57 protein-coding genes and 1 riboswitch (1 of these 58 only partly in view) are annotated in these 57,321 nt (G+C 48.8%); of the genes, 41 read left to right on the forward strand and 16 right to left on the reverse strand.

Annotation, left to right across the window (positions count from 1 at the left end):
• The 4 genes from J3999_RS10370 to J3999_RS10385 form a co-directional block, all read left to right on the forward strand.
• Positions 1-939 (forward strand): hypothetical protein (locus J3999_RS10370; protein WP_208127834.1); only part of this gene is annotated, 939 nt, incomplete at its 5' end.
• A gap of 201 nt (positions 940-1,140) precedes the next feature.
• A complete protein-coding gene (locus J3999_RS10375) occupies positions 1,141-1,830 on the forward strand; it encodes a TIGR01621 family pseudouridine synthase (protein WP_243755453.1) in 690 nt (229 codons plus the stop codon).
• Between the two features lie 14 nt (positions 1,831-1,844).
• Positions 1,845-2,285: a YcgN family cysteine cluster protein gene (locus J3999_RS10380; protein WP_208127835.1), complete on the forward strand. Its 441-nt coding sequence runs from the start codon at positions 1,845-1,847 to the stop codon at positions 2,283-2,285.
• A 214-nt stretch (positions 2,286-2,499) separates the two neighbouring features.
• Positions 2,500-3,264, forward strand: a complete 765-nt coding sequence (locus J3999_RS10385) for an elongation factor-1 alpha (RefSeq protein WP_208127836.1) — start codon at positions 2,500-2,502, stop codon at positions 3,262-3,264.
• A gap of 117 nt (positions 3,265-3,381) precedes the next feature.
• Here J3999_RS10385 and J3999_RS10390 read toward each other — a convergent pair whose 3' ends face one another.
• Positions 3,382-3,861: a peptidylprolyl isomerase gene (locus J3999_RS10390; RefSeq protein ID WP_208127837.1), complete on the reverse strand. Its 480-nt coding sequence runs from the start codon at positions 3,859-3,861 to the stop codon at positions 3,382-3,384.
• Between the two features lie 128 nt (positions 3,862-3,989).
• Here J3999_RS10390 and J3999_RS10395 point away from each other — a divergent pair, with 128 nt between their 5' ends.
• Entirely contained in the window at positions 3,990-4,412 is a 423-nt protein-coding gene (locus J3999_RS10395) for a CopD family protein (RefSeq protein WP_208127838.1), read from the forward strand.
• A gap of 178 nt (positions 4,413-4,590) precedes the next feature.
• On the opposite strand, the gene J3999_RS10400 is transcribed toward J3999_RS10395, so the two are convergent.
• Positions 4,591-6,720: a TonB-dependent siderophore receptor gene (locus tag J3999_RS10400; RefSeq protein WP_208127839.1), complete on the reverse strand. Its 2,130-nt coding sequence runs from the start codon at positions 6,718-6,720 to the stop codon at positions 4,591-4,593.
• Positions 6,721-6,914: 194 nt separating this feature from the next.
• Here J3999_RS10400 and J3999_RS10405 point away from each other — a divergent pair, with 194 nt between their 5' ends.
• From J3999_RS10405 to J3999_RS10445, 9 genes are all read left to right on the forward strand, one after another.
• Positions 6,915-7,172, forward strand: coding sequence for a hypothetical protein (locus J3999_RS10405; protein ID WP_208127840.1), 258 nt, complete (start codon positions 6,915-6,917; stop codon positions 7,170-7,172).
• 96 nt (positions 7,173-7,268) lie between these two features.
• Positions 7,269-8,642, forward strand: coding sequence for a 30S ribosomal protein S12 methylthiotransferase RimO (rimO, locus tag J3999_RS10410; protein WP_208127841.1), 1,374 nt, complete (start codon positions 7,269-7,271; stop codon positions 8,640-8,642).
• Between the two features lie 163 nt (positions 8,643-8,805).
• Positions 8,806-9,639 (forward strand): DNA replication terminus site-binding protein, encoded by an 834-nt coding sequence (locus J3999_RS10415; protein ID WP_208127842.1) that lies wholly within the window; start codon positions 8,806-8,808, stop codon positions 9,637-9,639.
• Entirely contained in the window at positions 9,632-10,159 is a 528-nt protein-coding gene (locus J3999_RS10420; RefSeq protein WP_208127843.1) for a DNA-deoxyinosine glycosylase, read from the forward strand. Before J3999_RS10415 ends, J3999_RS10420 begins: the two co-directional genes overlap by 8 nt.
• A gap of 81 nt (positions 10,160-10,240) precedes the next feature.
• On the forward strand, positions 10,241-11,773 hold the full coding sequence (gene yegQ / locus J3999_RS10425) for a tRNA 5-hydroxyuridine modification protein YegQ (RefSeq protein WP_173285190.1): 1,533 nt from the start codon (positions 10,241-10,243) through the stop codon (positions 11,771-11,773).
• Between the two features lie 13 nt (positions 11,774-11,786).
• On the forward strand, positions 11,787-12,044 hold the full coding sequence (locus tag J3999_RS10430; protein WP_208127844.1) for a YfhL family 4Fe-4S dicluster ferredoxin: 258 nt from the start codon (positions 11,787-11,789) through the stop codon (positions 12,042-12,044).
• Between the two features lie 135 nt (positions 12,045-12,179).
• The gene (locus J3999_RS10435) at positions 12,180-12,476 is read left to right on the forward strand and encodes a DUF1840 domain-containing protein (RefSeq protein WP_208127845.1); all 297 of its coding nucleotides are present in this window, start codon (positions 12,180-12,182) and stop codon (positions 12,474-12,476) included.
• A gap of 54 nt (positions 12,477-12,530) precedes the next feature.
• Positions 12,531-12,809 carry a hypothetical protein gene (locus J3999_RS10440; protein WP_208127846.1) on the forward strand — a complete coding sequence of 93 codons (279 nt, stop codon included), beginning with the start codon at positions 12,531-12,533 and terminating at the stop codon, positions 12,807-12,809.
• A gap of 96 nt (positions 12,810-12,905) precedes the next feature.
• Complete coding sequence (locus tag J3999_RS10445) at positions 12,906-13,658, forward strand: hypothetical protein (protein ID WP_208127847.1); 753 nt, start codon at positions 12,906-12,908, stop codon at positions 13,656-13,658.
• Between the two features lie 21 nt (positions 13,659-13,679).
• On the opposite strand, the gene J3999_RS10450 is transcribed toward J3999_RS10445, so the two are convergent.
• From J3999_RS10450 to J3999_RS10460, 3 genes are all read right to left on the reverse strand, one after another.
• The gene (locus tag J3999_RS10450) at positions 13,680-14,312 is read right to left on the reverse strand and encodes a hypothetical protein (RefSeq protein WP_208127848.1); all 633 of its coding nucleotides are present in this window, start codon (positions 14,310-14,312) and stop codon (positions 13,680-13,682) included.
• Positions 14,313-14,337: 25 nt separating this feature from the next.
• On the reverse strand, positions 14,338-14,613 hold the full coding sequence (locus J3999_RS10455; protein ID WP_208127849.1) for a hypothetical protein: 276 nt from the start codon (positions 14,611-14,613) through the stop codon (positions 14,338-14,340).
• 103 nt (positions 14,614-14,716) lie between these two features.
• Positions 14,717-14,926, reverse strand: a complete 210-nt coding sequence (locus J3999_RS10460; protein ID WP_208127850.1) for a molybdopterin-binding protein — start codon at positions 14,924-14,926, stop codon at positions 14,717-14,719.
• A gap of 373 nt (positions 14,927-15,299) precedes the next feature.
• Here J3999_RS10460 and J3999_RS10465 point away from each other — a divergent pair, with 373 nt between their 5' ends.
• Positions 15,300-15,800, forward strand: coding sequence for a hypothetical protein (locus J3999_RS10465; protein WP_208127851.1), 501 nt, complete (start codon positions 15,300-15,302; stop codon positions 15,798-15,800).
• A 72-nt stretch (positions 15,801-15,872) separates the two neighbouring features.
• Here J3999_RS10465 and J3999_RS10470 read toward each other — a convergent pair whose 3' ends face one another.
• Complete coding sequence (locus J3999_RS10470; RefSeq protein ID WP_208127852.1) at positions 15,873-18,491, reverse strand: methyl-accepting chemotaxis protein; 2,619 nt, start codon at positions 18,489-18,491, stop codon at positions 15,873-15,875.
• A 266-nt stretch (positions 18,492-18,757) separates the two neighbouring features.
• On the opposite strand from J3999_RS10470, the gene J3999_RS10475 reads away from it, so the two are divergent.
• The 5 genes from J3999_RS10475 to J3999_RS10495 are packed head-to-tail and all read left to right on the forward strand — an operon-like array spanning position 18,758 to position 23,986.
• On the forward strand, positions 18,758-19,627 hold the full coding sequence (locus J3999_RS10475; RefSeq protein WP_208127853.1) for a prenyltransferase: 870 nt from the start codon (positions 18,758-18,760) through the stop codon (positions 19,625-19,627).
• 26 nt (positions 19,628-19,653) lie between these two features.
• Complete coding sequence (cysM, locus tag J3999_RS10480; protein WP_208127854.1) at positions 19,654-20,541, forward strand: cysteine synthase CysM; 888 nt, start codon at positions 19,654-19,656, stop codon at positions 20,539-20,541.
• Between the two features lie 37 nt (positions 20,542-20,578).
• The gene (locus J3999_RS10485) at positions 20,579-21,079 is read left to right on the forward strand and encodes a CYTH domain-containing protein (protein WP_208127855.1); all 501 of its coding nucleotides are present in this window, start codon (positions 20,579-20,581) and stop codon (positions 21,077-21,079) included.
• 2 nt (positions 21,080-21,081) lie between these two features.
• Complete coding sequence (locus J3999_RS10490) at positions 21,082-22,434, forward strand: TolC family outer membrane protein (RefSeq protein ID WP_208127856.1); 1,353 nt, start codon at positions 21,082-21,084, stop codon at positions 22,432-22,434.
• A gap of 19 nt (positions 22,435-22,453) precedes the next feature.
• Complete coding sequence (locus J3999_RS10495) at positions 22,454-23,986, forward strand: ABC transporter substrate-binding protein (RefSeq protein WP_208127857.1); 1,533 nt, start codon at positions 22,454-22,456, stop codon at positions 23,984-23,986.
• A gap of 38 nt (positions 23,987-24,024) precedes the next feature.
• Here J3999_RS10495 and amrS read toward each other — a convergent pair whose 3' ends face one another.
• Positions 24,025-25,128, reverse strand: coding sequence for an AmmeMemoRadiSam system radical SAM enzyme (gene amrS, locus J3999_RS10500; protein WP_208127858.1), 1,104 nt, complete (start codon positions 25,126-25,128; stop codon positions 24,025-24,027).
• A 77-nt stretch (positions 25,129-25,205) separates the two neighbouring features.
• On the opposite strand from amrS, the gene amrB reads away from it, so the two are divergent.
• The 5 genes from amrB to J3999_RS10525 all read left to right on the forward strand — a co-directional run bounded on the left by amrB (position 25,206) and on the right by J3999_RS10525 (position 29,107).
• A complete protein-coding gene (gene amrB / locus J3999_RS10505) occupies positions 25,206-26,027 on the forward strand; it encodes an AmmeMemoRadiSam system protein B (RefSeq protein WP_208127859.1) in 822 nt (273 codons plus the stop codon).
• Entirely contained in the window at positions 26,028-26,660 is a 633-nt protein-coding gene (gene amrA / locus J3999_RS10510) for an AmmeMemoRadiSam system protein A (protein WP_208127860.1), read from the forward strand.
• Positions 26,661-26,858: 198 nt separating this feature from the next.
• On the forward strand, positions 26,859-27,341 hold the full coding sequence (locus tag J3999_RS10515; RefSeq protein ID WP_208127861.1) for a L,D-transpeptidase: 483 nt from the start codon (positions 26,859-26,861) through the stop codon (positions 27,339-27,341).
• Positions 27,338-28,261 (forward strand): nickel ABC transporter permease, encoded by a 924-nt coding sequence (gene nikB, locus J3999_RS10520; protein WP_208127862.1) that lies wholly within the window; start codon positions 27,338-27,340, stop codon positions 28,259-28,261. Before J3999_RS10515 ends, nikB begins: the two co-directional genes overlap by 4 nt.
• 84 nt (positions 28,262-28,345) lie before the next feature.
• Positions 28,346-29,107 carry an ABC transporter permease gene (locus J3999_RS10525; protein WP_371811881.1) on the forward strand — a complete coding sequence of 254 codons (762 nt, stop codon included), beginning with the start codon at positions 28,346-28,348 and terminating at the stop codon, positions 29,105-29,107.
• 22 nt (positions 29,108-29,129) lie between these two features.
• Here J3999_RS10525 and J3999_RS10530 read toward each other — a convergent pair whose 3' ends face one another.
• Positions 29,130-29,573 (reverse strand): MOSC domain-containing protein, encoded by a 444-nt coding sequence (locus tag J3999_RS10530; protein WP_208127864.1) that lies wholly within the window; start codon positions 29,571-29,573, stop codon positions 29,130-29,132.
• A 142-nt stretch (positions 29,574-29,715) separates the two neighbouring features.
• Here J3999_RS10530 and nagZ point away from each other — a divergent pair, with 142 nt between their 5' ends.
• Both nagZ and J3999_RS10540 read left to right on the forward strand, forming a co-directional pair.
• Positions 29,716-30,822, forward strand: a complete 1,107-nt coding sequence (gene nagZ, locus J3999_RS10535; protein ID WP_243755454.1) for a beta-N-acetylhexosaminidase — start codon at positions 29,716-29,718, stop codon at positions 30,820-30,822.
• A gap of 33 nt (positions 30,823-30,855) precedes the next feature.
• Positions 30,856-31,995, forward strand: a complete 1,140-nt coding sequence (locus tag J3999_RS10540) for a mechanosensitive ion channel family protein (RefSeq protein ID WP_243755455.1) — start codon at positions 30,856-30,858, stop codon at positions 31,993-31,995.
• Between the two features lie 7 nt (positions 31,996-32,002).
• Here the strand turns inward: J3999_RS10540 and J3999_RS10545 are convergent, their stop codons facing one another.
• Both J3999_RS10545 and murB read right to left on the reverse strand, forming a co-directional pair.
• Positions 32,003-32,635: an START domain-containing protein gene (locus J3999_RS10545; RefSeq protein ID WP_208127865.1), complete on the reverse strand. Its 633-nt coding sequence runs from the start codon at positions 32,633-32,635 to the stop codon at positions 32,003-32,005.
• A gap of 154 nt (positions 32,636-32,789) precedes the next feature.
• Complete coding sequence (murB, locus tag J3999_RS10550; RefSeq protein WP_208127866.1) at positions 32,790-33,815, reverse strand: UDP-N-acetylmuramate dehydrogenase; 1,026 nt, start codon at positions 33,813-33,815, stop codon at positions 32,790-32,792.
• A gap of 52 nt (positions 33,816-33,867) precedes the next feature.
• Here murB and J3999_RS10555 point away from each other — a divergent pair, with 52 nt between their 5' ends.
• Positions 33,868-35,304 carry a sodium-dependent transporter gene (locus tag J3999_RS10555; RefSeq protein ID WP_208127867.1) on the forward strand — a complete coding sequence of 479 codons (1,437 nt, stop codon included), beginning with the start codon at positions 33,868-33,870 and terminating at the stop codon, positions 35,302-35,304.
• A gap of 99 nt (positions 35,305-35,403) precedes the next feature.
• Here J3999_RS10555 and J3999_RS10560 read toward each other — a convergent pair whose 3' ends face one another.
• Both J3999_RS10560 and J3999_RS10565 read right to left on the reverse strand, forming a co-directional pair.
• Positions 35,404-35,934, reverse strand: a complete 531-nt coding sequence (locus J3999_RS10560) for a DUF3087 family protein (protein ID WP_208127868.1) — start codon at positions 35,932-35,934, stop codon at positions 35,404-35,406.
• 138 nt (positions 35,935-36,072) lie between these two features.
• Positions 36,073-36,900, reverse strand: a complete 828-nt coding sequence (locus tag J3999_RS10565) for a tetratricopeptide repeat protein (protein ID WP_208127869.1) — start codon at positions 36,898-36,900, stop codon at positions 36,073-36,075.
• A gap of 250 nt (positions 36,901-37,150) precedes the next feature.
• Positions 37,151-37,255, forward strand: a riboswitch (TPP riboswitch).
• Between the two features lie 161 nt (positions 37,256-37,416).
• On the opposite strand from J3999_RS10565, the gene thiC reads away from it, so the two are divergent.
• The 7 genes from thiC (at position 37,417) to J3999_RS10600 (ending at position 43,197) form a co-directional block, all read left to right on the forward strand.
• On the forward strand, positions 37,417-39,357 hold the full coding sequence (gene thiC, locus J3999_RS10570; RefSeq protein ID WP_208127870.1) for a phosphomethylpyrimidine synthase ThiC: 1,941 nt from the start codon (positions 37,417-37,419) through the stop codon (positions 39,355-39,357).
• Positions 39,358-40,497: an FAD-dependent oxidoreductase gene (locus J3999_RS10575; RefSeq protein ID WP_208127871.1), complete on the forward strand. Its 1,140-nt coding sequence runs from the start codon at positions 39,358-39,360 to the stop codon at positions 40,495-40,497.
• Positions 40,494-40,691, forward strand: a complete 198-nt coding sequence (gene thiS / locus J3999_RS10580; protein WP_208127872.1) for a sulfur carrier protein ThiS — start codon at positions 40,494-40,496, stop codon at positions 40,689-40,691. The genes J3999_RS10575 and thiS overlap by 4 nt, the downstream gene beginning before the upstream one ends.
• A 77-nt stretch (positions 40,692-40,768) precedes the next feature.
• The gene (locus tag J3999_RS10585; protein WP_208127873.1) at positions 40,769-41,554 is read left to right on the forward strand and encodes a thiazole synthase; all 786 of its coding nucleotides are present in this window, start codon (positions 40,769-40,771) and stop codon (positions 41,552-41,554) included.
• 262 nt (positions 41,555-41,816) lie between these two features.
• Entirely contained in the window at positions 41,817-42,239 is a 423-nt protein-coding gene (locus J3999_RS10590; RefSeq protein ID WP_208127874.1) for a hypothetical protein, read from the forward strand.
• Positions 42,240-42,318: 79 nt separating this feature from the next.
• Complete coding sequence (locus J3999_RS10595; RefSeq protein WP_208127875.1) at positions 42,319-42,663, forward strand: hypothetical protein; 345 nt, start codon at positions 42,319-42,321, stop codon at positions 42,661-42,663.
• 69 nt (positions 42,664-42,732) lie between these two features.
• Entirely contained in the window at positions 42,733-43,197 is a 465-nt protein-coding gene (locus J3999_RS10600) for a hypothetical protein (RefSeq protein ID WP_208127876.1), read from the forward strand.
• A gap of 168 nt (positions 43,198-43,365) precedes the next feature.
• On the opposite strand, the gene J3999_RS10605 is transcribed toward J3999_RS10600, so the two are convergent.
• The 4 genes from J3999_RS10605 to mfd all read right to left on the reverse strand — a co-directional run bounded on the left by J3999_RS10605 (position 43,366) and on the right by mfd (position 50,026).
• Complete coding sequence (locus J3999_RS10605) at positions 43,366-44,715, reverse strand: diguanylate cyclase (protein ID WP_208127877.1); 1,350 nt, start codon at positions 44,713-44,715, stop codon at positions 43,366-43,368.
• Positions 44,716-44,743: 28 nt separating this feature from the next.
• Positions 44,744-45,535 (reverse strand): ABC transporter substrate-binding protein, encoded by a 792-nt coding sequence (locus tag J3999_RS10610; protein ID WP_208127878.1) that lies wholly within the window; start codon positions 45,533-45,535, stop codon positions 44,744-44,746.
• Positions 45,536-45,855: 320 nt separating this feature from the next.
• Positions 45,856-46,518 carry a CsiV family protein gene (locus tag J3999_RS10615; RefSeq protein ID WP_208127879.1) on the reverse strand — a complete coding sequence of 221 codons (663 nt, stop codon included), beginning with the start codon at positions 46,516-46,518 and terminating at the stop codon, positions 45,856-45,858.
• A 16-nt stretch (positions 46,519-46,534) separates the two neighbouring features.
• Positions 46,535-50,026 (reverse strand): transcription-repair coupling factor, encoded by a 3,492-nt coding sequence (gene mfd / locus J3999_RS10620; protein ID WP_208127880.1) that lies wholly within the window; start codon positions 50,024-50,026, stop codon positions 46,535-46,537.
• A 150-nt stretch (positions 50,027-50,176) separates the two neighbouring features.
• On the opposite strand from mfd, the gene J3999_RS10625 reads away from it, so the two are divergent.
• From J3999_RS10625 to J3999_RS10650, 6 genes are all read left to right on the forward strand, one after another.
• Positions 50,177-51,445: a hypothetical protein gene (locus J3999_RS10625; RefSeq protein ID WP_208127881.1), complete on the forward strand. Its 1,269-nt coding sequence runs from the start codon at positions 50,177-50,179 to the stop codon at positions 51,443-51,445.
• Between the two features lie 268 nt (positions 51,446-51,713).
• Complete coding sequence (locus J3999_RS10630) at positions 51,714-53,030, forward strand: NAD(P)/FAD-dependent oxidoreductase (RefSeq protein ID WP_208127882.1); 1,317 nt, start codon at positions 51,714-51,716, stop codon at positions 53,028-53,030.
• A gap of 203 nt (positions 53,031-53,233) precedes the next feature.
• Complete coding sequence (locus J3999_RS10635; protein WP_208127883.1) at positions 53,234-53,917, forward strand: trimeric intracellular cation channel family protein; 684 nt, start codon at positions 53,234-53,236, stop codon at positions 53,915-53,917.
• Between the two features lie 12 nt (positions 53,918-53,929).
• Positions 53,930-55,180, forward strand: a complete 1,251-nt coding sequence (locus tag J3999_RS10640; protein ID WP_208127884.1) for a lipoprotein-releasing ABC transporter permease subunit — start codon at positions 53,930-53,932, stop codon at positions 55,178-55,180.
• Positions 55,173-55,892 carry a lipoprotein-releasing ABC transporter ATP-binding protein LolD gene (lolD, locus tag J3999_RS10645; RefSeq protein WP_208127885.1) on the forward strand — a complete coding sequence of 240 codons (720 nt, stop codon included), beginning with the start codon at positions 55,173-55,175 and terminating at the stop codon, positions 55,890-55,892. The genes J3999_RS10640 and lolD overlap by 8 nt, the downstream gene beginning before the upstream one ends.
• Before the next feature lie 39 nt (positions 55,893-55,931).
• Positions 55,932-57,321, forward strand: partial view of an ABC-F family ATP-binding cassette domain-containing protein gene (locus tag J3999_RS10650; RefSeq protein WP_208127886.1) — the 5' portion only. The gene runs 557 nt beyond the window's last position; the window shows 1,390 of its 1,947 coding nt (coding positions 1-1,390); the start codon lies at positions 55,932-55,934; its stop codon lies beyond the right edge, outside the window.

Below are 57,321 nucleotides of genomic sequence, written 5' to 3' on the forward strand. Positions count from 1 at the left end.
AACCTTGACGACGGTCTGAACGCTTTGACTACAGATGTTCAAGAGCTGTTGACCGGTGATCAGACATTGACCGAAGTTGTTGACAGCCTTCTGGGCGGCGAGCCGGAACAAGGTACTGCCGGTTCTGCGGATCGTATCGTTGACGGAGCTACCGATCTTGTTGATCAGCTGATCGGTACCGATACCGAAAATCTTGACGACGGTCTGAACGCACTGACTACCGATGTTCAGGACTTGTTGACTGGTGAGCAGAACCTGACTGAAGTTGTCGATAGCCTGCTAGGTGGTGAGCCTGAAGAAGGTACTTCCGGTTCTGCGGATCGTATCGTTGACGGAGCTACCGATCTTGTTGATCAGCTGATCGGTACCGATACCGAAAATCTTGATGACGGCCTAAATGCACTCACTACCGATGTTCAGGATCTGTTAACTGGTGAGCAGACATTGACTGAAGTGGTTGACAGTCTGCTTGGTGGTGCGCCTGAGGAAGGTACTGCGGGGTCGATTGATCAGGTGGTTGACGGTGCGACGGATCTGGTTGATCAGTTGCTGGGTACTGACACTACATTTGTTGATGATACAGTTAATTCGCTGACTTCACTGGTTTCAGGCATTCTTGACGGTGATAATTTGAATCTGATTTCTCTTGATTCTGCTGTCTCTGGCGGTGTGGAAACCGAGTTTAGTTTGCTTGATGGATTGTTCGATAATTCAACTGCGCTTTCTTTGGACAGTGCGGAACTGGTAGAAGGTGAATCAGCAGACTCACTTATCACTGATCTGGAAAATCTTCTTGCAGACGGAACTAAAGAATTGACCTCTACCGCTGCGCAAGAGGGTGAAAACTTGGTTGAAACCACTACCGGTGCGATTGAAACCGTTCTTTTGGATATCAATCTGTTTGGTAATAACGGAAATGATAACGGCGGATTGTTTTAAAAACTTTTCTCAGGGAAACACCGAATAAGTTCTTATTGGCTTTTTGCAAGTTTCCCTTGGTCGGGCTACAGACAACGATAAAAACCTTTTGGTAACACGGATGTTATCACTCTTCAAGGCGCCAGCGGTTCGGCGCCTTTTTTTGTTTTGGGAGCCGGAAAAGCTTTAAAATGAGCGCAAATTCCAATTTGAGATCAGTCAATGCAACTTTTACGCGAACACGCGGACTTTATTATCGTAGATAAGCCTCCCGGTGTTAACTTTCATGGCGAAGTCGACGAGAACGGCTACCAATGCGGAGTCGCAGATCTGGCGGCAAAGCAGTTCGGCTATAACAAGCTGTGGTCTGTTCATCGGCTCGATAAAATGACTTCCGGTCTGTTGATTCTAGCTAAAAACGCCGAAGCGGCTGCTGAATTGAGTGCCATGTTCGCCGAACGTAAAATCGGCAAGTTTTATGTGGCACTGGCCGATAAAAAGCCCAAGAAAAAACAGGGATGGATAAAAGGCGATATGCTCTCGGCCAGAAGAGGCAGTTTCATGCTTGCCAAGTCAATGAACAACCCGGCTGTTACACAGTTTATATCTACGTCGATTCAAGCGGGCCTGCGTCTATTTTTAATCAAGCCGCATACCGGAAAAACACATCAGATTCGAGTGGCTATGAAAAGTCTTGGCAGCCCGGTCATCGGAGACCGGCGGTATCAGAATTTACAGGATGCGGATCGCTATGATCGAGGCTATTTGCATGCCTATGCGTTGGATTTTAATTGGCATGGAGAGGCGATTCGCCTGTTGTGCAAACCGCAGCAGGGCGATTGGTTCAATTTGCGTGCGGTGCAAAATAAACTGGATGAATGGCAGTCTCCCTGGCTGCTCTTCAAATCATAATGGGATATGAAAAAATGGCTCTGAAAGAGAGATTCTGGGAAACAAAGACGCTTGACGAAATGAGCAACGAAGAGTGGGAAGCGGTATGCGACGGTTGCGGTCTGTGCTGTCTTACCAAACTGCAGGATGAAGAGACGGACGAGATCGTTTATACCCGTGTGGTTTGTCCTTATTCGGATCCGAAGACGGCACAATGCACCGACTATGCCAACCGTTCGACCAATGTCCCGACCTGCGTCCAATTGACTCGAGAGCGGGTTGCCGAATTCGATTGGCTGCCGGATACCTGCGCTTATCGGATTCTATATCGAGGACAACCGTTGCCGCAATGGCATCCGCTTGTTTCTGGGACAAGAGAAAGCGTCGCCGAAGCCGGTGTTGGCCTGCTAGCGATTCCTGTGGTGGTTGATAGCGGCGATCTGGATTATGAAGATTATCTTATCGAGCATCTTTAAAGGCGTTTAGAAGGTATAAGCATAAGATGCGGGGGCTTGAATCCGTTTTTTCCGGGGACAATTAAGAAATAAATAAATAGCTGGGCACTGATAAAAATAATTGATTTCAGTATGATTATTTTGAATTGGTGATTTTATCCTTTAGCCTTGAATATAAGAGTATTCTTTATTTAAAGAATTCTGATAGGTTTATACATAAAAATAAGGATAAAAAATGCAGCAAGAAAAAACGACGTGGCTTAATCTGCTCAGCGTCTCTTTGCCGGTTAAGGCACTTTTTACGGGCTATCTCCTGGTTGTCGGTCTCGGGCTTCTGATGGCCGGCGCCCAGATTATGTTGACGCACGGTATGGCCGACGGAAAATTCGGTTTATCGGTAGATGACATCGTTTACAGCTATTACGGAAATCGTGAAGGTTCCAAGCTGGAATCGAAACTCAACGGTTCTATGAAAGACAAGGCTACGCCGGAAGAGAATCTGACCATGATCAAATGGGCGCGTACCGGTGCTTCCGAAGAGGAATGGAAAAGCACGATCAAGCCGATTGTGGACAGCAAATGCGCGGTTTGTCATGCCCATATCGATGCGCTTCCGAACGTTACCCAGTTCAAGACGATGAAAGAGATCGCCAAAGTCGATGAAGGTGCTTCGGTCAGCGCGCTGACTCGAGTTTCGCACATCCACCTTTTCGGTATCGCGTTCATCTTTTTCTTTATCGGGCTGATTTTCTCGATGTCGGTCGGATTTAACCCTTGGCTTAAAGCTTTATTGATTTTTACTCCGTTTGCTTTTTTGATTGTCGATATCGCCTCCTGGTGGCTGACGAAAATCAATCCGAATTTTGCCTATTTTGTCATTATCGGCGGGTTTGGTTATTCTCTCGCGTCGACGGTGATGATTTTCTCGTCGTTATATCAGATGTGGGTTATGCCATGGCGCGGGCAGCAGAGTGAACAGAATACCTGGAAAGACTCCTGAATCGGCATTGGTTTTAGGCCGTACTGGAGCGCAGCAAAAATAAATCTCCGCATACAAAAAAGCCGCCGAGTTTTTCAACTTAGGCGGCTTTTTTATGAACGCGGAAAATTCCCGAAATCAGTGGTGGTGTCCACCTTCTCCGTGCGCATGTCCATGTTCAATTTCTTCATCTGTCGCAGCACGTACGCCGGTGATTTCGATTTCAAATGTCAGGTCTACGCCAGCCAACGGGTGGTTGCCGTCAACAGTCACGTTTTCACCTTCGATTTTGGTCACTTCCACCGAGTGCATGCCGTGCTCGGACTGAGCTTCGAAACGCATGCCGACTTCAATCTGCTCAACACCTTGGAACATAGCGCTAGGTACGGTTTGTACCAGCTGTTCGACACGTTCTCCGTAACCTTCAGCAGCAGGAACCTGAGCGGTGAATTTATCACCGACTTTTTTACCTTCCATCTGCTTTTCCAGTCCCGGGATAATATTACCGTGGCCGTGCAGATAAGCCAGAGGATTGCCGTTCGATGCATCCAGGGTTTCTCCTGCATCATTGCTCAGGGTGTATTCGAATAGGCCAACGATATCTTTTGTAATATTCATAAGATGTTCCAAGTTTTGTCGCTTTAAAAAGTTCTAAAACCGTTATCATACAGATTCGAATGTTTAAAAGCACATTTCTGCAAACATTTTCCAAACAGCACTCGATAAATAACTAAGGAGATAACAGGATGTTATGGCTTAAAACTTTTCATATTCTGTTTATGATGTCGTGGATGGCGGGGATTTTTTATCTGCCGAGAATTTTCGTGCATTTTGTTGAAGGCAAGGAAGCGGGACAGGATGTTACCCGTCTGGCGACTATGGCGGAAAAACTCTATAAGTTTATGACCATTATGATGATGCTGGCCATCGGTACCGGTCTTTGGCTCTGGTTCGCCTATTTTCCGCTGGCGAAGGATATGGGATGGCTTCATGCCAAGATTGTCGTAGTGGTGTTGCTGTTGGTCTACCATATGTGGACCAAGCGTCGCATGTTGGAGATGCAGGAAGGGCATCTGGATCACAGCGGAGTCTATTACCGTTGGGCAAATGAAATTCCGTTGTTGCTGGCGATTGCGATTCTGATTCTTGTGGTCGTAAAACCGTTTTAATTTACGCCGGTAGCTACCAGCAGATAAAAGAAAAGCCGGGCTGCAGAAACAGACCCGGCTTAAAAAAGGCGTGAGCTAAACGATTTAGGCTTTTAGGAGAGTGTTAATCCGTTTAAGTCATGCCTGTCAAAGCCCCGTTCAAGGGGCGTTTTGTTCTTAGGAGCACTTTTTGTATTGATCAGAAAGTCAGCTTCGTCCCGGTATACACCAGTCGCCCGCGCAGCGGCCCCCATATATGGCCGACATCCCAGTCGGAACTTCCGGCATCGGCGCCGTCATAGAATAGCGGCGAATCGCCTTCTCCTGTCTGGGTGTAGTCGGTAATATTGTTGACACCGGCATACACCTGCCAGTTTTTGCTGATCTCTTTGGCGATGCGAATGTCCGCTGTGACATAAGCCGGAGAGTGGTCGCCTTTGGAATCGACACCATTTGCCTGATTATAATGATCGAAATAAGCGGCATTCTGGTAGTCGTTGTAGTCTCGCTCGCCAATAGCGGTGACCGTCAGATTCATCTCCCAGCCGTGGCCTTCGTAATCCAGCATCAGTTTGGCGCGCTCCTCAACCGGTATGACTCCAAAAGTATCTCGGTAGGCACGGTCATATTGGAACATCTCGAAACTGGCACCGATCGACCAGTGCGGTGTCAGCTGGTGCGACGCGATAATGTCAGCATGCACGACCTGTCCGCTCTGATCCGAATTGACCAGTGTCGGACGGGTATAATTATCGGCGTCGATATAGGTTAGGTTATCGACCTTGGCCCAGGAGATTGTGGTTTCGAAAAGTGTTTCCGCGTCGTTATAGTTAAGTGCGTAGTGCAGGTTAGTCGACTTTTCCAGTTTATCGACATCAACCCCGAAACCGTCATCGAGAATGCCGTGATCCGCTTCAAAGAACTGTAACGGCACACGGTAACCTTTACCGGCCGAGAGTCTAGAAGTCCAGTTGAAGTTATGATCGTATCGCAGGTGCGCGCGTGGTGCGATCATGGTTTCGTTAAAGGTTTTGTTCTGATCGACAAAATCGACATCAATCTGGTCGATACGCAAAGCGGTGGCCAGCTCCAGTTTACTGCTCGGCGTCCAGGTGTCGCGGATATAGATCCCGTTGGCTTGCATGTCGTAAGAGTCGTCGGCAGGGTGGGTTCCACCAGTCGATTCGGATCGCATCTTATCCAGCTTCATATCGGTTCCGAAGGTGAGCTGATGCTCGTCACTGGCAAAATAGTCACCGCGGGCATCCAGATAGATAATCTCCTGTTCCGCTTTGTAGGTGGTCGGTTCATAGATTGCGTCCATGCTGGATTCGACAAAAGAGCCTGTCAGGCGTGTCTGCAGATTCTCGTTGCGATCGGAGTACCATTTCGCCGTTAGGCTACGCTTTTCGGACTGGATGTTCTCGAGAAAATCGCGGGCCGTCGTTGTACTGTCAGGGGTGTTGTTGATTGAATCGTCGGTAAAGCCCGGTTCGTCAGTAGCTTCCTGAGTGCGGGCGTCATTCCGCGATCCGGCCAATGGCGATCCAACGACAGGTCCGCCGAAAATTTCCGACTGCTGGTCTTCGACGCGGAATTCAAGGCGGTTGTTGGTGTCGATCTGATGCCATAATTGCGCATTCAGCGCTCGATTTTCCAGTGCAGGGGATTCATTGACCCAGTTATCATCCTGATCGTACTGATCGAGATTATCGCTTTGTGCGGAAACCGCCAAAGCCGTTTTACCGTCTTTGGAGACTTTACTGCCGGAGATTTGATACTTGCGGTATTCCTGATTCCCCTGCGACAGGTCGACAACCAGACGATCTTCTCTGGGGGCGCTGGTGACGACATTAACGACTCCGCCGATCGCTTCGGGGGCAATCAGAGAAGGGCCGGCGCCACGGGATATTTCAATGGAGCTGACACCCGCCATCGGAATTGCATCGAAACCGTAGAAGCCTTCTACGATCGAACTGTTCGGCACGCCGTTGGTCATCAAAGTCGTATGCTCGCCTTTGAGCCCGTTAAGCATAATGCGTTTTACGCCGCACATAGAGCATTCGTTACTTACACGCACGCCCGGTTCGTCGGCAATGGCCTGAGCCAGATTGGCCGCCTGTTTTTGCTCGATCTTTTTCGATGAAACGCTTTCGGTATGCACAGTGTCATCTTTTACTTCAAGCATTTGCGATTTGGATTGAAGGTTTGTTTCCTCTACGGTAACCGTATTTAGTTCGGTTCCGGCCTGTGCCGTGCCGGTAAAGCCAATGAATAGGGCAATCTGTAAAGGTTTAAGTCTGATTAAACTAGGACGGGTAAACGGCATTCTATTTCCTGTTTGTCTTATCGTTGTTAAATATTTGTATTAAGTTCTAGAGCTTATCTTTGCTTTTCTTTATAAACGTAAGCTTAATGAGAATGATTTGTGTTTGCTATTTTGTTGATTGGGGTTGCAAAAGTCAAGCGAAATGATAATAATTACTATTAATAATATGTATTAAGGTTCCAGGAGGTTTCTTTATGAGTCCTAAAATTCATTATTTGCGGTCTTCACAGCAGTTGGAGACAACAGAGGTTCAGGCAGACGAGTTGGCCGTGGCACTGCCGGCGCATATCCTTGAGCGTTTGATTCGTGAGGGGGCGATTCGCCCGAGTGAGTTGCGTCCTTTGCATTCGCAGGCCAAGCAGGAAATCAAAAAGTTTTGTCTAAGCGCCTGTCAAGGGCGTGACTGCGTCAGCTGTATTTTCAGAAATAAGTGCCACTTCAGGGAAGAGTAATTTCATAAGCGTCGGTTTTGATACCGAGGAGTAACTATCGTTAGCAAAGGGTTTGGGCTAAAATAGCGCCACGAATTTTAAGCAGTGGTGGAAATTATGTCTAAACAGAATCCTACGATCGGTGTTATCAGTCTCGGTTGTCCGAAAGCGACGGTCGATACCGAGCGTATTCTGACTCAATTGCGTACCGAAGGGTATCAGCTGACTAACAGCTATGAAGACGCCGATACGGTTATCGTCAATACGTGCGGTTTTATTGACAGCGCCGTTCAGGAATCTCTGGACACCATTGGCGAAGCCCTGGAAGAGAACGGTAAAGTCATTGTTACCGGGTGTCTGGGCGCGAAAGAAGATGTGATTACCGACGTCCACCCGAAAGTACTGGCTGTTTCAGGCCCGGCCGCTTATCAGGAAGTGGTTCAGGCGGTGCATGACGTGGTTCCGCCTCCACAGCACAATCCGTTTGTCGATCTGGTTCCGCCACAGGGTGTTAAGCTGACGCCGAAACATTACGCCTATCTGAAAATTTCCGAGGGTTGTAACCATCGTTGTACCTTCTGCATCATTCCGTCAATGCGCGGCGATCTGGTCAGCCGTCCTGTAGCCGATGTTATTTCTGAGGCAAAACGTCTTAAAGAGGCCGGGGTTAAAGAGTTGTTGGTGGTGTCGCAGGATACCGCCGCTTACGGTGTCGATGTTAAATACAAAACCGATTTTGCCGAAGGGCGCCCGACGAAAACTTCTATGGTCGGTCTCTGCGAAGCTTTGGGTGAAATGGGTGGCGTCGACAATTTCTGGGTCCGTTTACACTATGTTTATCCTTACCCGAATGTCGAGGAAGTGATTCCGCTGATGGCAGAAGGGAAAATCCTACCGTATCTGGATATGCCGTTGCAGCACGCCAATGCGCGCGTGCTGAAAGCGATGAAGCGTCCCGGTAATGTCGACAGAACCTTGGAACGCATCAAAAAATGGCGCGAGCAGGTACCGAACCTGACGATCCGCTCGACCTTTATTGTCGGTTTCCCGGGAGAAACCGAGGAAGAGTTTCAGGAACTACTGGACTTCTTAGAAGAGGCGCAATTGGATCGCGTCGGCTGTTTCCAGTATTCGCCGGTGGAAGGGGCGGTTGCCAACGAACTGGCCGAACCTGTTCCGGATGAAGTTAAACAGGATCGCTGGGAGCGCTTTATGGAAACCCAGCAGCGCATTTCCGCTGCAAAGATGCAGGCCAAAGTGGGGCAGACGATGCAGGTTCTGGTCGATGAAATCGATGATCAGGGGGCGGTTGCTCGTTCTATGGCGGATGCGCCGGAAATCGACGGTCTGGTCTTTATCGAGGACGGACATCACCTGCAGCCGGGGCAGTTTGTTCAGGTTGAGATTGTCGCCGCTGACGCCTATGATCTTTGGGCTAAGCCGGTGGAAGAGTTTGCCGAGCAGGAAACCTCTTTTATCGAACTCGGATAATCGCAGCAAATTGCCTGGATGTCTTTATGATGTCTTTATAAAAGGAGCTTCGGCTCCTTTTTTATTTGCACAGATATTTACCCCATCATACAATTGACATGGAGAATCACTGGTCACTTTGCCTTAAATAAAGTGGCGGCTTTAATGGAAATCGAAACATTTAATGTCTGTAATAAAACTGACTAAAGCGGATATTAAACCGCAGAAAATCGAACAGGAAATGTTGCAGTTGCTCTCCGAGCTCAGATTGTTCAAGTCGCGTATTGAAAAACTCGACAAGGAGCAGTTCTGGCTGCCGGAAAACTGGCGCAGCGAAAAGCATCCGGCGATTGCTCAGTTGGCCGGCCATCTGGCGCAGGTACATTTTTTACCGCAGCAGGATTCAAAAGAAACCACGCTGTTGCCGGGAATTGTTCTGGCGGATGAAAGTTTAATCCGCGAAGTAGAACGTATTAATGCATTGAAGGCGCAGTTCAAAGCGCGTATGACGTTTGCCAAAAAAACGCTCGGGCGCAGTCCTTATCTGAGTCTGGTTAAGCAGGTGGTGCATCCGCATTCCATCAGTCTGCTACAACTGTACCGTGACTTTCGTTGTCTGTACGAACCGGTAATCGAAGTGAAGTTTTCCTGGGTATTTAAAGAGACAGCGAATGTCAAACTCACGCCGCAGGGGGCGATCAAGCACATTGAAGAACAGATCGAGAATCCGAAAATCCGCCAAGACCTGATTCATAAGGTAGCCGGGTTGGGAGCGGTCGATTTTCTCTATCAGCGCCAGATTGCGCCGCATTTGCAAGCGAATATTAAATTCGAGACAGGTAAGCCGATCGCCAAAAAAGTGCATTCACCGCTGTTTCTTATGCAGGATCGCTTCCCGCAATTGTCACAGCAGGAGCTGCCGATCGAGCCGACACCGGTTGTCAGCAAGCGCGCACCGCGCAAGGATAAAAAATCCTGGCAACGTCTGTATGAAGGATTGAATCTGTTCTATGCCTGAGAAATTGCAACAAAAATCGGCAATCTGCGGTTTTGCGCCGATTGTTCCAGAAGAACCGAAATTGATTATTCTCGGCACTATGCCGAGCGTAAAGTCTTTGCAAGATGCGTTTTACTATGCGCATCCGCGTAATGCTTTCTGGCCGATTATTTCCTCTCTGGTCGGCAGAGTGTTGATCAGTGAAGAGGATAAACGCCGCGCCTGTAATGAGTTAGGCATACTGCTTTGGGATGTGCTTTCGGCCTGTGAACGCGAAGGCAGTCTGGATAGTGCCATTAAACAGCCCGAAGCGAATGATTTTGCCGCTCTTTTAGCGCAATTTCCGCACATCAAATCGATCTTTTTTAACGGCCAGCCGGCGGCAAAACTGTTTCAACAGCAGGTCATTAAAAAGCAATCGTTGCCCGATGATCTCATTTTAACGACGCTTACTTCCACCAGTCCGGCCAATGCACGCTTAACAATTGATGATAAGATATTGTTCTGGAAAGAAAAATTGTCACCTGTTCTGTTTAATTAATCCTAATATTCTCTAACAGAATTCTGAAAAATCCGGTAAAATACCGGGTTTCCTTTAATCACTTCATGTAGGAGATTTGCCTTGCAAGCAGAGACTCAGAAGTCGACAAATGTTGTATCCGAATTGTTGTCGCCAGCGGGAACGCTGAAAAATATGGAATACGCTTTCGCTTACGGAGCCGACGCGGTTTACGCCGGTCAGCCGCGTTACAGTCTGCGTGTACGAAATAACGAATTCAACGAAGAGAACCTGGCGAAAGGGATCGCCCGTGCGCACGAACTGGGTAAAAAGTTCTATGTGGTGTCGAACATCGCTGCGCACAATGCCAAGGTCAATACCTACATGAAGGACATCAAGCCGATTATCGACATGAAGCCGGATGCGCTGATTATGTCTGATCCGGGTTTGATTGCGATGGTTCACGCCGAATACCCTGAGCAGGAAATTCACCTGTCGGTGCAGTCCAATGCGGTGAACTGGGCGACGGTCAAGTTCTGGTACGACAACGGCGTGCGCCGTGTGGTTCTGTCGCGCGAGCTGTCAATCGCCGAAATCCGCGAGATTCGCGAGAAGGTTCCGGAAATGGAATTGGAAGTGTTTGTCCACGGTGCTCTTTGCATCGCATATTCAGGCCGTTGCCTGCTGTCCGGTTACATCAACAAGCGTGATGCTAACCAAGGTACCTGTACCAACGCGTGCCGTTGGAATTACAACACCTATGAAGCCAAAGAAGACGAAACCGGTGAACTTGTAGGTACGCCAAAAGTTAATGTTGAAAATATTACCGATTTGACGGGTACTACGGATCGTCCGGCACCGGAAATGCCTTCTTATGAACCGACTTTGGGAGAAGGTGAAACCACCGATCAAGCGATGCTTCTGGAAGAAGAAGGGCGCCCGGGTGAACTGATGCCGGCTTTCGAAGACGAGCACGGTACCTATATCATGAACTCCAAGGATTTGCGTGCAGTCGAGCTGATTCCGGAACTGGTCGATATGGGTGTACACTCGCTGAAAATCGAAGGGCGTACCAAGTCGCACTACTATGTCGCGCGTACCGCTCAGGTTTATCGTAAAGCGATTGACGATGCGCTGGAAGGCAAGGAGTTTGACCGTTCATTACTGGAAGATCTGGAAAGCTTGGCGAGCCGTGGTTATACAGAAGGTTTCCTGCGTCGTCACGTGCATTCGGAATACCAGAACTACGAATACGGCGTCTCAAAATCGGAACGCCAGCGTTTTGTCGGTGAAGTGGTTGATGTGGTGGAACGCGACGGTCGTTCCATGCTGGAAATTGATGTGAAAAACAAATTCTGTGTTGGTGACTCGATTGAGATCATGTCTCCGGCCGGCAACGTATCGATGGTTCTGGATCATATGCAGACGCATCATGACGAAGTGGTTGATTGTGCTAAAGGTTCCGGCTGGCGTGTTCGTATCCCGAATCCTTTCAAGGACTTGGACAAAGAGACTCTGCTTTATTGCCTGATTATGCGCAACGAATCATGGGGCGGAGACGTCAAGCGTGACGCCGCGGCTAAAAAAGCTAAAGAAGAGCAGGAAGCCAAGGATGCAGCAAACCGTGCAGCTGCCGCAGCAAAAAAAGCTAGCTAAGGAGTTTTGAGCAATGGCGCTTAAAATTCTTGAAGGCTGCATTAACTGCGACATGTGTGAACCGGAGTGCCCGAATAAGGCGATTTCGATGGGCGAAAAGGTCTATGAAATCAATCCGGATCTGTGCACCGAGTGTGTCGGCTTCTACGATAACCCGACCTGTTTAAGTGTTTGCCCGATCGATGTGATCATTAAAGATCCGGATCGGGTTGAAGAGCACGATACGCTGTATGAAAAATTCGTTCATCTGGTGAATGAAGATAAAATATAAAACAGCTTAAAATAAAAGCGAAGCCGGGAAACCACTTCGCTTTTTTTATATCCGCAATCGATCCGCTACCTTGCAGGACGCGGAGTTTTGCTAGAGTATGTATTTCCCATGCGCGCCTGTTTAAGGAGAGAATAGTTGATTGTTTTTAAAACCAAAGATTATCCGGATGTCGCTTATTTTGATCAAGTTGCCCTGAACTTGATTTCCTTAATGGGTCACAGCGAAACGGTTCCCGGCGCTTTAACCGATAATGAGATCGAACAGGCATTTAATCACTTGAAGAATGCGATTTCGTCACCCAGCGCTCAAAGCGGCGATAGTTGGGATGATGATTCGGTTAGCATGTCACACCGAGCCGGCCCTTTACTCGATTTATTACAAACCGCCATGCGAAATAATGAATATGTGATTTGGGAAAAGACACTTCGTTAATACAGCGAAAGCGTCAAGTTAACCTATATTTCAACCAGCGACTGAACAGAAAAGATGACAATACATTACCTAATCCAAACCTTTGATAATCAAGAACCACCGCACCTTCTAAAAACCATCAAGATCAGAAATGCCGCGTCCTTGCCTTCAATTGATCACACTTTGAATATCGATTTCGAAGACTATGTCGTTAAGGAAGTCAGACATAGAGTCGCATACAAAGAGCATAGTATGACTGACGAAAAGGGGATTCTTAGCACTTATCAGGAAGTCGATGGCATTGTCGTTATTGCTGTTAAAAAAGAAGACAGCGCGTCCTATTCAGTCAAGTGATGGATGTCATTCCAACTGTCATGCGTAAATTAAAGGCTGACTAAAATTAAAACGTATTTAGTAAATTGGCTTAAGCCTTTAGTCTTTTCAATTACTTTGTTTTCGCAGTCAGCGAATGCTGATTCGATTTCGCAATCTGATTACACCTCGATTGGACAAAAAATTTACCAGAATGAGTGCGCAGGCAAACCCGAATATCTGTTGTTCTGGAGTGAAAAAGAGGCGTTTCCTTCTTTAGGCATCGGCCATTTTATCTGGTTTCCAAAAGGTGTAGATGCGCCTTTTGAACAGACGTTTCCCGAGTTTTTACGCTATGTGCAGCGTAATTCATCCTCGACAAAATTGCCTGTGGGCAACGCCGGGTTTTCCAATGCGCCGTGGAAAAACCGCGAAGTCTTTTATGCTTTGAAAGAGCTTGGAAAACTGGCGGACTGGCAGGCGTTTTTACAGGATACATTTGCTCTGCAAGCCGCTTTTATCGTGCAGCGTTTTCAATCAAAGCTTCCGGAACTTTTGGCTCAGGTTCCGTCTAACCGACGCGACGAAATACAATCAAAAATCGATGTCTTGCTTGCATCCGAAAAGGGCATGTTTGCTTTGGTGGATTACAGCAATTTCAAAGGATTGGGGACGAACTCTAAAGAACGCTATCAAGGAAAAGGATGGGGGTTGGTACAGGTCTTGTTGGCTATGAAGCTACCTGAACACCTGAGTGAAACCGCTGTTTTGAATGCCTTTGTCCGTGCCACGAAACAGACCTTGCAACAGCGAACGCAATTGGCTCCGAATCCGAAACTGGAAGCGAGTTGGTTACCGGGCTGGTTCAAGCGTTTAGACGCCTATCTTTAACCTGCCCGTTTAGTTGTCCGGTTATTTTGCCAAAGGAAGAATGCTTACGCCCAGATCCGCTGGTTTGGCATGGTACAAAGAACTTAAGACAATACCGTCGACACCGCTTTGCGCATAGCGGCGAACATTTTGTTGATTAATTCCGCCGGCGATAATGACTTTTAGTTGCGGAAAGTTGTTTTTTAACTGTGCAGTCCACTGGCTTAAGGTATCCACTTCAACCTTGTCGAACTGGATCAGGTCTGCACCGGCCTGTGCAGCTTGCTGAGCCTGTTGTACAGTGTCGCATTCAACCGAAATTTTCTTCTCGCACGCGGACTGCTGCAGCTGTGGGATTTTGTCGTGCAGAGCGTCACGTCCGCCGATAATATTAAGATGATTCTCAAAGATCAGAATGGTTTCGGAAAGCCCGAGTCTGTGTGGGTGTGCGCCGCCGTTACTGATCGCTTTGATCATCGGTTTTTTCATGCCGGGCAGGTGCTTGCGGGTGACCAGCAGTGGGATGTTGCTGACCGCCTCAACCTCGGCAACCATTTTAGCGGTATGGGTGGCGACACCACACAGATGCTCCAGCAGATTCATAGCGACTTTCCAGCCGCGGTGCAGAGCATCGGCACGTCCGTCAACGCGGAGAATTTCAGTTTCGGCCGGCACGTCTATGCCCGAAGGCAGCTGTAATTTAATCTCTGCGCCCGAGCAGCTCGAAAATGCGTGCGGCTTCTTCCATCATGCTTAAGCGTGTTGCATGCCGGGATTTGACCGTCAATCGTGCAGATTGATTGTTAATTTCGAGAAGATGGCCGGTCAGGTCGAGCAGTGGGGCATCTTCGTTAATCCAGGATTCAATTTCATGGGTTTGGAAATAGATCATCTTATCGTTGTTCGTGTTGAGTTGCTTAGATTGTGTTGTGTAATAAATCAGAATTCTTTGAGATGCTTGCTGCTCCCAAGACATATCCTGGGATATGTCATAAAGCATGCTCAAAACATGTCCGAAAATATGCCTTAAGACGCCGCCAGTACTTGGACGGGTATAAGGGTTCAACCTCAAAGAGAGGTCAGTCGACGGCAACCATAACGTTGGACGCTTTGATTACTGCATAAGCCTGTTTACCGACTTCCAGACCTAATGTTTCTACGGAGCTGTTGGTGATAATCGAAACGATTTCGACACCGTTGCCGACTTCAATCACGACTTCACTGTTGATCGCTCCCATATGGATGGCTTTTATGGTGCCTTTTAACTGGTTACGTGCACTAAATTTCATTTATAACTCCTGAATTTCATTGTTACTGTTATTTTATATTTCGTTAGGTATATAACGATAGGTGAAAAAAATCCGTCTGCAAAGGAAAGAAGGCGGATTGAATTTCGCTTATGAATTTTTCATTATTTCTTTTAGGTAATAACGAAAAGCACGTAAATTTAAAGATAGATGTCGCTGAATGTCAATTGAATTTCGGTGATGGATTTCAAAATTAAAGTATAAAAATGTTTTATAAATAGGTATTATTTATTAGTAGATAATAAAAGTTAATAATCTTGGGCCAAGTTTATTTGCTGTTTGTTGAAGATCAATGCAACGAATTGAAACGTCTTTACACGGGCATAGCACCCGTTTCAAATTCAGGAGAGTGACAATGAGAAAACCTTTCATCCATGCTGTTCTCGGTGCAGCAATTCTATCCGCTTCAGGTCATGTTACGGCGAGCGAAACCGGTGTCTGTAAACCGGTGGTGCCGACTGCGCAGGCCATCCGTGCAACATTGCATGCCAATTACTTGCCAAACTTCATTCCAATGATCGTAAACAGTGAAAAGGAGCTTAATCTGACGGAGGAACAGTGTCGTACCTTCAATAAGTTCCGCTCGGAAAAGGCGGTCAAAGGAAAACAGTTGATCGAGCAGATCAATGCAATGGAACAGGAATCCCGCGTGATGGCATTGCAGGGAGAGAGTCTTGAGGTGATTAAGCAACGCCATGCGAAAATCGCGGAACTTCGTGAAAAGTTGGTTGAAGGCAAAATGAAATGCCACCAGTTCGTAAAGAAAGTTCTTAGTGCCGAGCAATACACCAAGCTGGTTAAGGATATCTATCCGCAGATGCGCAGCAAAGCGATGGAAATCATCAACGTTAAATAATGTTATCGTTTGTACAAATAAAAAAGCCGGCATGAAGCCGGCTTTTTTATTTATGGGGTGATTGTATTTAGCTTAAAACTCTTCCCATTCGTCACCACCACTCTGGCTGTTGCCGGGAGCGGGGATTTGAGCGGGTTTGGCAGTGCTTTTCGTCTCCTTTTCCGGCGCTGAAGAAGCTTTAGCAGGCTGCTTGGCCGTCGCTTTAGGCGCCGGAGCGGCAGGCGAACTGATTTTCGGCGCGACGTAACTGGGCTGGTTACCGGTTTTAAAGAAGGCCATATTCTGTTGCAGCACTTGCGCCTGTTCGCTCATGGTCGCCGCTGCCGCAGAGGTTCTGTCAACCAGTGCCGAGTTTTGCTGGGTTGCGATATCGATATCGCTGATCGCTTGATAGACCTGATTAACGCCTTCGGATTGTTCGGCGGAGGCATTGGTGATCTGGTGGATCATGCCATTGGCTTTATCGATGGACTCGGTAATGCTCTTGATGACTTTACCGGTCTCGCTGGCCAGTTTGGTTCCCTGGTCAATACGCAATACGCTGGAATCAATCAACTGTTTGATGTCTTTCGCTGCATCGGCGGATTTTTGCGCCAAAGCGCGTACTTCACCGGCAACGACGGCAAAGCCGCGACCGTGTTCTCCGGCACGTGCCGCTTCGACCGCAGCATTCAGTGCCAGCAGGTTGGTCTGGAAAGCAATGCTGTCGATCAGGGTGACAATTTCGGCAATTTCGTGACTTGAATCCTGAATCGAGCCCATGGCTTCAATGGTTTTTTCCATGACCTGACCTGCCTGCTCGGTCTGACTGTTGACTTCTTCGAACAGAACGGCGGCATGATGAGCGCTTTCAGTGTTGTTCTGGACCGCGGAATTCATCTCTTCCATAGTCGCCGAAGTCTCTTCCAGAGCCGCTGCCTGTTGCTGTACGCGGGAACTTAAATCGGTTGCGTCGCGCGAAAGCGTTCCGGCTTCGTCACTGACGGTCGCCGAAGTGTGTACTGCTTGATCGACCGTTTCCGCCAGTCGTTCAATCGATTGATTAATCGCGTTTTTAAGCTGTTCCAGCTCGCCTTGATATTCGCCGTTAATGCGTTGCGTCAGGTCGCCGGAGGCTTGAGCGGTAACCACTTTGGTGATTTCGCCAAGTGCTTGTTCAAGTTCGTCCATCGATTGGTTGATGCGTTCTTTAAGCGTGGTAAGTTCGCCGTTGGTTTGCAGGTTAACGCGGCTGTTGAAACGTCCCTGACGCATATCCTGCATGACCAGGTTAATGCCCTGAATGATTTCGTTGGTCTCATTCATTGCCGTTTGCGCGTTGTCCAGCATGGTACGGAAATCGCCTTGAGCCATCCCCGAGTTGACGGCAATGTCGTATTCGCCGTCCTTAAGTGATTGCATGACATTCGAGAGCTCATGCATTACATGAGATATGTTCTTGGCACTGCTGTTAACACCATCTTTCAGTGCGCCAAGATCCCCTTTGTACTCTCCGCTGATCTGGCGTGAGAAATCGCCCGAGGCAATCGCCTTAACTACGTTATTGGCCTCGTCCAGCGCCTGACTGATGTTATTCAGCAGGTTGTTTAAAGCGCTCGCGGTACGGCCGACTTCATCCTGACCGTTAACCGTGAACTTCTGACTGAAATCGCCGCTGTTGACAATCTGATCGGTCATCTTCTGCACTGATTCCAGCGGTCTGATGACGACTCGGGTGACTACCATTACCAGAATGCCCGAAAGAACAATAATGCCGAAAATAATGCCCAGAATCGACATCCAAGCTGAGTTCATCGCCTGATTAATCGGGCCTTCATAGACGTTTTTATCCAGAATGAAAATATGGCGGCCGAACGCCTGATTGTTTTCATCCAGTGCCGGCACGTCAATATAGGCTTTATTACCATTTACATATACATGATGATCGTTAGCGTCGACTTCTTTAAAGCTGCTTTTGACCATTTCCAGCGATTCCGGTTTAAACCAGCGGTCATTGGCAACGACATAGTTATTTCCGATTGAGGTGTTTTTATTCAGTAGCTGAGCGTTGTTGAATTTGTTCTGTAAATACTCTTTGCTGACAAGAAGTACCCAGTAACCGTTGTTCTCTTTGACAAAGGTTTTGCTGACGGAAGCCAGACCTTGCGTCATTGACAGCATACCGACCATTTCACCCTGATAGAGAACCGGTGACAGAGAGACTACGCCAACACCGCGTTCGTCAATCGTCAAAGAACCGAAGGCCTGCTTGTCTTGTTGAACTTTTTTGAAAAAAGCATTTTGTGCGTGATTGGTGCTGGGATTGCCTTGATGCCATGATTGAATCAACGATTGCCCGTTGGTAGCGATCAATTCCGTCTTAATATTCTTATAATTTGTCTGATCGGCATAACGTTGGCGAATGGAATCGATCAGTTGTTTGGCCGCAGATAATTCGCCGCTTCTCAGGGAGTAGATTGCCTGATCGTTAAAACTGAGTGCTGTGGAGCCGGTAATTCCGCCCTGAACCTTTAGATGCAGCTGGTCGTCGATAAAGGTTTTCATTTGATGGGTCAGTCTGTTTTCAACTTCTCCTTTAACCGGAGCGACGGAGGTGAAATACAGGATTACGCCGATAACGAATGCGACTGAGAGGCCGACGATAGTGGCAATGGTAATAACTTTTGTTCTGAGCGAAGATTGGGCGGACATAGATTTAGCCTCGATGGGGTTAGATCATTTATAAAATTACCGGGAGATTTTGATGTGCGCCTGGCGTGCCAAAGCACGTCAAAGCATGTCAAATCGTTACTAAACTGTAACGGCAGTAGCCGATAATCGTCAATTATTATAAGGTTATTCTTGGAATTATTACTTATAAACTTGATTAGGAAAAAGGTGTGCACACGACTTCTTTGCAAAAGGCCGCGGCGATCTGGTCTGCCTGCCGGCCGAATTTTCTTCTATTAGGGTTGATAATGCCCTTATCTGCCACGGCTTTGAGCACCTATCAAGGCATTGACTGGCATCCCGTTGTGCTTGCGTTGTTACTGCTTAGCGCCTTGTTGGCGCATGCTGCGGTTAATTTGCGTAACGAAATCGAGGACACCGAATCCGGCCTCGATGCAATTACCTTTAAAACCGCTTTTAGCGGAGGCAGCGGGGCGCTGCTCGGTTTTCAGGCAGATCTTGGCTTTGCCGAACGCGCTTATCAGATTATGGTTGCGGTGTTGCTGGTGTTGGGGTTGTATTTTTCCTGGAGTGTAAGCCTGTGGCTGCTTGTGTTGGGTGGGATCGGTCTGATTTTGATTCGTTTTTATACTTCGACGATCACGCGACGTCCAATAGTTTATTGGTTGGCGGCCGGATTGGGATTCGGGCCGGTAATGCTTTTGGGGTCCTATTGGGTCATTGCCGGCCAGGTGGATAGCGCAGCACTGATTTTTGCATTGATCTGTTTTTTTCTGGTCAATAACCTGTTGCTGCTTAATCAGTTACCCGATATTCAGGCGGATCGAAGCGTCGGCCGCAGCAATGTCTGGATCGTCTATGGCAATAATAGCGCCTATTCGTTGTTTGTTTTTTCCTGCTTGAGCAGTCTGCTTCTACTAGTGATTATGGCGGCGCTGCTGGAGCATATGATTCTAAATCTGCTGACCCTTTGGGCTGTGCCAATGCTCTGGATGGCGGTACATTTGAAAAAATGGCTTAAAGAGAATCCGGACATGACAATCAGCTTAGAAAATTTACCTATTTTGCGCCCAATTCTAGCAATGAATGTCATAATAAACCTCTTTTTTCCGTTGAGCATCGCTTCTGTCCTGATGATTGGAACTGGTGCCGTTTGAATACAATTTGCTACGAAGGAATTCGAATGTTTGCAACCCTTACTGATTTTGTCGGCAATACGCCGCTTGTCAAAGTTCAGCGTCTTCTCAATCCGCAAACCAACAGCGTGATTCTCGCCAAGCTGGAAGGGAATAATCCGGCGGGTTCGGTCAAGGACCGTCCTGCTTTGTATATGATTCAGCAGGCGGAAGTGCGCGGAGAGATTAAGCCGGGGGATACCCTGGTCGAAGCGACAAGCGGAAATACCGGTATCGCACTGGCTATGGCAGCGGCCCTGAAAGGCTATAAGATGAAACTGATTATGCCGGACAATATGAGTATGGAACGCAAAGCGTCCATGTCCGCTTATGGAGCCGAATTGATTACGGTTTCCAAGGAAGAGGGGATGGAAGGCGCTCGCGATCTGGCTCAGAAAATGGTCAGGGACGGTCAGGGGGTTATGCTTGATCAGTTCTCCAACCCGGATAATCCGCTGGCGCACTATCATTCGACCGGCCCGGAAATCTGGCGCGATTCGCAGCAGAAAATTACACATTTTGTCAGTGCAATGGGCACCACAGGGACCATTATGGGCACCTCCATGTATCTGAAAGAACAGAATCCGGATATCCAGATTGTCGGTGTGCAACCGCAGGAAGGAGCCGCAATCCCCGGGATTCGCCGCTGGCCGAAGGAGTATATGCCGAAGATCTACGAGGAGACTCGTGTAGATCGAATTATTGATATGTCACAGACATTGGCCGAAGAAACTATGCGCGAGATGGCGCGCAAGGAAGGTATTTTTGCGGGTGTTTCTTCCGGAGGCGCTATGGCTGCGGCGCTGAAGGTCGCCAATGAAGTGGAAAACGCCGTGGTGGTGACGATTGTCTGCGACCGTGGCGACCGTTATCTTTCCACCGGTGTTTTCAATTAAGCGCGTACAACAGAATCATGCAGGATAAGAAGAAAAAATGGCAAGGGAAATCGAACGTAAGTTTTTAGTCGAGGACGAGAGCTGGAAAGCGTTAGCGCACAAGAAAACGCATTTTGCACAAGGTTATTTGACTCCTTTGAAAGGGGCAGTAAAGAGTTCGGTACGGGTGCGGATCGAAGGAGAGCGGGCCAATATCAATATAAAAAGTCTTGAGATCGGTTTAAGTCGTGACGAGTATGAATACTCGATTCCCATGGAAGATGCCGAAAAAATGTTAAAAACGCTGGCCGTCGGTCCAGTGATCGAAAAAATGCGTTATCTGGTGAACTACGGCAGTCATACCTGGGAAATCGACGAATTTTACGGGGATAACAGCGGATTGATTGTAGCCGAAGTGGAAATGGCGTCTGAAAACGATGAAATAGCCATGCCGGAATGGGCCGGTAAAGAGGTGACTCACGAAGCCCGCTATTATAATATTAGTCTTTCCGAATATCCGTACCAGAGCTGGAACGAAAACGAGAAAAAAGGATTTTAGTTATGCGCCAACAACCAAATAAAGAGTTTAAAGGTCAGTGGAATCCGCTCAAAGCGCTTCCGAAGGCGTTGTTGATCGCCGGTGTTTTCGGGCTTTCGCAGGGAGCTCATGCCAAGGCGAACGGGCTTATTGATGTCTATCAGATGGCATTGCAGTATGATCCGGTATTGGCCCAAGCCAAAGCACAGTATGAAGCCGACAAGGAACAGTTGAATGCGTTGGAGGGCGGTCTTTTGCCGCAGATTCAGGCCGGCGCTTCCTATACCAATTCCGATAGTTCGCTGTCCGGTTATGACGCCGAATATACCAATATGTCGCTGAGCCTGAATCAGAGCGTATATCAGCACGAACTCTGGGCTCGAATCGATCAGTCGGAAATTGCGCTGCAGGCCTCTCAGGTTGCTTTACAGACAGCCGAAGAAGAGTTGATTCTTAAAGTTACGGAAGCTTATTTCAATGTGTTGCTTGCCGAACAGACATTGGAACTGTACAAGTCACGCGAAAAGTCCGATCTGTTGCAGCTGGAAAGCGCTCAGGCATCGGCAGAAGTCGGTTTGGCGAGTCAGGTGGATGTTCTGCAAGCCAAATCCAGTTACGATCTGTCAAAATCGAACCGTATTAATGCCGAAAACAGTCTCGATCTGGCACAGGAAGAGTTGCTTAAAATTACCGGAAAACCTTTCGAATCTCTGAAAATGTTACCGCTTGAAACGCAGCTGCCGCACTATGAACTGAGTCTTGCCGAAGTGGAAAATCAGGCTCAGGAGAATAATCTGGGCGTTCGCGCTTCAGTTTATCAGGCGCAAATCGCCAAGCAGGAGATTGAAGTGCAGAAGTCGGGGTATTGGCCTGTCGTTTCCGCTCAAGCACAATATAACGATCGAAATTACCAGACCGATCAATCCGATGTTTCCGACACCTCAATCGGGGTTAATGTGACAGTTCCGCTATACACCGGTGGCAGTACGACTTCGAATGTCAGCGCGGCCCGCTTTGCCAGTCAGAAGAGTAATGAGGCGTTGCGTGACAGTAAAAACCTGGCACGTCTCAATGCCCGTTCGCAGGTACGTAATATCCAGCGCGGCGAAGTTTTGATTGCCGCACTGCGTGAAGCGGTCAAATCGAATGATGCTTTCCTCGAAGCGGCGGAAGAAGGCTATAAAGTCGGCCTTAAAGATATGCTTGAAGTTTTAAGTGCACGTGCCAATCAGGTTGATGCGCGCAAAAATCTTGTCGAAGCCCTGCACAATCAGGTTCTAAACCGTCTGCGTCTGGAATCTGCGCTCGGCGATCTGACACCGCAGGATCTGGAAGAGTTCGACCGACTGCTTAAGGCGGGAAGCAACGCCTCTTGATGGACGGCGAATCTGCTTTATGAATGACTTTTATTGCCGTCGGCGTTTCTTAAAATATGTTTCAACGGCCGCAGCGGCTCCGTCACTGCTGGCCGGCTGTTCTCAGCCTCTGGCCTATACCACGATCCGCATGGCGGTGACCGGACGGCCGCAAATGCTTGACCCGCGCAAGGCGACCGATGCGCTTTCCAGCCGGGTTAACCGCCTGCTCTATCGTAAGTTGATCGATTTCAACGACCGTTTCGAACCGATTCCCGACCTGGCCGACTGGCAAAAGCTGTCGGATACGCATTACCGTTTTCGCCTCAGGGAACAAAGCCGTTTCATCAACGGTGATCTACTGACCGCAGAAGATATCGCGGCAACCTATAACAGTGTTTTGGACAAAGGTTTCGGTTCCGCGCACCGCGGATCGCTGAAGAATATTCAGCGTATCGAGGTTATTGATCGAAACACGGTCGATTTTTTTCTGACTCAGGTGGACGCATTGTTTGTCGGCCGTCTGGTTATCGGTATTGTGCCTAAAAAACTGGTTGAGAAGCAGCACCCGTTTCATCTCGATCCGGTCGGTTCTGGTGCCTGTCAATGTCTGAAAATATCCGAGCAGTCGATTGTTCTGCAAAGGCGCGAAGACAAAGTTCTGTTGGAGTTCGTTCCGGTTAAGGATGCCACCGTGCGGGTACTCAAGCTGCTGAATAACGAAGTGGATCTGTTACAGAACGATCTGTCGCCGGAACTGGTCAATTATTGCCAGCAGCAGGATGGGGTTGATGTCAGTTTTCGTGAAGGAACCAATTTCGGTTATATCGGTTTTAACTTTGACGATCCGCTATTAAAGCAGCCTGCGCTTCGTCAGGCGATTGCACATGGCATTAACCGTCAGGCAGTGATCGACAGCATGTTTAAAGGGCATGCACGACTGGCGCAGGGGCTTCTGGTTCCTGAGCACTGGTGCGGTGTCGAAGGAATGCCGGACTATGAATATAATCCGGATAAGGCCCGAGAATTATTACGACAGGTCCAGGTACCGCCTGAATTGCTGAAACAAGACGCCCAGAACCGGACGGTGATCGAATTGAGTTACAAAACGTCAAATGATCCGACGCGGATTCGTTTGGCGACCATTTACCAGGCGCAACTCAAGCCTCTGGGAATTGAACTGAAGATTCAGAGTTACGACTGGGGAACCTTTTATAACGACATTAAAAAAGGTCGTTTCCAGCTATACAGTCTGGCTTGGGTCGGCGTTAAAAGTCCAGATATTTTCCAGTATGTTTTCGCGTCGAATGCGATTCCTCCGAAAGGGGCTAATCGCGGACGCTATGTCGATCCGGTCGCTGATGATCTGATTTTGCGTGCCGGACAGAGTCCGGATCTTGAAGAACAAGCCGAACTTTACCGGCAGCTGCAACGTCGCCTGCATGCCAGTTTGGCAGCCATGCCTCTATGGTACGAGGATCAGTACGCGATTCACAGCAAGCATGTTCATGGCTATCGTCTTTTTGCCGATGGCCGTTTCGATGGTCTGCTTGATGTTCAAAAAAATATTTAAAAGACTTTCTAATTGCCAGTTAATAAAGGCTTATGTTTTTAAGTGTCCAGTCTGATCGGCAGGCGACGACTGCCCCAGGTTCCCGGCTTCTCGGCAAAAACACCGGCAATTTCACTGTTGCAGTGATTGCATAAGGTTTTGCCGTCTCTGCTGTGCAGATTCCATTCACTGAGGTCGTAACGGGTGCGGCCGATTACTTTTTCGCCGCAATGCGGACAGTAAGTCCCTTGGCCTTCGGGATCGAGTACATTTCCGGTATAGACATACTGTAACCCTGTCTGCATGGCAATTTTGCGCGCCTTTTCCAGCGTCGCAGCCGGAGTGGCCGGGTTATCCATCATCCGGTAGTCGGGATGATAGGCGGTGAAGTGCAGGGGAACCTGTTCTCCGCAATGTTCTGCGATCCATTCGCACATAGCGGCGATTTCCTGTTCACTGTCATTTTCGCCCGGAATCAGCAGTGTAGTCAGTTCCAGCCAGCAATCGGTTTCCTGACTGACATATTCGATTGTTTCCAATACCGGCTGCAACTTCGCGCCGGTTAATTGCTGGTAAAAGCGTTCGCTGAAACCTTTGAGGTCGATATTGGCCGCATCCATTGCCTTGAAAAAAGATTCGCGCGGTTTTTCGCTGATGTATCCGGCGGTCACAGCGACATTTTTAACGCCGACTTCGCGGCAGGCTTCGGCAGTATCGAGGGCATATTCATAGAAAATAACCGGATCGTTGTAGGTGTAGGCGACCGAGGCACAGTTGTGGCTCTGTGCCGCTTGCGCTAGGCTCTGCGGCGCTGCGCGGTCGAGCAGCCGATCCATATCTCTTGCTTTGGACATGTCCCAGTTCTGACAGAATTTACAGGCCAGATTACAACCCGCCGTGCCGAAAGAGAGCACGGAGGATCCGGGGAGAAAGTGGTTCAACGGTTTTTTTTCGATCGGATCGATGCAGAAACCGCTGGAACGTCCGTATGAAGTCAGCCACATTTTATCGTCTTTACGGCCGCGTACGAAACAGAACCCCCTTTGTCCCTCATGCAGTTTGCATTCGCGAGGACAGAGATCGCATTGAATTAAACCGTTCTCGAGTTTGCGCCAGTGGCCCACAGGGACGACCGAATCTTCGGCTAAATCGACATTTTTCATGGGTATTCTCTTGAAAATCATTTATTTACAGTTATATATAGTGGCAAAGGCACTATTTTTTCAAGGGTTTTATGCTTATGACATCAATTCGCGCAACGGCCGTAGCCGGTCTTTTCTATCCGGATAATGCAGAGCTTTTAAACGGTTGGCTGGCCAAGACACTTGGCGATGCGGCGAAGGGTAACAAGGTGGAAACGGCAATACCCCGTGCAATTATTGTTCCGCATGCCGGTTATATCTATTCCGGTGAGACCGCAGCCAAAGGATTTGAATTATGGAAAGGCGCGCAAGATAAAATCCGTACTGTCGTCGTGATCGGCCCTGCGCACAGAGTCGGATTTCGCGGCGTCAGCACGGTGGATTTTGCGGCTTTGGCGACGCCGCTCGGGGAACTGGGGCTAGACGCTAAATTACGAGACGAACTTTTACAGCGCTTTGACTTCCTGAGCATTCATAATGCGGCTCATGCGGACGAACACAGTCTCGAAGTTGAGTTGCCGTTTATAAAATATCTGTTGCCAGATGCGCAGGTGTTACCTCTGCTGAACGGCTCGGTTTCCGTGCAGGAAGAGGTCGATTTGATACGCGATTTATGGCGTAGAGACGGGGTCTATTTCGTTATCAGCAGCGATTTGAGTCATTTTCTCGAATATGACGATGCCCGCAAGGTAGATGCTGAAACGGCAGATTTAATTGAGGCTCGGGGTTGGCAGGCGCTTTCCGGTGAAAAGGCTTGCGGTTATAAGGGGATTCAAGGGGTGCTTGCCGCGCTGGAAGGGCAGTCATTACAGATCGAGCGTTTGCAGACTTTGAATTCCGGTGATACGGCCGGCGATAAAAGCCGGGTCGTTGGTTACGGAGCCTGGGCATTGTACGAAAATCCGCACGAGGTGAGCTAAATGCAGAAAAGTGAAAATGCACTAGAATACAAGCAGATAGACACGGCTTATGCGCTGAATGAACCGCAGCAGCAATGTCTGTTGTCTTTGGCAAAGGGTTCGATAGAAAAAGGCTTAAAGGGTGTTGAAAACAATGGGTTAACGGCGGAACTTAATCTGGATGGTCAGCTGGCCAACCCCGGAGCCAGTTTTGTCACCTTGAATAAAGAGCAGCAGTTGCGCGGCTGTATCGGCAGTCTGCTGGCGCATCGTCCTCTGGCCGAAGATGTCGTGGCCAATGCTTTCAATGCCGCTTTCAAAGATCCTCGTTTTGCCCCTTTACAGCTTGAGGAAACCGATTTGCTTGAAATGGAAATTTCCGTCTTGAGTACGCCGCAAGAAATACAAGCGATTGAAACGCTGGAACAGTTGCTGGAGAGTTTGCAGCCGGGTTTGGATGGTCTGATTCTGACCCAGGGTTTCAGGCGCGCGACCTTTCTCCCTTCGGTTTGGGAGCAATTGCCGGATAAGGAAGAGTTTGTCCGCCAGCTGATGCGCAAGGGAGGCATTATGCAGTGGAGCAGCGAAATTCGCTGCGAACGTTATCATTCGTTTAAATTCGGCGCTCAATGGCAGGAGATAGAATCGTCCTAGTGTTGAATTAAGCCGGAATTGCCAATAAAACCTTTAAGGTTTGTGAAAGCGTTCTAAAACAAGGTTAGAATAGTTGCCGCACCGCCTGTAATGCGAGGCGGTTTTGTTTTTTTATCGGTGTATGCGTTCGGTACGACAGTTATCATGTCGAATCCTGTGTTGCGTATTTTATGAATTTGTCCGCCAGGTGGCTGTTGTTTGAAGTTTTCGATTCAGGTTTCCATTGCAGATCAGCGACTCGATTTAACAGAGGACGGTCGTGTGCTTAAACGCTATTCCGTCAGTACGGCTATGAAAGGGCCGGGCAATACTAAAAATTCGGGGCAGACACCGATCGGCAAACATTACATTCGCGCCAAAATCGGTGGCGGAGCGCCCGAAAATACGGTTTTTGTCGGTCGCCGGACGACCGGCGAGATTTATTCTCAGGCTTTGGCCGAGCAATATCCCGAACGCGACTGGATCCTGACCCGTATTCTCTGGTTATGTGGCATGCAGCCGGGGATCAATCGTCTCGGGAATGTCGATAGCATGCAACGTTATATCTATATTCATGGAACCCCGGATTGTGAACCGATGGGAATTCCTTTATCGCATGGCTGCATCCGCATGCGCAATGCCGATATTATGGAACTTTTCGATCGGATAGGATACGGAACCGAAGTGGAGATCCTTCTGTGATCGGGTTTATTCTGCGTCTGTTCGGATCGATTCTGTTTGTCTCTTTTATTGTCGGAACGCTGGTCTTCATGCTGCTGCATCTGGTACCGGGCGATCCGGTTGCCGTCATGCTCGGCGACTGGGCGTCTCCGGCAGACGAACAGGCGCTGAGAACGCAGCTCGGTCTCGATATGCCGATCTGGCAGCAGTACTGGCACTATCTTGCCGGTCTTGTTCAAGGAGACTTGGGCAATTCGCTGTTTTATCAGCAACCGGTTGCCGATTTGATTGCCGAACGTTTTCCGTTGACAGCGCACCTGGCGGTAATGTCGCTTTTTCTGGCCATTCTGATCGCTTTCCCTTTAGGAATCTGGGCGGCGCTGCGCGCGGGCAGGTGGCCGGATCATTTGTCCATGGGGGTTTCGCTGCTTGGCGTTTCCATTCCGAATTTCTGGTTGGGGCCAATGCTGATTCTGGTGTTTGCATTGTGGCTTGGCTGGTTGCCGGTCAGCGGTGCGCAGCAGCCGTGGTCATGGGTTTTGCCGACGGTGACCCTGGGAACGGCCTTGGCCGCTATTCTGGCGCGTATGTTACGCGCTTCTCTGCTTGAAGTGATGCATGAGGATTATATTCGTACGGCTCAGGCCAAAGGCTTGTCTTCGATTCAGGTGTATGGCCGCCATGCGCTGTTTAACGCACTCTTACCCGTCGTAACCATTCTCGGTTTGCAATTGGGTACCCTGTTGGGCGGAGCCGTGATTACCGAGGTGGTTTTCGACTGGCCGGGACTGGGAAATCTGCTGGTTGAATCGATTCAGCGGCGGGATTATCCGGTTGTACAGGGGTGTATTCTGGTAATCAGTGTCGCCTATATCAGTATTAACGGTCTGACGGAGCTGGTGTACGCCTGGCTCGATCCGCGGATCCGTCTGGCGAAATAGAGGAATATCGGCTGCTACCGATAGGTATTGTGATTAGGGATGATTGGTAAGTTCAGTTTTCTACTTGTATTTCTATGGCTCTTGATGGCAGTGTCTGCGTTTTTTATCGGCGAGGGCGCTAACCAGGTCAATCTGAACCTGCTTTTGACTCCGCCCGGCAGCGAGCACCTTCTCGGTACCGACGAACTCGGCCGTCCATTGCTGCAAAGAGTGGTTCTCGGCGCACAGACCTCGTTAATGGTGGCACTGAGTGTGGTCGTGTTTTCGGCGATGATCGGCACCACTATCGGTATCGTCAGCGCTTATTACGGCGGTTGGATAGACCGTGTTCTAACCAAAATCATTGATGTCTTTCTCGCTTTTCCCGGTCTGTTGCTGGCCATTGCGCTGGCGGCGGTGCTCGGGCCCGGAATCGAAAATGTCATCTTTGCACTGGTTGTCGTCGGCTGGGTCGGTTTCGCTCGTCTGGCGCGTGCACAGACCTTGAGTTTGCGTTCTCGGGAACATATTCTGGCGGCAAAAGCCTTGGCGGTACCGAACTACCGTATTTTTTACCGTCATCTGCTGCCGCTGATTCTGGCTCCGCTCGGAGTGGAAGCCACTTTTGGTATTGCCGGAGCGGTCATCGCCGAGGCAGGATTGTCGTTTCTCGGCCTGGGTGTCCAGCCGCCGGAGGCGTCATGGGGAAATATGATTAAGGAAGGAACCCGTTATCTTCTGGTGGCACCGCATCTGGTTCTGGCGCCGGGTATTGCGCTTATGCTGCTGGTTCTGGCCGTCAACCTGTTAGGCGATCAGTTACGCGACTATTTGGATGTCAGAGGTCGCCACCAGCATAAGGCCTAAGCACTTGCGCAAATTGATTTGATTAATCCAGCCAGCGGATATCGTCGCCACACTGGATTTCTCCGGCTTGCAGGACTTCGCAGCGTGCGCCACCGCGCCAGTCAGGTGTCAGGGCGGCTTTCAACCCGGGGGCCAATTCATCCATTCTCGGACAAGGATCGGTTTCGCGAGTGATTCTGCAGATAACGCTTTCTCCGATTTGCAGTCGACGCCCGATATCCTCCGCCGAGAAATCGATATGGTCGGCTAAAAGGTTGGCCCGGCGTTCCTGCCAGTCAATCTCTGCACCGGCGTCTGCACAAGCTTGTTGCCACGCGTCGCGGCTTAGAATGGTAAGGCTGGTGCTGGCACGTTTATTACCCTGGTGGTCTCCAAGTCCGTTTTCGGTATTGACAAAAGCGTGCTGATGAAGAGTAATAGGGCCTCGGCTCTGTTGATGGGTTGCTATGGCCAGTAACTTCGGCATGGTAAAAGCTCCGTTTAGGATAAAATCATCGGGTTAAATTTTTACTATTTTATAGCGTTCCGATGACAGCAGAATGAAAAACGCAGCTCGATTTGCACAGGCAAAACTGTATGAATAACAAAACAAGACGCAAAGGAATTGTATGGTAAATCAATCCGGTAAGGCGATGTCTTTAGGCTCGATTATGGTTGATCTGCAAGGTACCTCGATGACCAGTCAGGAACGGGAGCGCTTACTTGATCCGAAAGTCGCCGGCGTCATTCTATTCAGCCGGAATTTTGAATCGGTCGAACAGTTGCAGGCTTTGACGACGGAGATTCATAAGTTGCGGCATCCGCGTTTATTGATCGGCGTTGATCATGAAGGCGGCCGGGTGCAGCGTTTCCGTCAAGGCTTTACTCATCTTCCGCCTATGCGTCTATTGGGCGCTTTGTATCAAAAAGACAAGAAAGCGGCACTGGATTATGCTCACAAAATCGGCTGGCTAATGGCCGCAGAACTGTTAAGTGTCGGCGTCGATTTCAGCTTTGCCCCCGTATTGGATCTTGATTACGGTGGCTCCAAAGTGATCGGCGACCGGGCATTTGCGGCGCATCCGAAAGAAGTGGCCGAACTGGCGCTGCATTTAATGAATGGTATGAAGCAGGCGGGAATGGCCTCGGTGGGCAAACATTTCCCAGGGCACGGTTTTATCGAGGCCGACACACATACTGAAACCGCAGTCGATCCGCGCACGCTGCAACAGATTCAGCAGCAGGATATGCAGCCATTTCTGAGCCTGATCGAAAATGGTCTGGATGCGATTATGCCGGCGCATGTGATCTATCCTCAGGTAGATTCCAAGCCGGCGGGCTTCTCTGAATTCTGGTTACAGAGAGTCTTGCGTCAGCAGTGTCATTTTGAAGGCGCGATTATCAGCGATGATCTATCTATGCAGGCTGCCGTTGAATATGGCGATGTTACCCAGCGGGTTGAAGCCGCGTTACAGGCCGGTTGCGACCTGGTTCTGGTCTGTAACGATCCGCAGGCTGCGGATCAGGTATTGGCCAGAGTGCAATGGGTCGGTGATCTCCTGAGTCATGCCAGATTGATTCGTCTGCATGCTCATCATCAGCATCAGATTCATAAACTGCGCTATGAACCTCTCTGGCAGGCTGCGGTACAGGCAGTAGATCACCTCAACGGCTGGGCGGAAAAGCATGTCACGGACAACACGACAGGCGAATTTTCCGCGTCACTGTTAAATTAATTCCAACTGAATCAATTCTTAAAGGTTTTATCAATGACATTCGGCATGCAAAGCTTAATGGAACTCTGGGAATATCTGGTTATGCTGTTCGGTGGACAGGTATGGCTTTTGATGGTTACGCTGATCTTAACTGCAACGGCTGTGGCCGATGTTATTCAGAGAAAGGTTTTAAGTGTTCTGCATAACCAGCTGGTTAGAAGAGAAAAAATCTGGCTGGACAGTTTTGTCGACGCGGCGCGCTCTCCGGCGTCTTTCTTTATCTGGGTAACCGGTACCGTTCTGGCGTTAAATACGTTGATACTCAAAGTCGGAATTTACGTCGAGCTGGTTAAATACATTACCGATTTCAAATCGACCATTCTGACTTTGTCGGTCGGTTGGTTTGTGATTCGTCTGGTACAGCGTCTGGAACTGCATCTCAAAGATGTGGCCAAAGAAGACGACCGTTTGGACGAGGTAACCGTCGAAGCGCTGGCCAAAATTATCAAACTGCTGGCGTTTGTTCTTACCGGTCTGTTTTTCCTCAGCGCCTTCGGAGTCAGTATGACCGGGTTGCTCGCTTTTGGTGGGGTCGGGGGTATTGCCGTCGGTTTTGCCGCTAAGGATCTGCTGGGGAATGTGCTCGGAGGCTTGATGATCTATCTGGACAAGCCATTTACGGTAGGCGAGTGGATTCGTTCACCGGATAAGGATATTGAAGGGACGGTTGAAAATATCGGCTGGCGTATGACAACGGTGCGCACTTTCGATAAGCGTCCTCTGTATATTCCGAATGGGATTTTTGCCAATATCTCGATCGAGAATCCGTCGCGCATGACCAACCGGCGTATCAAGGAATCCATGGGTATTCGTTACGCAGATGTCGGTAGAATGAAATTGATCGTTGACGATGTACGTAGTATGTTGCTGAATCACCCGGAGATCGACACCACTCAGACGTTGATTGTCAACTTCAACGGCTTTGGCGCATCGTCACTGGATTTCTTTATTTACACCTTTACCAAAACCACCAACTGGATTCTGTTCCACGAGATTAAGCAGGATGTACTGCTGAAAGTGAGTGAAATCGTTGAGAATCATGGTGCGGAGATGGCCTTCCCGACACGAACCCTGTACATCGAGAAGGACGAAGTGGAAACTGCGGCGAGCGAGCCAGCGTCAGAGCAACGCTGACGCTGGATTAAAAGTTGGCTGCGGTCGTATGATGGCTCTCAAGTTTCGCCTTGAGATTGGTCAATGATTGATAGGGCATGTCTACCGCCATGCTGTTAGCCAAACAACTCGGCAATAGTCCGCCGGGCTGCGCCGCCATTTCGAAAATGACCCGAGTCGTGTTGTCATTGATTTTCTGCAGCTTCCAAAAGCCGTTCAATTCGGTAATGCGTACCTTGTTTTCTTTTAACGGAAGCGCATCCGGTTTCGCTTGCAGAGTGATCGTGATTTCGTCCTGTTTTGCATCATCGACGGTAACCTGGGTTACGCTGTCGCGATCGCTGACCGGCCAAGGGGCATTGGTGACACTGTAAATCAAAAACTGTTTGTCTCCGGTCTGTTTAATACGTTTCGCTTCCAGAGTATTGAAATACCACTCTTTGGCTTTTGGCGTATCGGAAATAAAATCAAACACTTGCTGAATCGGAGCGGCAATCGTTACCTCGCCGCGAAACGCCTTGAATTCCGAGTTTTCGACTTTTTTGGTCCATACGCGCACATCGTTATTATCAACGGTAGTCTGTTCCTGCCACGCCTGAGCCATCCCTGTATGGAAGAATAAACTGATAGCAGCCGCAGTCATAAACTGTCGTAAAGTCATTGCGGAAACCTCTTATATAAGAAAATACTGATATGATTATATCTAAAAGTTTTGCAAAATAATATAAGTAAATGATTATATTATTTAATGATAAGTCTTAAGGATAGGCTTATTCGATTAGAATAAGTTATTGAAAACTAAGGAATGGCGGGGGTTAGAGGATAATGACTTCCGGTTCCAGATAGACGCCGAACTTGTGGTTAACGGCTTCCTGAACTTGTTGCGATAACTCGACCAGTTCGTTTCCTTTCGCTCCGCCGAGGTTGACGATGACCAGCGCATGTTGTGCGGAAACGCCGGCCGCGCCGATATGTTTTCCTTTCCAGTCACATTGCTCAATCATCCAGGCTGCGGGAATCTTATAGGTTCCATCGAGCATTTTGTGGTGCGGTAGATCCGGGTTCTGTTCCTGGAGTTGTTTGAAATAGTCGGCATCGACAACCGGGTTTTTGAAAAAGCTTCCGGCATTCCCCTCTACGGCAGGGTCCGGAACACGTTGCTTGCGGATTTCGACGACGCGGTCGAAGACCATTTTCGGCGTAATGCTGTCTTTGTTGATAATGTCTCTGAAAGAGTCTCTTAGAGGCTCGTACGAAAGGTTGGGTTTGCCGCTGGCAAATTTTCTCAAGCGCACTGTGATACGGAATACCATCAGGCGGTTGATGTATTCCTGCTTGAAGATGCTGGTGCGATAGCCGAAGTTACATTCGGCGTTGCGGAATTCTCTATGCTGGCCGTCAAATACATTCAACGTTTGTACACGGGTAATCACATCCTGAGCTTCAGCTCCGTAGGCTCCGATATTCTGCACTGGTGCTGCACCGACCGAGCCAGGAATCAATGCGAGGTTTTCAAGCCCCCACCAGTTGTTTTCGACGCTATATTTAACCAGATCGTGCCACTTGACTCCGGCACCGACCGTCAGCCAGACGTTTTCGTTGTCTTCTTTGACGACGCGGATTTTATTGTAACTGCAGCGCAGTGTCAGGCCCTGAAAGTCATGGGTAAACAGAAGATTACTGCCGTCACCGATAATTCGCCAAGGTAGAGAGGCCAGTTTTACATCGGTGCGCAGTGTCAGAATATCACTCTGCTTATTGATCTCGACGTAGTATTGACTGCTTACATCGACATGAAAAGTGTTGTGTTTGAGTAGGGAGTAGTTGGCCTGAATGTGCATAGCATTTGTGTATAATGATTCCGCAGTAGGGGAGTATTATAAAGGAATATTTATGGGGCAACTAAATCTTTCTAAGGAATCTTGGTCATCCCAGACAGTCTTTATTTTAGCAGCCGTCGGTTCGGCCGTTGGCTTGGGGAATTTATGGAAGTTTCCCTACATTACCGGTGAAAACGGCGGCGGAGCTTTCGTCTTGGTCTACCTGATCTGTATCCTGCTGATCGGAGTTCCGGTTCTGATCGCCGAATTTCTTCTGGGTCGCTCCGGTGGCGCCAACCCCCTGCAAACCATGGCCAACCTTACGCGACGGCACAAGGCCTCCAAACTCTGGTGGCTTCTCGGACTGAACGGTGTTCTGGCCGGCGTTCTGATTCTCTCGTTTTATACGGTTATCGCCGGTTGGGGTGTAGCCTATTTCATCAGCAGCTTGCAGGGCGGATTCGATCATATTTCAACCGAAGCCGTCGGTGCACATTTCTCAGGTTTATTGCAAAGCCCCTATCAACTTCTGTTCTGGCATACGGTTGTCAGTATTGCGACGGTTATGATTGCCTCCCGGGGGATCCGCAGCGGTATCGAAAAAGCGATTAACTTTATGATGCCGGGGCTGCTGATTATCCTGCTGATTCTTCTCGGTTACGCGACCACCACCGGCGCTTTCGGCCAGAGTTTCAGTTTCCTGTTCAGTCCGGATTTTTCCAAGCTCAGCTGGGAAGCGGTGTTGATTGCAATGGGGCACGCCTTCTTTACCTTGAGTATCGGTATGGCGGCAATGATGGTTTACGGCTCGTATCTGGGCGAAAAGCAGTCGATTATTAAAGCAGGACTGTGGATCGCTGCAGCGGATACCTTGATTGCGTTGCTTGCCGGTCTGGTGATCTTTTCGATCGTGTTCGCCAACGGTATGGAACCGGGGTCCGGACCAGGACTTCTGTTCCAGACTTTACCGGTTGCTTTTGGTCAGATGTGGGGCGGTGTCTTTTTCGGAACCCTGTTTTTCGCTCTGGTGGTTATGGCGGCTCTGAGTTCGGCCATTTCATTGATTGAGCCGGCCTTAAGCTGGATGGAACAGAGCTGGGGAATGAAACGCGCCAAAGCGGCATGGCTTCTGGGATCAGTGATCTGGTTTATCGGTATAGGCACGGTATTTTCTTTCAACCGTTGGGAAGACTTCGAGGTATTGGGCGGACGCAACATCTTTGAAACACTGGATTTCATCACCACCAATATTATGCTTCCACTGGGCGGAATGCTGATGTGTGTATTTGTCGCCTGGGTTATGAACGATCAGGTACGCGAAGATCAGTTGAAACTGGCGCCTTTGTGGATGAAACTGCTGGTTTTTGATCTCAAATGGATTGCCCCGGTTGCCGTAATGGTGGTTTTTGCCTCCAATCTGGTTGCGGCCGACAGTACTGTTATTATGGTCGGCATCACCCTGATGCTGTATTCCGCCTATATCTGGCAGCGAAAAAGCCGTCTGGCTTAGTCTGGCTTAAGGGCTTGCTAAAACCTTTTCAGGACACGGTTTAAAAAAACGTCCGGGCAAGCAGCGGGGCGGCTCTCTCTTGAAGAGACGCAGCATGCTCTAGTCGTGACTGCTTTCTTTATATTCCTGAGTCCACGCAGGGTCGAATTCGATCTGGTTTAATTCCAGTCCCAGATCCGCCATACGTTTTTCCAACTCATCTTTCTCTCGCTGTATATCCAACAAGGCCGAACTGTTTTGATCGAATTTATGCATTTGCGTCAGTCCGAGATGGTAGAAGCGCAGGATTTTCATCGCTTGCTGGTCGCCTTGCTGTGCCGATTCCTGAATATGGCGCAAACGATTGGTGACATGCATTAAATTGCGTTTCAGGCGAAAGCCGTACATTGCCTCGTGCATAAAAGGTTTGTCGGCCATAAACGTCTTGACGATAAAAGCGGTAATCAGCAGGCCGACAAAAGCGCCCAAAAAGTTCAGGACCAAGTGGTTATTGTTGTACGGGCCAAGGTAGTGGACGCTCAGGCTGGCAAAAATAAAGCCGATCACAATGAAGATGGCCATCATGATTAAGGTCGCGTTACGTGATTTAGTGCGATAGACCTTTGGGTCGATAGGTTCGATCTGAAACATAGCCGCTCCGTTTTCCGTTCGTTAATCCATTAATGACAGACGGCTATTTTAGAGAGAATTTGAGATTTGTCAGCTATTCGGTGGAATTTTCCTGCGCGACAGGCATTTGATATCCTGTGCGCAGGGGATAGGGAGCGTTTATTGGACGCCGTCCAGTCTGCCGGTGGTGTCGATATCGTGATAGCGTTTGCAGGCTTCGAACACATACTGGCTGCAGGCGATGCTGTAGAACTGTTTCGCCTTGATCAGATCCTGTTTGACAAGTTGTTCGTATCCGGTCGCATACATATTGGCCAGAGCAAACGCTCCTTGCGGAGAGTTCTGGGCACTTGCCGATTTGAGAAGTTCGATGGCCTGTGCCGGGTTTTTATTGATTTTCCCTTCCAGAATCCATTTGGACATAATGACTTTCGCCTGCGGATTGTCTTTTTCGACCGCTTTTTGCACCCAGTTGCGCGCTTTATTCGCATCCGCTCCAACGCCCGGTGCACCTTGTTCATACAGCATTGCAAGGCGGGTCATGGCCAAAGGTTCATCGCGATTGGCGGCTTTATCAAACCAGAAAAGTGCGTTTTTTGCATTGCGTTTGACGCCGACGCCGTCGGCATACATAACACCGGTGTTATACATCGCTAGAGAGTAGATTGGATCCTGTAGTTTTTCGCGCAGCGCCTGACGCGACAGCTCGCGATGCCAGTGAAAGGACTGCTGATAGTCGACGCTTCGGGAATTCATCGCATCGCCGTAGATTCGCGCCAGCTGGTATCGGGCTTTCGGATCGCCCTTGATCGCCGCCTGACAAATCTTTAGAGCTTCGCCCTGGAAAGTATTCAGACAGGCATTGGGATTGAAAGCATACAGTTGCTGGCTGATCAGCATGGCGCTCAGCGCGGTGAGCAATTTTCCGATGACGGAAAAACGTTGTTTTTTTGGGGTATTGGTGTTGGGAGAGCTAAGTAATTTCATAGAGTTCTGTTGTAGTGTTTTTGTGGTTGCCGTAAAGGTCTTTCAATTACGGAACTTAACGGTTTTGATGCTGAAAAATACGATTAAAAACTGCTAGTTAATATAACGGACTCGTTGTGGATTAACAATCGCTTCTTGCTGTTAAATGGCATGTGTTTACATTTTACTTGGCGTTAGGGATAAAACCTCTTGTCGTAAGTGCGTGCCGAATTAGCGGTTGAATTCCCGAAGATTCCCGTTATACTGATTGGCAAATTTGTCGGAGTGCCTTTAGACATAGGCTGAGATCGCGCAAGCGGGATCCGTTGAACCTGATCTGGTTAGTACCAGCGAAGGGAACAATCGTCAGAATGAAACCTTAGTGCTGCATGACTGTTTTCAATTTTTGAAGACAATTCTGTCAGTGACACCTTAATGAGATTCTTTCGAATCCAAGAGTTTTCATTTCCTCTATTTAGATGTCTATCGAGTTCTTCGCCTAATTAAATTTATTGTTAATTGATAATAGGCAAGAAAATGAGTTCAAATCACAAAACGACTGACCGTCGCGAGCGTCGAGCGGCTGCCGAAGCGTTTATCCAGAACGTTTCCGGGCAATCTTTTCCCAATTCCAAAAAAATCTATGTAGCCGGACAACTGCATCCGATCAAAGTCGGCATGCGCGAAATCACTTTGAGCGATACTTACGTTTCCGGTCCGGAAGACAATCCTGTGATGGAAAAAAACGAGCCGGTATGCGTTTACGATACCTCCGGTCCCTATACCGATCCAAGTGTGACTATCGACGTTTACAAAGGTCTGCCGAAATTGCGCCAATCATGGGTTGTCGAACGCGGCGATACCGAGGTTCTGGATTCGGTCACTTCTAAATTCACTCAGGAGCGCCTCGCCAATGAAGGGCTCGATCACATCCGTTTTGAAAACCTTCCCGAAGTACGTCGTGCAAAAACGGGCAAGAACGTCACTCAGATGCACTATGCTCGTCAGGGTATTATCACGCCGGAAATGGAATATATCGCGATCCGCGAGAATATGAAGCGCGCAGAGGTTCGTGACGAGATGATCCGTCAGCAGCATGCAGGGGAATCTTTCGGCGCCAGTATTCCTCAGGAGATTACCGCGGAATTTGTGCGTGACGAAGTGGCCCGCGGTCGAGCGGTCATTCCGTGCAATATCAATCATCCGGAATCGGAGCCGATGATTATCGGGCGTAATTTCCTGATCAAAGTTAACGCCAATATCGGCAACTCTTCGGTCGGATCGTCGATTGCCGAAGAGGTCGAGAAACTGGTCTGGGCCACCAAGTGGGGCGCGGATACGGTAATGGATCTGTCGACGGGCCGAAATATCCACGAAACGCGTGAGTGGATTATGCGCAATTCGCCGGTGCCGATCGGTACGGTTCCAATCTATCAGGCTTTGGAAAAAGTTAACGGAATTGCCGAAGATCTGACCTGGGAAATCTTCCGCGATACGTTGATCGAGCAGGCTGAACAGGGCGTTGACTACTTTACGATCCACGCAGGTGTTTTATTGCGCTATATCCCGATGACCGCCAAGCGTGTAACCGGTATCGTCTCACGCGGAGGTTCGATTATGGCCAAATGGTGTCTGGCGCATCATCAGGAAAATTTCCTGTATACGCATTTTGAAGAGATCTGCGAAATTATGAAAGCCTATGACGTCAGCTTCTCGCTCGGTGACGGTCTGCGTCCCGGGGCTATTGCCGATGCCAATGACGACGCGCAGTTTGCCGAACTGGAAACGCTTGGCGAATTGACCAAAATCGCCTGGAAGCATGACGTTCAGGTGATTATCGAAGGCCCCGGGCATATTCCGTTGCACATGATCAAGGAGAATGTCGATAAACAGCTTGAGGAATGCGGCGAAGCGCCTTTCTATACGCTTGGGCCACTGACCACCGATATCGCGCCGGGTTACGATCACATCACCTCCGGTATCGGTGCAGCCAATATCGGTTGGTACGGGTGCGCCATGCTGTGTTATGTCACTCCGAAAGAGCATTTAGGGCTGCCGAATAAGGATGATGTCAAAGAAGGCTTGATGGCTTATAAGATCGCGGCCCATGCCGGCGATCTGGCAAAAGGTCATCCGGGAGCGCAAATTCGCGATAACGCTTTGTCCAAAGCGCGTTTCGAGTTCCGTTGGGTTGATCAGTTCAATCTGGGTCTCGATCCGGAGCGCGCCCGCGAATACCACGACGAAACCATTCCGCAGGAATCCGGAAAGGTGGCGCATTTCTGCTCGATGTGCGGACCGAAATTCTGCTCGATGAAAATCTCTCAGGAGGTGCGCGATTATGCGGCTGAACAGGAAGCGGCCGGTAATAACGGACAGATCACCGAGATCACATTGGACGAAATCAAAGCCGGCATGAAGCAGAAATCTCAGGAATTTGTGCAAGCCGGTAGCGAAATCTACCAGAAGGAAGCGTAAATGAGTGGCCGAGTCGATCGGTCTGTGCAAACAGGGACCAAGCCTAAAATCGCCATTTTAGGTGCTGGTCTTCTGGGGCGTCTTTTGGCATTTTCGCTGAAAGACGAGATGCAGATTGATCTGTTTGATCAGGATGATGGTCAAGGGGAGCAGAGTGCCGCTTATCTGGCGGCAGCGATGCTTGCGCCTCTGGCTGAATCAGCGGAAAGCGGTACCGGCATTATGCGGCTCGGAGAGATTGCGCTGGAACTGTGGCCGAGGATTTTACAGTCTTTACCGAAGAAGGTCTTTTTTCAGCGAAATGGTTCACTTCTGCTCGCCTTCGAACAGGACAGAGCCAGTTTGGAGACTCTGCAGAGGAACTTGAAAGGGGATAATTACCGGCGGATTGATCGTGCCGAGATTGCCTCTCTCGAACCGGAGATCAATCAGCGTTTTGCGCATGCTCTGTTCCTTCCCGAAGAAGGGCAGCTGGACAACCGTCAGTTGCTTGTCGTCCTAGGTGAAGTCTTGCGGGTGCATCCACATATTGACTGGCAAACACGCAGCCATGTCCGGCTTTGCGAACAAGGTTTACGGGTAAATGACGAATTCCGAAACGGGTATGACTGGATTGTCGATTGTCGCGGTTTAGGCGCGGCAGAAGACGCTCAGCCGGATCTGCGCGGTGTTCGCGGGGAAGTGGCGCGGGTGCATGCACCGCAGGTGACTTTGCAGCGCCCGGTGCGTTTAATGCACCCCCGTTATCCGATCTATATCGCTCCGAAACCGGACCACCATTTCGTCATAGGGGCGACTCAGATTGAAACTCAGGATCGGCGTCAGCCGACGGTGCGTTCTGCGTTGGAACTGCTCTCTTCCTGTTTTTCGGTGCACAGCGGATTTGCCGAGGCGGAAATTCTGCAGATTCAGTCGGGTCTCAGACCAGCATACCTGCATAACGAACCGCAGATGCGGGTTAAGGGGAAAATCATCAGTCTTAACGGCCTGTTCCGACACGGTTATCTGCTTTCTCCGGTACTGGTAGACCTGTGTCGCAGCTATCTGCTTGGTCAACCGATGGATCAGCGTTATCTGCACGCCTTGCCGGAACTGTTGCAGATTGCTGATGATGCTCATGCTTTTCAGGAGGCGTTATGAAAATTGAAATCAACGGTCAAGTAATGGTTCTTGAACAGGCGCAGACTCTGCAGATGGCCTTGTCGCTGTTCGGGGCCAGAATGCCCTATGCGGTCATGCTCAACGAGGAGTTTATTCCGAATTCCGAGCACGAACATCGTGTTTTGCATGCCGGAGATAAGGTTGAAGTCGTCACTGCGATTCAAGGTGGCTAAAGTGGCTAAGGCAGCTGAAAAAGAGTTTGTTAACACGGCTCGTAAACGTATCTTTACAGAATTCAGGAATTAAAATTATGTCGGGTTTAAATATTTATGGCACTGAGCTGAAAAGCCGGATGCTGATCGGCAGTGCGCTCTATCCGTCGCCTAAAGTGATGCAGGAAAGTATTCTGGCATCCGGTGCGGAAGTGGTGACGCTGTCATTGAGTCGTCAAAATCCGCAACAGGCTGGCGGCGAAAACTTCTGGAACATTATCCGTTCGCTCGGTTTGAAACTCTTGCCGAACACGGCAGGTTGTCACTCGGTCAAGGAAGCGGTCAATATGGCCAAAATGAGTCGGGAGTTGTTTCAGACCGATTGGGTCAAACTGGAACTGGTTGGCGATGATTTCAATCTGCAACCGGACCCGATTGATCTGGTCAAAGCGACGGAAATCCTGTTGAACGACGGCTTTAAAGTCTTGCCTTACTGTACCGACGATCTGGTTATTGCCCGCCATCTGGTCGAAGCGGGCTGCAAAGTGATTATGCCGTGGGGATCTCCGATTGGCACCGGCAAAGGGCTTTTGAATCCTTATGCGTTGCAGGCCATTCGCGACCGTTTCCCGGAGGTGACGATCATCGTCGATTCGGGAATCGGTGTACCATCGCATGCGGTTCAGGCGATGGAGATGGGGGTTGATGGAATTCTGTTGAATACTGCCGTAGCGCATGCACAGCAGCCGCAGAAAATGGCGCAAGCGTTTCGCGGCGCCATTGAAGCGGGCCGTCTTGCGTATGAGGCTGGACCCATGGCGGAACAGCACGCCGCCAGCGCTAGCACGCCAACACTGGATTCGCCTTTCTGGCATTCTGCTTAGCAAAACAACTTAGTTAAATTTTGCGAGTTAAAAAGCCACTTATCTGTATTAATAAGTGGCTTTTTTGTTTTTTTATTGGGTTGAAAATGTGTATTATTAATCCAAAATCAATTTTTAGCGATCGACAGGTTTCTATGTCAGATAGCAGATAACAAAGCAAATTGACTGGAACACATAAATAAGTCTGGCAGAGTGACCGCTCAAACCGGCTAAGCGCCAATAATAGGGCAAATATGCCTGATACTAAATGTTAGGTGTTTACATGGATTTCGAGTTCATTGTAAAAATGGTATCAACGGTTTCGGTTGCTGTTATAGGCTGGATCGTTGCTCATTACTTTACATCACGCCGAGATATGGCAAATAAAAGAAGAGAAATACAAACCCAATACCTTATCGATGCATATCGCAAAATAGATGGCGCTATTGAGCCCGTGCAATTCTCAAAGGAATGGTGTGAGTCATTACAAAGCTCATTTTCTGATATTCAGCTATTCGGAACTAACCAGCAAATTGAATTAGCGCACGAGTTTGCAGAAATTTTGCTTACACAAGAAAAAATCAACCAGAACATACTAAAAAGTCTTCTTCATGATTTGCGTGCAGATTTACGAAGTGAATTAGGCTTAGAAAGCACCGATTCAAGTATCGGGCATATAAGAATTCATGAAACAAAAAACACCTAACAAGTCGTTCGTGTGGGACGCTGCGCCGCAATACGGCACGCGCCCCACAGCTTGAGCGTTAGTCATTAAGGAAATATCAATGGAACTTCAGGAATTCATAAAAACAGCATTAACAGAAATCGTAGCTGGTGTTGCAGAGGCAAGCGAACAATCAGAACCTCTTGGTGGTAGTGTTGGAAGTATGAAACTCTATGGTTATACCAAAGAAAATAAAGTAATCACAAATAATAATGACAAACCTATTGCAATGGTTGAGTTTGATATTGCATTGACTGAGGTTTCAGGAACTGATACAAAAGGTGGTATTGGCGTTTATTTGGGTGCTGTTGGGCTTGGCTCGCAAGGCGCATCTCACGGTGAGACATCAAGTCACTCACGTATAAAGTTTTCTGTACCTGTTGTATTACCTGATGCAAAAGGCTAAAAAAATACTCAACCCGACCGCGCTAACGCGCGGTCGGTTAGCTTAAATGTTAGAGTGACGGGAATCACATTGGAAACAGAAGTTATTGAAGAGCAAGCAGCAAAAGCAGTCGGCTTAATTCTATTTGAATTTACTCGACTAGACTCAAACCTTGGACTTTTTGTTGTATGGACCAATGAAGGGCAAAATCTAAAGCATCTAACTTCAAAATTTGAAGGAAAAGGATTTAGTGACCGCCTAAAATTCATTGAAAACCTTGCACAGAAGAAATTCGATATTGGTTCAGTAGAACTTAATAAATACAATAATTGGCTTAAGAGTGCTCATGAAATCAGAGATATTAGAAATAATCTTGTACACGGCCGTTATGGGTTTATTCCACAAACTGGGCATGTTGCAAACGTAGTTGGTCTGCCAACTTCTTCAGAACAAAGTGAAACACGTTACACAATCAAAGAACTTAATAATATTATCAAACGTATAAAAGAATTAAGTAAAAGGATGCATGAATTAAGATTTGAGCATCCAATTTAGTTTACTCTAACAATTCACTCAACCCGACCGCGCTAAAGTACGGCTGGTTAAGCTTAAACGTTAGATTCCACAAATGTGGGAAAAGGGGACGCTACCCTTTTCCCAATCCTCGAGTTACCTTTCTGGCATTCGGCTTGAAGTAAATGCGGATCAGTCAAATCCATATCATCAGGTATTCTCGGTCGTTGATTGCTTGTATGCGACAGCCTGATTTCGGCCCTGATTTTTTGCCGTATACAGGGCCTGGTCGGCTTGCAGCAGAATTTCTTCTAGCGAGTATTGTCCCGGAGGCGTTTCGGCAACACCGAAGCTGGCGGTAAAGTGAAGGGTTTGCCGGTTGCGTATCAGCTCGGAGTCAGCGACGGAAAGACGTAATTTTTCGGCGACATGCAGTGCGCCGTTCAGGTCGGTTTGCGGGAGCACAATGGCAAATTCTTCACCGCCAAGTCTCCCGATCAGGTCACAAGCGCGACAGGAGTTTTTGAGTGTCTTGGCAAAAGTCTGCAATACCAGATCGCCTGTCGCGTGTCCGTAAGTGTCGTTGATATTTTTGAAATGGTCGATATCGATCATGATAATCGACGTTGCGGTTTGCTGACGAACCGCGTTCTTTAATTCCTGCTCAGCCAGCTCAAAGAAAGCTCTGCGGGTTTTGACATTGGTTAAGACATCGGTATAGGCCAGCATCTCGGCCGCTTCTTTCGCTGCGAACAGCTCATGTGTCCTTTCCTGAACCTTATCATCCAGTTCTTTGTTCAGGACCTTCAAAGCGGCCTGATACTCGTTCACGCTATGGATCATCTGGTTATAGCTGTCTTTCAGCAAGAGGATTTCATTATTGTCCGACCAGGGGATATCAAGCGTAATCGGGTGAGGTTGATTGCTATCCTGCTGTTTGATTTTACGGGTAAATTCATTCAGCGGCTTACCAAGGTAGCGTTTAATGAAGTAAAAAATGATAAACCACAGCGCCAGCGTTTTGATGACCGAGTTGATCAGGATAAGAAAAAAACCGTATTTAACGCGTTCAAAAACCAGCCGCTCGTTTGAGTAAATGGTGACCTCTCCAAGCGGTTGAGGATTTTTAAATGCGGGTCCCTGATAGGTAATCGGAAAGGTATAACCAAAGAGCGCATCGGCTCCCAAACCGGTTTCGGTGGCTTGTCCGGGTTTGCCGTCGGTATCGAAGTAGGCAGGGTGACTGTCTTTGTCCAAAATGGAGCCGATTTTATAATCCATTTTGTGGTCAAGTGATTTGACTTCAATGCCGACCACAATCGGACTGTTGTAAACGCCGCGTAAAATCGATTGCAGCAACTCCTGATTATAGGTCCAAACGGAGTCGCTGATTCCCTGTCCGAAGGTCGTCGGTAACAGCTGGATCTCTTGATAAAAACTTTCTTTGGTGTTTTCGTATTCCTTGTACAACTGAACCACGGTCACGATAACGGCTACAAGAAAATAGAAGCCGAAAATGACCGTCAGAAGATGCAGTGCAATGGAGTGACGAAATGACATGGGCGTTTAGGTGACTTTCATACCGGTTTTATGGTTTGGCTTTCCAATCCTGTATTCCGTAGTTCGAGAGTATTTTCTGTAACTCTCCCGTCTGGCGCATGTTTTCAATTTCGTCGGATAAAATCTGCGCATAGATTTTCGATTTTTCGTTTGCCGGGGAGAAACCGGTGAAGACATCGATAACAACAGGGGTGGTGCCGGAAACGCTGATCAGGTCCGATTTGCCCATTTGTTGCAGTTTGTATTCCAAAACGCTCTTATCTTCGATAACGGTGGTCAGACGACCGGCCAACAGCATCTCAAGCAATCTTTCCAATGGTTTTTCGCCGGTGATTTCCAATACGTTGTCAGGATGTTGATTGATGTAGTCCATCAGTTCAGGTTCTACATAGTCATAGCCCTTAATAACACCGATCATTTTTGCCTGTTTCAGCGAGTCGGTTCCGGTGTAGCGCCAGGTACTGTCTTTTAAGCTGAAAAAAGTGGTATTGCTGATGCCTTGCACTGTTGGAGGCATTATAAAGTCGGGTGCTTCTTCTCGAAAACAGGCTTCGGTTGCATCCAGTTTCCCTTCTCTGACAAGAGTCAGGCCGCGAGAATAAGAAACTTCAACAAACTCGACTTTATGGCCGTGTTTTTCCATGGCGGCAACCAGCATGTCGCCCAGGTAGCCAACCTTGCCATTATTCTGGGACGGAATACAGTCATAGGGACACCATTCATCCGTAGCGACTCTTAAGGTGTCGGCAGATGCCGAAAGAGGCAGAGCCAAGGCCAGAGCGAAAATAGAGATGTATTTTTTTAAGCAGTGCGTTTGCATATTGTGTTTCCAGATAAACGAGCAAATAAGCCTAAATAAGCTTAGGGATGTCGATAAGTTTCGTGTGAGAATCTCAACGGCTTAATCTACCGAGCTTAAGTAGAAAAGCTTATACAGTATAAAGCTTCCGGCTTCAGCTTGCCCTTGTTTGAGGTCATTTTGAGCGCTTATTTATTTAGATAATTGATTGACCAAACACGTTTTTCTCGAAGTGTGGCGATAACTCAGTTTTATTTGTCTTGAAGTTTTAAGGTTTTTGATACAAGAAAGCCGCCAGAAATCTTCTGACGGCTTTTATGTCTTGTAACTACGATGTTGTTTTACAGGGCTTGGATTCTGACCAGAGCGCCGAAGATAGGGTGGTCAAAGTAATGCAGTTCGCCGCTATCCGCTTTGCGTTTTTCCTGTAGCTTGAAACGCCAGGTCGACGGCAGGTTGTATTCGTCAAGACCGAGACGTTGCGCAAATTCGGCGCGTATGGCGTTTGGAATGGTTCTTTCCAGTTCGAGGTCCAGCTCAATGTGCGAGAACTTGGTTTTGTAGACTTTGACCGTTCCCAGAAGCGAATCGCCACCATGTTCTTTCTCGATCAGCACTTTCGGTGACTTACGGGATTCGTAAGCGAACTGAGTCCAGCTTTCGTGGAAAATGACTCTGTATCCGCGATTCATCCGTTTTGCAACGTCAGTCAGCGCTAAATTGCCGGAGCGCAGATATAGCGGTTTCTGGTTTGTTGTCAGGTACGACGTGCTGTTGCTTAAATCGACGCTGGATGCAATCTCCGGCCAGTTCTCTTCGGTCCAGCCTTTTAATGCAAGCTGCTCGAAGACAATGACTTCCACCTGATAGCGAGGCGTTTTATCTTCCGCGTACGCATTCTGACCGGCTATCAGGAAGAGGATAAAGAGGGTGCTGAGGAGAGCCCAATTGCGAAGTGTATTGCGAATGGTCTCGGTGTTAAGCATCATGGAGTGGGTGCGCATAAGGTTTTTTCCGTCTTTATGATGGGCGAATTTGTTTAATCAATAATTCGATAGCGGCCGTACGCTCTTCTAGAGTTGGCATTGTATCGAAAAACTTCAATTCGCTCTGTCCTTTCATCTGATAATTTTTCGGATGTTTTTGAATCAACTGAATCAATTTTAGCGGATCGATATCGGGTTGCTCGTTAAATACGATGCGAATCATCGCTTCCGACGCGTCGATTTTGATAATACCGAGCGGCTCGACCAGCAGTTTTATTTCGGTTACAGCGATCAGGTTTTTGACCTGAAACGGAAGCAGCCCGAAACGATCGATCATTTCGACTTCCAGATCTCTTAAGTTATCAAGCGTTTCGGCACTTGCCAGGCGTTTATACAGAACCAGACGACTGTGAACATCCGGAAGATAGTCTTCCGGGATCAGTGCCGGTTCGTCAAGATCGACTTCGCAACCGTAATGCAGTTGAGTATTCAACTCCGGCTGCTTACCGGATTTAAGCGCTTTAACCGACTTGTCGAGAATCTCGCTGTACAGACCGAAACCGATTTCCTGTATCTGCCCGGATTGGCCGGAACCGAGCAGTTCACCGGCCCCGCGGATTTCCAGATCGTGGCTGGCGAGCATAAAGCCGGCGCCGAGTGTATTGTGTTTGGCGATGGCGCTAAGGCGTTTATCGGCATCCTTGGTCAGCATTGCCTTGTCTCCGGTAAACAGATAGGCATAGGCTTTGTGGTGCGAACGGCCAACGCGACCGCGTAACTGATGCAGCTGGGCCAGCCCGAATTTATCGGCGCGGTGAATCAGTATCGTGTTCGCTGTCGGAATGTCGATACCGGTTTCGATAATCGTCGTGCACACCAGAATATTGAAACGGCGGTGGTAGAAATCCTCCATGACCGATTCCAACTGTTTTTCATTCATCTGACCGTGCGCATAGGTGATTTTTGCTTCCGGGATCAGCTCTTGCATCTGTTCAACCATGCGTTCAATGCGATCGACATGGTTATAAAGCAAATACACCTGACCGCCGCGGCGGATTTCGCGCAGACAGGCCTCGCGAACTGTTTCCGGGTTCCACTGCTGAACGAAGGTCTGCACCGCCAGACGTTTGGCCGGCGGGGTAGCAATGATCGAAAGGTCGCGCAAATCGTTCATGGCCATGTTCAATGTTCGCGGAATCGGCGTTGCCGTCATGGTCAGAACATCGACCTGGGCGCGAATTTTCTTTAACTGCTCTTTCTGGCGAACCCCGAAACGATGTTCCTCGTCGATAATAATCAAGCCGATCTGTTTGTATTTGACATCTTTCTGAATCAGCTTGTGAGTACCGATAATAATGTCGACTTTACCGTCGGCAAGGTCGGCAAGAATTGTTTTCTGCTCTTTGGCGTTCTGGAAACGGGACAAGACTTCAATACGAATTGGCCAGTCGGCGAAACGGTTGCGGAAGTTTTCAAAATGCTGGTGGGCCAGCAGGGTCGTCGGCACCAGCATGGCTACCTGACGACCGGCATGCGCGGCTATAAAGGCCGCTCGCATGGCGACCTCGGTTTTCCCGAAGCCGACATCGCCGCAAACCAGACGATCCATCGGTTGCGCGGACTTCATATCGGCCAGCACCGATTCGATGGCGATATACTGGTCCGGCGTTTCTTCAAACGGGAAACCGGCGACAAAACGGGCGTAGGCTTCGTCGTCAAGATCGAAAGCGTAGCCTTTGCGTGCAGCCCGTTGAGCGTAGATATCCAGCAACTCCGCAGCGACATCGTGCGCTTTCTGTGCCGCTTTCTGTTTAGCCTTATCCCATTTATCACTGCCGAGCTTGTGTAAAGGCGCGGTTTCCGGAGTGGCTCCGGTATAACGGCTGATCAGATGCAGTGAGCTGACCGGGACATACAGCATGGCTTCGTTGGCATACTGGATTTTAAGAAATTCGTGTGCGGTACCGCGGACATCCATGGTTTCCAGACCGAGATAGCGCCCGACACCATGGTCGATATGTACGATCGGGCTGCCTTGCTCAAGTTCGACCAGATTGGCGATCGCAGTGTCGAAGTCCTGATGCTTACGGTTGCGACGGCGGCGCTGCAGTACGGTCTGTCCGAAGATTTCCGCCTCGGTAATCAGGCAGATATCGTCGAAATAGATCGACTCTTCGAGCGGCGCGACGATGATTGCGGTAGCGAGTTGTCGGCTTGTATGCGCTTTTTCCAGCCAGTTTTGCAATTCCTGCCACGACTGGCAAACCTCCGGGGTTTGCGCCGATTTTTGGGTAAGCTGTTTTCGCAGAACGGTCATCAGTGTTTCGCGGCGACCGGTTGACTCGGCACAGAAAATGACCGGCTGATCGACTTGGTCGAGGAAGCTGTTCAGACGAGCCAGCGGGTAGTCGCTTTGCGATTCTATCCCGAGGTTCGGCAGATTGTGTCGATTGAATTTGTGCGTCGCCTTTTTGGCGGAGTCCTCGGCCGAGATGGAAATTCGGTGATAGGATTTAAGGCCGTGCATCACTTGATCGGACGGTACCAGCAGGTCCTGCGGCTTGATCAGCGGAAAATCGCTGTTGTACTGACCGACCTGATAACGTTCCTGATACTCTTTGAGGTTTTTTTCCAGCGCTTCCTCGATGCTGTCGAAATCGATTATCAGCGTCTCTTCTGGCAGGTAGTCGAAAAGGGTCGCGGTCTGTTTATGGAAAAACGGCAGGTAGTATTCCAATCCGCCGATCGATTCGCCGTCGCTGACATGACGATACAACTGGCTGTTACGAGTCTCATCGCCAAAGTAGTGTCTGAAATTTTGTTTAAAGGTATCAATGCCTTGGCGGTTTAAGTTAAATTCTTTTGCTGGTAAGAGGTCGACGGCGTCGATACTGTGGGTGGTGCGCTGCGTTTCCGGATCAAAGCTGCGGATGGAGTCGATTTCATCGTCGAACAGATCGAGGCGGAAAGGGGTTTTCGATCCCATCGGGAAGAGGTCGATAATACCGCCGCGAACGGCGTAATCGCCATGATCCATAACCTGACTGACTCGCTGATAACCGGAGATATCCAGCTGTTGAATCAACTGTTCCTGATCAAGACGGTCGCCTTTTTTGAAGAGAAACGTAAACTGTGCGAGAAAGGTTTGCGGTATCAGTTGCTGATTAAGCAGATTGGCCGGAATAACTAAAATCCCGGAACGAGTTTTAGGCAGATAATGCAGCGTTTTCAGACGTTCGGAAATCAGATCCTGATGCGGCGAAAACTGGTCGTAAGGCAGGGTTTCCCACTCCGGAAGATTGAAAACCGGACAGTCGTCATTGTCGGCGGCGAAATATTCGATCTGCTGTTGCAGTTGACTGGCTTTTTGCGAATCGGCTGCCAGTACCAGACAGAAAGGGTGCTGCTGCTGAAGTTGACTGATGAATAGTGCGCTACTGGCCAGATTTAAAGGCGTGGTAACGGATTTGTGTCCGGCTACGGTAAAGTCGGATAAGGGAAAAAAGTTCTGTTTTTTTACGGCCATGACTGAAGTTATATATCTAAATCAAGCGGTTTATTCTAAACTACCGGGGCTTTTATGTACGCCTATTATAGGGATCTAAAGCCGATCTGTAGGTATTAAAACCGATGCAGCAGGCTTGAATGGCACAAATCATATACAAAAGGGATAAAAATGGGAAATTGGGCTTTTAACTGGGTGCAAATAGTGGCGCACAATAAAAAGCCGATTGCGTGGCGTTTAGGGTTGCTGTTCGCGGTTATCGGTTATGGCTTAGTGGATTTTGATTGGGCTGGATTGCAGGGGCTGCTACCTCAGCTGGTGATCGCATCTCTGGCGGTTACCGGGTTTTTGGCCTGGATAAGCGAATCTTTGAAGACGGCGCTATTACAGCTGCTCCTTTCGACCCTTGTCTTGCTGACGACCTTTGGAGTTATGGGCTGGCTGGAAATCGCGGTTCATCAGGCCTCGATACTGGCAGTATTGGCGGTCGTCATGATGGTCACCAGTAATCTGGTTCACGCACTCAATACCTTACTGCGCGAAATGGCCCGAGGTCTGTTTCAGTTCGATGCGGTAGCCGAAGCCCTGAAACTGAATTTTCAACCGATTTTTCTGTCCAATCTGACGACGGCGCTGGGTTTTCTCTTTGCCGGCTGGTTGAACCCGCAGATGATGGAAATGGGATGGATTGTCGCAATAGGCGCGCTGGTCAGTCTGTTTCTGACTATGACGCTGATGCCGATTTTGCTGCTGAGCTTCCTGCTTGAGTTCCGGGTCGGCAATACTGCCGACCGTCACGGTTTCCGTAATCTGCTTGAATGGCTGGAGAGCAAATTGCACTGGAGAAATACGCTTATTCTGCTTACGACACTGCTTACGGCAGTGCTGCTGTGGGCCAGTTATAAACCGTTGTTCAATCTGCCGATGTTGTTGTTACTGGTTGTTTTCGGCGCTTTGTTTCTGCTGTACTGGAAAAGTCCGCGCTTGGTATTTTTCGCTTTATGGCTGGCGATGACTGCATGGCTGATCAGTTTCCAGATCAATCAGCAGCTGGTCTTTCCGCTATTGGAGCAGCTGGCGTATTATGCCAAGAGCAGTGCATTTGACCTGGAACAGTCGATTACGGTTATTCTGATGTTGAGTCTGGGGTTGATTATCGATGATGCCGTGCATTTTTTCAGTCGTTACCATTATGCCCAGCAGGGCGTATTCCGTGACAGCCTGTCGGCGGTTAAATTTTCCATGGCCAGTGTCGCCAGACCTATATGGATCACTTCATGGCTGCTGGCAATAACCATGTTAATTTTAGTGTTTAATAGTAATCTGTTTATTGCGGCAGCAGCTTTATTAACACTGAGCAGTATTTTTGTTGTGACCTTTATGGTTTTGCTTTGGCTACCGCTGGTTTTGACAAAAAAACCTGAAATTACAAACGATTAACTGTACGTTTACAGAGACGTTGAATTTCAAACCCGAATTTGGATCAGAAATTAACTGTGTTGGCAATCTTGCGAATAAGTTTTATTTTTGATTTAAATAAGCAAAACTTGCTCTTTATCGAAAATTTTTATTTTCATTTTAATGAGCAATCCTGCACTATTTGGGAACGTTTTTGCAGGCTGTAAACAAGTTGTTACAGTCTATATAAATTCTTATAAGCATATAAATAAATATATTAATTGAGTTAATACAAAAAATAGAGGTGAGCATGGCAACAGTTGTTGTAGTTGGATCTAGCACCGGCGGTCTTCCAATGTCTTACGACATTCGTAAGCACTTGGATAAAGGGCATACCGTTAAAGTCGTTAACGCGGTCGACGAGTTTAACTTTGTACCTTCCAACCCTTGGGTTGCGGTAGGTTGGCGTAAACCGGAAGATATCTCATTCAAGCTGGAACCGCATCTTAACCGTAAAGGCATCGAATTCTATCATCAGACCTGTACGGCCCTTGATGCAGAAAATAATCAAATCACTCTGGACGACGGTAGCACAATGGATTATGACTACCTGATCCTGTCAACCGGACCTTCCCTGGCGTTCCATGAAGTTGAAGGTTTTGGTCCTAAGAGCCACGGCGGTAATACCGTTTCTGTTTGTACGACTCCGCACGCGGCGGAAGCTTACGAGCAGTGGGAAGAGTTCTGTAAAGATCCTGGCCCGATTATCGTTGGTGCGGTGCAAGGTGCATCCTGCTTCGGTCCGGCTTACGAGTTTGCCATGATTATGGAAACGGATCTGCGTAAGCGTAAAATCCGTAAAGACGTTCCTATGACATTCGTTACAGCAGAACCTTACATCGGACACCTGGGTCTTGGTGGTGTTGGTGATTCGAAAGGTTTGATGGAAAGCGAATTGCGTAACCGTCACATTAACTGGATCTGCAACGCCAAGACAACTAAGATCGAAGACGGCGTGATGTATGTTGACGAGCACGACATGCAGGGGAACGTTATCAAGCAGCACGAACTGCCTTTCAAATACTCTATGATGCTGCCGGCGTTTAAAGGATCTAAATTCCTGTGCGATTTGGTTGATGCCGATCCTGAGAAAATGGGTGGCCCTCTGGTTAACCCTCGCGGTTTCGTTAAAGTTGACCAGTTCAGCCGTAACCCGACTTACAAAAACATCTATGCACTGGGCGTTGGTATTGCCATTCCTCCGGTTGATACCACTTGTCCGGTACCTTGCGGTACACCGAAGACCGGTTTGATGATCGAATCGATGGTAACGGCGATCTGCCACAACATCGAAGCGAACATCGAAGGTAATGATGCACACGAAGAGCCAACTTGGAACACGGTCTGTCTGGCAGATATGGGTGATTCCGGTGCGGCGTTTGTTGCGCTGCCTCAGATCCCGCCTCGTAACCTGACTTGGGCCAAGAAAGGTAAGTGGGTACACTTGGCGAAGATCGCATTTGAGAAGTACTTTATCCGTAATATGAAAGCGGGTAACTCTGAGCCGATCTATCAGAAGTACATTATGAAAATGCTTGGAATCAATCGTCTGAAATCAGACAAGTAATTGTTTTCACAGCTCAAAAACGCCCCGTTAATCGGGGCGTTTTTTTTGGCTGCGAAAAAGTTGGCAAAGGCTTTGGCTGCGTCTGTTTACGTTCATCGGTTGTTTACTGCTACGCTGTAGTTGAAGGATTTGTTAAAAAATCCGCGTCAACGTATAGCAAACGATGTATTGTCTCCTGACCCTGGTTTATAATGAGCGCCATTATGAATCTTGTGCAAATTCTCTATTCTCTGGATCTCTTTGGAACCGTGGTGTTCGCCATCACCGGGTTGCTTGCTGCACGCCGCAAACAGCTTGATCTGTTTGGTGCGATCGTGATCGCGATGGTCACGGCGATCGGCGGCGGAACCTTGCGCGATCTGATTATCGGCGTACCGGTTTTCTGGACCCAGAACGATATCTATATTTATGTTGTAGTGATTTCGACTGTGGCGTTCTTTTTTCTGGCGCGCTATAAGCGCTTGCCGGTGAAGATGTTGCTGTTTATGGATGCGCTGGGATTGGCGGTTTTTACCGTAATCGGGACGCAAAAGGCGATGGAGCTCGGGTTCTCCGATCCGATTGCGATTATGACCGGGATTATGACGGGTGTCGTTGGCGGCGTCATCCGTGATGTGCTGGTCGGTGAAATTCCGCTGGTGTTGCGTAAGGAGATTTATGCGACCGCCTCATTTATCGGTGCCAGTCTGCTGTTACTGCTGCTTCATGTCGGTATTGAGCAGGATGTTGCAGTCATTACGGCCATTCTGCTGACAGTGGCTCTGCGGGTTTGGGCGATTATGCGAAAAATCGAGTTGCCTGTATTTATTTCCTATAAAGCACCGGAGTCTTCACCCAATCCGGTTTCCGAAGAAACGAACCTCAATCACGAAGATTCGCCCAAATAAAATCGAGACCCTATGTTAAAACTCCCTTTTGAGCTTTTTGTCGGATTACGCTATACGCGCGCCAAACGGCGCAATGGTTTTATCTCCTTTATTTCGTTTTCATCCATTATAGGCATCGCCTTGGGCGTTACGGCTTTGATCACGGTACTGTCGATAATGAATGGCTTTCAGGAAGAGTTGCGCGATCGCATTCTTGGCATGACGGCACATATGACCATCACCGAACAGCATGAGCATCTCAGCGATTGGCAGCCTCTGTATCATGAAGTCAAACAGCAGCCGGATATTCTCGGCGCAGCGCCGAATATTATGGAGCAGGGGATGCTGACCTATAACGGCAAAGTCAAAGGCGTTGCAATCCGCGGCATACTGCCGGTGTATGAAAACGAGGTCGGCGATATTGCGCAAAAAATGCGTTACGGCTCACTGGATGCGCTTAAGCCGGGACAGTTTTCTATTATCCTCGGTAAAGAGCTGGCGCTCAGCCTTGGCGTATCGATCGGCGATAAGGTTACTCTGATTGCGCCGCAGGGGTCGGTGTCAGCGGTCGGTATTATCCCGCGAATCAAACGCTTCACCATCGTCGGTTTTTTCGAAGCCGGCATGCATGAATATGACAGCGGTCTGGCGCTGATTCACCTTAAAGACGCGCAGACGCTGTTTAAATACGGTGACACGGTTTCCGGTTTACAGCTTAAGATCGATGACCTTTTCCGTGTCGGCGAAGTCAAGCAGGAGTTGGCTAACCACCTGCAGCAGACTTTATATGTTCGCGACTGGCGCCAGCAGCATCTGAATTTCTTCAAGGCCATTGAAATGGAAAAACGCATGATGTTTATTGTGCTGGCGCTGATTATTATGGTCGCGGCTTTTAATATTGTTTCGACCATGGTTATGGTAGTGACGGATAAACAGGCGGATATTGCCGTGTTACGCACGCTTGGTGCCACACCGAACAGTATCCAGTGGATTTTCATTATTCAGGGTCTGGTGATCGGACTTTTCGGTGCCATTCTCGGATTGCTCGGCGGCATCACTCTGGCCTCCAATATTGATGTGATTGTGCCGTTTATCGAAAACCTGCTCGGTTTTAAATTCTTCCCGCCGGATGTTTATTACATCAGTCAGGTGCCGTCGAAAATTATCTGGAGTGATGTCTATTCGGTCAGCGGCATCGCATTTATTCTGACCTTGCTGGCAACGCTGTATCCGGCACGAAAAGCAGCTAAGGTGCAACCGGCGGAGGCACTGCGATATGAGTAATTCTTATGTATTGGAAGCGAAAAATCTCGGCAAGACCTATCAGGAAGGGGTGATTGAAACCCAGGTATTCCGCAATATCGATTTCCGCCTTGCCGCGGGAGAAAAACTGGCGATTGTAGGTGCCTCCGGCTCCGGTAAAAGTACCTTGCTGCATCTGCTGGCCGGCCTGGATAATCCCAGTTCCGGCGAAGTCTTGCTGCTGGGAGACGTTTTTTCCGCCAAGAGCGAAGGGAAACGCGGCAAACTGCGCAATGCCAATATGGGCTTCGTCTATCAGTTTCACCACCTGCTTCCCGAGTTTACCGCGCTGGATAATGTGTTGATGCCGCTGCGCATCCGCCGCAGTAATCTAACCGAAGCTACAGCCAAGGCCACGGCTCTGTTGGAGCGTGTCGGACTGGGGCATCGTTTGACACATAAACCGGCGGAACTCTCCGGCGGCGAGCGTCAGCGAGTGGCTATTGCCAGAGCGCTGATCACCGATCCGGCGTGCATTCTAGCCGACGAACCGACCGGAAATCTGGATCAGGAGTCGGCCAAACAGGTATTTGAACTGCTACTGGAATTGAATCAGGAATTTCAAACGGCGGTGCTGATCGTGACGCACGATATGCAGTTGGCGAACCGTATGGATCGCATTTTACGTCTTAAGAACGGTGAACTGCATTCGGAAGACAGTACCGACAATCTTTCAGAGCATACGCCTGCATAATCCTGTATAAGCTTGACCACAGAAAAAACCGATAGCGATATGATCAATATACAAAACCTCTCTTTACGCGCCGGAATCAAACCTTTGTTAACTGGCGCCAATCTGGCGATCCATCCGGGACAGAAAATCGGTCTTGTCGGTCAGAACGGCGCCGGTAAAACCACGCTTTTTAAAGCGATTCTCGGTCAGGTAACGATTGACGGCGGGAACCTGAGCATCCCGGCAGACTGGATTATCGGTTATGTCGAGCAGGAAAGCGGCGAACTGGAACAGAAAGTTCTGCAGTATGTCAGTTTTGGCGATCAGTTGTACGCAGAGGCGATAGCGAATCGGGATGGGGCCGAAAAAACGGGAGACGAAGACGCCATCGTTCGCGCTTATGATCAGCTGGATAAGTTGCAGGGGTTTGCGGTCGAAAACCAGGCCAGACAACTGCTGTACGGTTTGGGTTTTGCTGAAAGCAGTTTTACACAATCTATCTCCGAGTTTTCCGGTGGTTGGCAGGTACGTCTTAAATTAGCGCGTGCGCTGATGCAACGTGCCGACCTGCTGCTCTTGGACGAACCGACCAACCATCTGGATATCGAAGCGGTTTCCTGGTTGAAGCAATGGTTGAAAAATTTTCCCGGTGCGGTACTGGTTATCTCGCATGACCGCGATTTCCTGGATCAGGTTGTGCAGGGAATCGCGCATATCGAGCAGCAGAAAATTACCTATTACAACGGTAATTTCGCCGCTTTCGAACGTCAGCGTAATGAGCGTCTGATGCAGCAGCAGGCGTTGCACGACAAGCAAAAGCAGCAGATGCAGCACCTGAAAACCTTTATCAGCCGTTTCAAGGCGAAAGCTTCCAAAGCCAAACAAGCGCAGAGCCGTGTCAAAGCGCTGGAGCGCATGGAGATGGTTGCGGCGGTGCAGGCGAGCAATCCGTTTCACTTCGAGTTTCCCGAGCCGAAGGTGCAGCCGGACCCGATGTTACAGATCGAACAATTGCGATTTTCCTATGCGGACAGGGCAATTATCGAGAATGCCGATCTGGTTCTGCGTGCCGGCGATCGTATCGGGCTGGTTGGGGTTAACGGTTCCGGTAAGACTACGCTGCTAAAACTGCTGGTCGGGGAATTGAAGCCGGCGAGCGGCAAAATCCAGATGGCCAGAGGGGTGAAAACCGGTTATTTTTCACAGCATCAGCTGGATACCCTGCGCCCGGAATGGAGTCCTCTGCAACACTTTCTGGCATTGGAAGAAGCACCTAGCGATCAGCAGGCCAGAGATTTTCTCGGCGGTTTCGGTTTCAGCAACGAGCAATGTCTGCAGCCGGTCGAACCTTTTTCCGGCGGTGAAAAGGCACGTCTGGCTATGGCTTTGATTGTCTTTCAACAGCCTAATCTGATTATTCTCGATGAGCCGACCAACCACCTGGATATGG

Source organism: Thiomicrorhabdus sp. 6S3-12 (genome assembly GCF_017571475.1).
Lineage (GTDB): Bacteria > Pseudomonadota > Gammaproteobacteria > Thiomicrospirales > Thiomicrospiraceae > Thiomicrorhabdus.

What these genes read in the sequence shown, in the direction of transcription:
- J3999_RS10390 (WP_208127837.1), bottom strand. Translation starts at nt 3,861, where the DNA reads ATGAATATTACAAAAGATATCGTTGGCCTATTCGAATACACCCTGAGC.
- J3999_RS10560 (WP_208127868.1), bottom strand. Translation starts at nt 35,934, where the DNA reads ATGTTTCAGATCGAACCTATCGACCCAAAGGTCTATCGCACTAAATCA.
- J3999_RS10485 (WP_208127855.1), top strand. Translation starts at nt 20,579, where the DNA reads ATGGCAAGGGAAATCGAACGTAAGTTTTTAGTCGAGGACGAGAGCTGG.
- J3999_RS10605 (WP_208127877.1), bottom strand. Translation starts at nt 44,715, where the DNA reads ATGTCATTTCGTCACTCCATTGCACTGCATCTTCTGACGGTCATTTTC.
- J3999_RS10440 (WP_208127846.1), top strand. Translation starts at nt 12,531, where the DNA reads ATGACAATACATTACCTAATCCAAACCTTTGATAATCAAGAACCACCG.
- J3999_RS10420 (WP_208127843.1), top strand. Translation starts at nt 9,632, where the DNA reads ATGCCTGAGAAATTGCAACAAAAATCGGCAATCTGCGGTTTTGCGCCG.
- J3999_RS10460 (WP_208127850.1), bottom strand. Translation starts at nt 14,926, where the DNA reads ATGAAATTTAGTGCACGTAACCAGTTAAAAGGCACCATAAAAGCCATC.
- cysM (WP_208127854.1), top strand. Translation starts at nt 19,654, where the DNA reads ATGTTTGCAACCCTTACTGATTTTGTCGGCAATACGCCGCTTGTCAAA.
- thiS (WP_208127872.1), top strand. Translation starts at nt 40,494, where the DNA reads ATGAAAATTGAAATCAACGGTCAAGTAATGGTTCTTGAACAGGCGCAG.
- J3999_RS10400 (WP_208127839.1), bottom strand. Translation starts at nt 6,720, where the DNA reads ATGCCGTTTACCCGTCCTAGTTTAATCAGACTTAAACCTTTACAGATT.
- J3999_RS10590 (WP_208127874.1), top strand. Translation starts at nt 41,817, where the DNA reads ATGGATTTCGAGTTCATTGTAAAAATGGTATCAACGGTTTCGGTTGCT.
- J3999_RS10415 (WP_208127842.1), top strand. Translation starts at nt 8,806, where the DNA reads ATGTCTGTAATAAAACTGACTAAAGCGGATATTAAACCGCAGAAAATC.
- J3999_RS10375 (WP_243755453.1), top strand. Translation starts at nt 1,141, where the DNA reads ATGCAACTTTTACGCGAACACGCGGACTTTATTATCGTAGATAAGCCT.
- J3999_RS10495 (WP_208127857.1), top strand. Translation starts at nt 22,454, where the DNA reads ATGAATGACTTTTATTGCCGTCGGCGTTTCTTAAAATATGTTTCAACG.
- J3999_RS10455 (WP_208127849.1), bottom strand. Translation starts at nt 14,613, where the DNA reads ATGTCTTGGGAGCAGCAAGCATCTCAAAGAATTCTGATTTATTACACA.
- J3999_RS10585 (WP_208127873.1), top strand. Translation starts at nt 40,769, where the DNA reads ATGTCGGGTTTAAATATTTATGGCACTGAGCTGAAAAGCCGGATGCTG.
- J3999_RS10545 (WP_208127865.1), bottom strand. Translation starts at nt 32,635, where the DNA reads ATGACTTTACGACAGTTTATGACTGCGGCTGCTATCAGTTTATTCTTC.
- J3999_RS10430 (WP_208127844.1), top strand. Translation starts at nt 11,787, where the DNA reads ATGGCGCTTAAAATTCTTGAAGGCTGCATTAACTGCGACATGTGTGAA.
- J3999_RS10395 (WP_208127838.1), top strand. Translation starts at nt 3,990, where the DNA reads ATGTTATGGCTTAAAACTTTTCATATTCTGTTTATGATGTCGTGGATG.
- thiC (WP_208127870.1), top strand. Translation starts at nt 37,417, where the DNA reads ATGAGTTCAAATCACAAAACGACTGACCGTCGCGAGCGTCGAGCGGCT.
- J3999_RS10575 (WP_208127871.1), top strand. Translation starts at nt 39,358, where the DNA reads ATGAGTGGCCGAGTCGATCGGTCTGTGCAAACAGGGACCAAGCCTAAA.
- J3999_RS10615 (WP_208127879.1), bottom strand. Translation starts at nt 46,518, where the DNA reads ATGCGCACCCACTCCATGATGCTTAACACCGAGACCATTCGCAATACA.
- J3999_RS10465 (WP_208127851.1), top strand. Translation starts at nt 15,300, where the DNA reads ATGAGAAAACCTTTCATCCATGCTGTTCTCGGTGCAGCAATTCTATCC.
- J3999_RS10490 (WP_208127856.1), top strand. Translation starts at nt 21,082, where the DNA reads ATGCGCCAACAACCAAATAAAGAGTTTAAAGGTCAGTGGAATCCGCTC.
- nagZ (WP_243755454.1), top strand. Translation starts at nt 29,716, where the DNA reads ATGGTAAATCAATCCGGTAAGGCGATGTCTTTAGGCTCGATTATGGTT.
- J3999_RS10540 (WP_243755455.1), top strand. Translation starts at nt 30,856, where the DNA reads ATGACATTCGGCATGCAAAGCTTAATGGAACTCTGGGAATATCTGGTT.
- J3999_RS10380 (WP_208127835.1), top strand. Translation starts at nt 1,845, where the DNA reads ATGGCTCTGAAAGAGAGATTCTGGGAAACAAAGACGCTTGACGAAATG.
- amrA (WP_208127860.1), top strand. Translation starts at nt 26,028, where the DNA reads ATGCAGAAAAGTGAAAATGCACTAGAATACAAGCAGATAGACACGGCT.
- J3999_RS10525 (WP_371811881.1), top strand. Translation starts at nt 28,346, where the DNA reads ATGGCAGTGTCTGCGTTTTTTATCGGCGAGGGCGCTAACCAGGTCAAT.
- J3999_RS10630 (WP_208127882.1), top strand. Translation starts at nt 51,714, where the DNA reads ATGGCAACAGTTGTTGTAGTTGGATCTAGCACCGGCGGTCTTCCAATG.
- J3999_RS10555 (WP_208127867.1), top strand. Translation starts at nt 33,868, where the DNA reads ATGGGGCAACTAAATCTTTCTAAGGAATCTTGGTCATCCCAGACAGTC.
- lolD (WP_208127885.1), top strand. Translation starts at nt 55,173, where the DNA reads ATGAGTAATTCTTATGTATTGGAAGCGAAAAATCTCGGCAAGACCTAT.
- J3999_RS10610 (WP_208127878.1), bottom strand. Translation starts at nt 45,535, where the DNA reads ATGCAAACGCACTGCTTAAAAAAATACATCTCTATTTTCGCTCTGGCC.
- J3999_RS10565 (WP_208127869.1), bottom strand. Translation starts at nt 36,900, where the DNA reads ATGAAATTACTTAGCTCTCCCAACACCAATACCCCAAAAAAACAACGT.
- mfd (WP_208127880.1), bottom strand. Translation starts at nt 50,026, where the DNA reads ATGGCCGTAAAAAAACAGAACTTTTTTCCCTTATCCGACTTTACCGTA.
- rimO (WP_208127841.1), top strand. Translation starts at nt 7,269, where the DNA reads ATGTCTAAACAGAATCCTACGATCGGTGTTATCAGTCTCGGTTGTCCG.
- amrB (WP_208127859.1), top strand. Translation starts at nt 25,206, where the DNA reads ATGACATCAATTCGCGCAACGGCCGTAGCCGGTCTTTTCTATCCGGAT.
- murB (WP_208127866.1), bottom strand. Translation starts at nt 33,815, where the DNA reads ATGCACATTCAGGCCAACTACTCCCTACTCAAACACAACACTTTTCAT.
- J3999_RS10385 (WP_208127836.1), top strand. Translation starts at nt 2,500, where the DNA reads ATGCAGCAAGAAAAAACGACGTGGCTTAATCTGCTCAGCGTCTCTTTG.
- J3999_RS10595 (WP_208127875.1), top strand. Translation starts at nt 42,319, where the DNA reads ATGGAACTTCAGGAATTCATAAAAACAGCATTAACAGAAATCGTAGCT.
- J3999_RS10470 (WP_208127852.1), bottom strand. Translation starts at nt 18,491, where the DNA reads ATGTCCGCCCAATCTTCGCTCAGAACAAAAGTTATTACCATTGCCACT.
- J3999_RS10640 (WP_208127884.1), top strand. Translation starts at nt 53,930, where the DNA reads ATGTTAAAACTCCCTTTTGAGCTTTTTGTCGGATTACGCTATACGCGC.
- J3999_RS10475 (WP_208127853.1), top strand. Translation starts at nt 18,758, where the DNA reads ATGCCCTTATCTGCCACGGCTTTGAGCACCTATCAAGGCATTGACTGG.
- J3999_RS10625 (WP_208127881.1), top strand. Translation starts at nt 50,177, where the DNA reads ATGGGAAATTGGGCTTTTAACTGGGTGCAAATAGTGGCGCACAATAAA.
- J3999_RS10405 (WP_208127840.1), top strand. Translation starts at nt 6,915, where the DNA reads ATGAGTCCTAAAATTCATTATTTGCGGTCTTCACAGCAGTTGGAGACA.
- amrS (WP_208127858.1), bottom strand. Translation starts at nt 25,128, where the DNA reads ATGAAAAATGTCGATTTAGCCGAAGATTCGGTCGTCCCTGTGGGCCAC.
- J3999_RS10530 (WP_208127864.1), bottom strand. Translation starts at nt 29,573, where the DNA reads ATGCCGAAGTTACTGGCCATAGCAACCCATCAACAGAGCCGAGGCCCT.
- J3999_RS10635 (WP_208127883.1), top strand. Translation starts at nt 53,234, where the DNA reads ATGAATCTTGTGCAAATTCTCTATTCTCTGGATCTCTTTGGAACCGTG.